The sequence below is a fragment of the Flavobacterium sp. KACC 22758 genome (assembly GCF_028736135.1).
Classification (GTDB): domain Bacteria; phylum Bacteroidota; class Bacteroidia; order Flavobacteriales; family Flavobacteriaceae; genus Flavobacterium; species Flavobacterium johnsoniae.
Map to the genome: position 1 here is coordinate 1,902,737 of NZ_CP117878.1, position 57,671 is coordinate 1,960,407.

53 protein-coding genes (2 of these 53 running past the window's edge) are annotated in these 57,671 nt (G+C 33.1%); 23 read left to right on the forward strand and 30 right to left on the reverse strand.

The window, feature by feature from the left end:
- From PQ462_RS08225 to PQ462_RS08240, 4 genes are all read right to left on the reverse strand, one after another.
- Window positions 1–36 carry the beginning of a ThuA domain-containing protein gene (locus tag PQ462_RS08225; protein WP_274253065.1) on the reverse strand. It extends 822 nt beyond the left edge of the window, so the window shows 36 of its 858 coding nt (coding positions 1–36); the start codon lies at window positions 34–36; its stop codon lies beyond the left edge, outside the window.
- Window positions 37–44: 8 nt separating this feature from the next.
- Complete coding sequence (locus PQ462_RS08230) at window positions 45–434, reverse strand: DUF1398 domain-containing protein (RefSeq protein WP_274253066.1); 390 nt, start codon at window positions 432–434, stop codon at window positions 45–47.
- 65 nt (window positions 435–499) lie between these two features.
- Entirely contained in the window at window positions 500–1,492 is a 993-nt protein-coding gene (locus tag PQ462_RS08235) for an alpha/beta fold hydrolase (protein ID WP_274253067.1), read from the reverse strand.
- A 95-nt stretch (window positions 1,493–1,587) separates the two neighbouring features.
- The gene (locus PQ462_RS08240; RefSeq protein WP_149207862.1) at window positions 1,588–2,424 is read right to left on the reverse strand and encodes a mechanosensitive ion channel family protein; all 837 of its coding nucleotides are present in this window, start codon (window positions 2,422–2,424) and stop codon (window positions 1,588–1,590) included.
- A gap of 367 nt (window positions 2,425–2,791) precedes the next feature.
- Between PQ462_RS08240 and PQ462_RS08245 the strand changes: the two genes are divergently transcribed.
- A complete protein-coding gene (locus PQ462_RS08245) occupies window positions 2,792–5,761 on the forward strand; it encodes a LamG-like jellyroll fold domain-containing protein (protein WP_274253068.1) in 2,970 nt (989 codons plus the stop codon).
- Between the two features lie 85 nt (window positions 5,762–5,846).
- Here the strand turns inward: PQ462_RS08245 and PQ462_RS08250 are convergent, their stop codons facing one another.
- Entirely contained in the window at window positions 5,847–6,284 is a 438-nt protein-coding gene (locus tag PQ462_RS08250; RefSeq protein WP_274253069.1) for an acyl-CoA thioesterase, read from the reverse strand.
- Window positions 6,285–6,388: 104 nt separating this feature from the next.
- Complete coding sequence (locus PQ462_RS08255) at window positions 6,389–7,660, reverse strand: Na+/H+ antiporter (RefSeq protein WP_149207859.1); 1,272 nt, start codon at window positions 7,658–7,660, stop codon at window positions 6,389–6,391.
- A 360-nt stretch (window positions 7,661–8,020) separates the two neighbouring features.
- On the opposite strand from PQ462_RS08255, the gene dnaK reads away from it, so the two are divergent.
- From dnaK to PQ462_RS08325, 14 genes are all read left to right on the forward strand, one after another.
- Window positions 8,021–9,904 carry a molecular chaperone DnaK gene (gene dnaK, locus PQ462_RS08260; RefSeq protein WP_274253070.1) on the forward strand — a complete coding sequence of 628 codons (1,884 nt, stop codon included), beginning with the start codon at window positions 8,021–8,023 and terminating at the stop codon, window positions 9,902–9,904.
- A gap of 207 nt (window positions 9,905–10,111) precedes the next feature.
- Window positions 10,112–11,185 carry a magnesium/cobalt transporter CorA gene (gene corA / locus PQ462_RS08265; RefSeq protein WP_274253071.1) on the forward strand — a complete coding sequence of 358 codons (1,074 nt, stop codon included), beginning with the start codon at window positions 10,112–10,114 and terminating at the stop codon, window positions 11,183–11,185.
- A 67-nt stretch (window positions 11,186–11,252) separates the two neighbouring features.
- The gene (gene pta, locus PQ462_RS08270) at window positions 11,253–13,346 is read left to right on the forward strand and encodes a phosphate acetyltransferase (RefSeq protein ID WP_274253072.1); all 2,094 of its coding nucleotides are present in this window, start codon (window positions 11,253–11,255) and stop codon (window positions 13,344–13,346) included.
- A 165-nt stretch (window positions 13,347–13,511) separates the two neighbouring features.
- Window positions 13,512–14,696 carry an acetate/propionate family kinase gene (locus PQ462_RS08275; RefSeq protein WP_274253073.1) on the forward strand — a complete coding sequence of 395 codons (1,185 nt, stop codon included), beginning with the start codon at window positions 13,512–13,514 and terminating at the stop codon, window positions 14,694–14,696.
- Between the two features lie 23 nt (window positions 14,697–14,719).
- The gene (locus PQ462_RS08280) at window positions 14,720–15,145 is read left to right on the forward strand and encodes a DUF3995 domain-containing protein (protein WP_274253074.1); all 426 of its coding nucleotides are present in this window, start codon (window positions 14,720–14,722) and stop codon (window positions 15,143–15,145) included.
- Between the two features lie 68 nt (window positions 15,146–15,213).
- A complete protein-coding gene (locus PQ462_RS08285) occupies window positions 15,214–17,958 on the forward strand; it encodes a helix-turn-helix and ligand-binding sensor domain-containing protein (RefSeq protein ID WP_274253075.1) in 2,745 nt (914 codons plus the stop codon).
- A gap of 244 nt (window positions 17,959–18,202) precedes the next feature.
- The gene (locus PQ462_RS08290) at window positions 18,203–21,205 is read left to right on the forward strand and encodes a SusC/RagA family TonB-linked outer membrane protein (protein ID WP_274253076.1); all 3,003 of its coding nucleotides are present in this window, start codon (window positions 18,203–18,205) and stop codon (window positions 21,203–21,205) included.
- 4 nt (window positions 21,206–21,209) lie between these two features.
- A complete protein-coding gene (locus PQ462_RS08295; protein ID WP_073409163.1) occupies window positions 21,210–22,673 on the forward strand; it encodes a RagB/SusD family nutrient uptake outer membrane protein in 1,464 nt (487 codons plus the stop codon).
- 75 nt (window positions 22,674–22,748) lie between these two features.
- The gene (locus tag PQ462_RS08300; RefSeq protein WP_274253077.1) at window positions 22,749–24,122 is read left to right on the forward strand and encodes a glucoamylase family protein; all 1,374 of its coding nucleotides are present in this window, start codon (window positions 22,749–22,751) and stop codon (window positions 24,120–24,122) included.
- 6 nt (window positions 24,123–24,128) lie between these two features.
- Window positions 24,129–24,842 carry a prolyl oligopeptidase family serine peptidase gene (locus PQ462_RS08305; RefSeq protein WP_274253078.1) on the forward strand — a complete coding sequence of 238 codons (714 nt, stop codon included), beginning with the start codon at window positions 24,129–24,131 and terminating at the stop codon, window positions 24,840–24,842.
- Between the two features lie 10 nt (window positions 24,843–24,852).
- Entirely contained in the window at window positions 24,853–27,153 is a 2,301-nt protein-coding gene (bglX, locus tag PQ462_RS08310) for a beta-glucosidase BglX (RefSeq protein ID WP_274253079.1), read from the forward strand.
- Between the two features lie 89 nt (window positions 27,154–27,242).
- Entirely contained in the window at window positions 27,243–28,016 is a 774-nt protein-coding gene (locus tag PQ462_RS08315) for a glycerophosphodiester phosphodiesterase family protein (RefSeq protein WP_274253081.1), read from the forward strand.
- Between the two features lie 27 nt (window positions 28,017–28,043).
- On the forward strand, window positions 28,044–29,966 hold the full coding sequence (locus PQ462_RS08320; protein ID WP_274253082.1) for a discoidin domain-containing protein: 1,923 nt from the start codon (window positions 28,044–28,046) through the stop codon (window positions 29,964–29,966).
- Window positions 29,967–30,131: 165 nt separating this feature from the next.
- Window positions 30,132–31,523, forward strand: coding sequence for a M20/M25/M40 family metallo-hydrolase (locus PQ462_RS08325; RefSeq protein WP_274253083.1), 1,392 nt, complete (start codon window positions 30,132–30,134; stop codon window positions 31,521–31,523).
- A 68-nt stretch (window positions 31,524–31,591) separates the two neighbouring features.
- Here PQ462_RS08325 and PQ462_RS08330 read toward each other — a convergent pair whose 3' ends face one another.
- The 11 genes from PQ462_RS08330 to prmA form a co-directional block, all read right to left on the reverse strand.
- Window positions 31,592–31,900: a hypothetical protein gene (locus PQ462_RS08330; protein ID WP_274253084.1), complete on the reverse strand. Its 309-nt coding sequence runs from the start codon at window positions 31,898–31,900 to the stop codon at window positions 31,592–31,594.
- 4 nt (window positions 31,901–31,904) lie between these two features.
- A complete protein-coding gene (locus PQ462_RS08335; protein ID WP_012025497.1) occupies window positions 31,905–32,357 on the reverse strand; it encodes a Coq4 family protein in 453 nt (150 codons plus the stop codon).
- A 90-nt stretch (window positions 32,358–32,447) separates the two neighbouring features.
- A complete protein-coding gene (locus PQ462_RS08340; protein ID WP_274253085.1) occupies window positions 32,448–33,125 on the reverse strand; it encodes a YiiX family permuted papain-like enzyme in 678 nt (225 codons plus the stop codon).
- 102 nt (window positions 33,126–33,227) lie between these two features.
- Window positions 33,228–34,133, reverse strand: a complete 906-nt coding sequence (locus tag PQ462_RS08345) for a hypothetical protein (RefSeq protein WP_073409173.1) — start codon at window positions 34,131–34,133, stop codon at window positions 33,228–33,230.
- A 19-nt stretch (window positions 34,134–34,152) separates the two neighbouring features.
- On the reverse strand, window positions 34,153–34,971 hold the full coding sequence (gene kdsA, locus PQ462_RS08350; protein ID WP_044047846.1) for a 3-deoxy-8-phosphooctulonate synthase: 819 nt from the start codon (window positions 34,969–34,971) through the stop codon (window positions 34,153–34,155).
- A 238-nt stretch (window positions 34,972–35,209) separates the two neighbouring features.
- Entirely contained in the window at window positions 35,210–35,536 is a 327-nt protein-coding gene (locus tag PQ462_RS08355; protein ID WP_274253086.1) for a hypothetical protein, read from the reverse strand.
- A 38-nt stretch (window positions 35,537–35,574) separates the two neighbouring features.
- Window positions 35,575–36,027 carry a 2-dehydro-3-deoxyphosphooctonate aldolase gene (locus tag PQ462_RS08360; RefSeq protein WP_274253087.1) on the reverse strand — a complete coding sequence of 151 codons (453 nt, stop codon included), beginning with the start codon at window positions 36,025–36,027 and terminating at the stop codon, window positions 35,575–35,577.
- Window positions 36,028–36,132: 105 nt separating this feature from the next.
- Window positions 36,133–36,810, reverse strand: a complete 678-nt coding sequence (locus tag PQ462_RS08365) for a lysoplasmalogenase (protein ID WP_274253088.1) — start codon at window positions 36,808–36,810, stop codon at window positions 36,133–36,135.
- On the reverse strand, window positions 36,810–38,090 hold the full coding sequence (locus tag PQ462_RS08370; RefSeq protein WP_274253089.1) for a sterol desaturase family protein: 1,281 nt from the start codon (window positions 38,088–38,090) through the stop codon (window positions 36,810–36,812). Before PQ462_RS08370 ends, PQ462_RS08365 begins: the two co-directional genes overlap by 1 nt.
- A gap of 65 nt (window positions 38,091–38,155) precedes the next feature.
- Window positions 38,156–38,431 carry an ATP-dependent Clp protease adaptor ClpS gene (locus tag PQ462_RS08375; protein WP_012025489.1) on the reverse strand — a complete coding sequence of 92 codons (276 nt, stop codon included), beginning with the start codon at window positions 38,429–38,431 and terminating at the stop codon, window positions 38,156–38,158.
- A 32-nt stretch (window positions 38,432–38,463) separates the two neighbouring features.
- The gene (prmA, locus tag PQ462_RS08380) at window positions 38,464–39,297 is read right to left on the reverse strand and encodes a 50S ribosomal protein L11 methyltransferase (protein ID WP_274253090.1); all 834 of its coding nucleotides are present in this window, start codon (window positions 39,295–39,297) and stop codon (window positions 38,464–38,466) included.
- A gap of 115 nt (window positions 39,298–39,412) precedes the next feature.
- Here prmA and PQ462_RS08385 point away from each other — a divergent pair, with 115 nt between their 5' ends.
- On the forward strand, window positions 39,413–40,549 hold the full coding sequence (locus tag PQ462_RS08385) for a hypothetical protein (protein ID WP_274253091.1): 1,137 nt from the start codon (window positions 39,413–39,415) through the stop codon (window positions 40,547–40,549).
- Entirely contained in the window at window positions 40,509–42,845 is a 2,337-nt protein-coding gene (locus PQ462_RS08390) for a hypothetical protein (RefSeq protein WP_274253092.1), read from the forward strand. Before PQ462_RS08385 ends, PQ462_RS08390 begins: the two co-directional genes overlap by 41 nt.
- 160 nt (window positions 42,846–43,005) lie before the next feature.
- On the opposite strand, the gene tpiA is transcribed toward PQ462_RS08390, so the two are convergent.
- The 6 genes from tpiA to PQ462_RS08420 form a co-directional block, all read right to left on the reverse strand.
- Window positions 43,006–43,758, reverse strand: a complete 753-nt coding sequence (gene tpiA / locus PQ462_RS08395; RefSeq protein ID WP_274253093.1) for a triose-phosphate isomerase — start codon at window positions 43,756–43,758, stop codon at window positions 43,006–43,008.
- Between the two features lie 88 nt (window positions 43,759–43,846).
- A complete protein-coding gene (locus PQ462_RS08400; protein ID WP_012025484.1) occupies window positions 43,847–44,341 on the reverse strand; it encodes a TlpA family protein disulfide reductase in 495 nt (164 codons plus the stop codon).
- Window positions 44,342–44,661: 320 nt separating this feature from the next.
- The gene (locus tag PQ462_RS08405; protein WP_274253094.1) at window positions 44,662–45,120 is read right to left on the reverse strand and encodes a hypothetical protein; all 459 of its coding nucleotides are present in this window, start codon (window positions 45,118–45,120) and stop codon (window positions 44,662–44,664) included.
- 84 nt (window positions 45,121–45,204) lie between these two features.
- Window positions 45,205–45,873, reverse strand: a complete 669-nt coding sequence (locus PQ462_RS08410; RefSeq protein ID WP_274253095.1) for an alpha/beta hydrolase — start codon at window positions 45,871–45,873, stop codon at window positions 45,205–45,207.
- 148 nt (window positions 45,874–46,021) lie between these two features.
- The gene (locus tag PQ462_RS08415) at window positions 46,022–47,143 is read right to left on the reverse strand and encodes a BT_3928 family protein (protein WP_274253096.1); all 1,122 of its coding nucleotides are present in this window, start codon (window positions 47,141–47,143) and stop codon (window positions 46,022–46,024) included.
- Between the two features lie 72 nt (window positions 47,144–47,215).
- Window positions 47,216–47,758 carry a DUF1599 domain-containing protein gene (locus PQ462_RS08420; RefSeq protein WP_073409187.1) on the reverse strand — a complete coding sequence of 181 codons (543 nt, stop codon included), beginning with the start codon at window positions 47,756–47,758 and terminating at the stop codon, window positions 47,216–47,218.
- A 204-nt stretch (window positions 47,759–47,962) separates the two neighbouring features.
- On the opposite strand from PQ462_RS08420, the gene folP reads away from it, so the two are divergent.
- The 3 genes from folP to PQ462_RS08435 are packed head-to-tail and all read left to right on the forward strand — an operon-like array spanning window position 47,963 to window position 49,738.
- The gene (folP, locus tag PQ462_RS08425) at window positions 47,963–48,787 is read left to right on the forward strand and encodes a dihydropteroate synthase (RefSeq protein WP_274253097.1); all 825 of its coding nucleotides are present in this window, start codon (window positions 47,963–47,965) and stop codon (window positions 48,785–48,787) included.
- 29 nt (window positions 48,788–48,816) lie between these two features.
- Window positions 48,817–49,092 (forward strand): hypothetical protein, encoded by a 276-nt coding sequence (locus PQ462_RS08430; protein ID WP_274253098.1) that lies wholly within the window; start codon window positions 48,817–48,819, stop codon window positions 49,090–49,092.
- 13 nt (window positions 49,093–49,105) lie between these two features.
- Complete coding sequence (locus tag PQ462_RS08435) at window positions 49,106–49,738, forward strand: hypothetical protein (RefSeq protein ID WP_274253099.1); 633 nt, start codon at window positions 49,106–49,108, stop codon at window positions 49,736–49,738.
- 31 nt (window positions 49,739–49,769) lie between these two features.
- On the opposite strand, the gene rlmH is transcribed toward PQ462_RS08435, so the two are convergent.
- The 7 genes from rlmH to PQ462_RS08470 all read right to left on the reverse strand — a co-directional run bounded on the left by rlmH (window position 49,770) and on the right by PQ462_RS08470 (window position 55,324).
- Complete coding sequence (gene rlmH / locus PQ462_RS08440; RefSeq protein ID WP_035648259.1) at window positions 49,770–50,243, reverse strand: 23S rRNA (pseudouridine(1915)-N(3))-methyltransferase RlmH; 474 nt, start codon at window positions 50,241–50,243, stop codon at window positions 49,770–49,772.
- A 141-nt stretch (window positions 50,244–50,384) separates the two neighbouring features.
- Window positions 50,385–50,687 carry an antibiotic biosynthesis monooxygenase family protein gene (locus tag PQ462_RS08445; protein WP_274253100.1) on the reverse strand — a complete coding sequence of 101 codons (303 nt, stop codon included), beginning with the start codon at window positions 50,685–50,687 and terminating at the stop codon, window positions 50,385–50,387.
- 50 nt (window positions 50,688–50,737) lie between these two features.
- Window positions 50,738–52,150: an adenosine deaminase gene (locus tag PQ462_RS08450; protein ID WP_274253101.1), complete on the reverse strand. Its 1,413-nt coding sequence runs from the start codon at window positions 52,148–52,150 to the stop codon at window positions 50,738–50,740.
- Window positions 52,151–52,397: 247 nt separating this feature from the next.
- On the reverse strand, window positions 52,398–52,682 hold the full coding sequence (locus PQ462_RS08455; protein ID WP_274253102.1) for a GNAT family N-acetyltransferase: 285 nt from the start codon (window positions 52,680–52,682) through the stop codon (window positions 52,398–52,400).
- A 5-nt stretch (window positions 52,683–52,687) separates the two neighbouring features.
- Window positions 52,688–53,083 carry an OsmC family protein gene (locus PQ462_RS08460; protein ID WP_274253103.1) on the reverse strand — a complete coding sequence of 132 codons (396 nt, stop codon included), beginning with the start codon at window positions 53,081–53,083 and terminating at the stop codon, window positions 52,688–52,690.
- A 3-nt stretch (window positions 53,084–53,086) separates the two neighbouring features.
- Window positions 53,087–53,968 (reverse strand): pirin family protein, encoded by an 882-nt coding sequence (locus PQ462_RS08465; RefSeq protein ID WP_274253104.1) that lies wholly within the window; start codon window positions 53,966–53,968, stop codon window positions 53,087–53,089.
- Window positions 53,969–54,223: 255 nt separating this feature from the next.
- The gene (locus tag PQ462_RS08470; protein ID WP_274253105.1) at window positions 54,224–55,324 is read right to left on the reverse strand and encodes a DNA alkylation repair protein; all 1,101 of its coding nucleotides are present in this window, start codon (window positions 55,322–55,324) and stop codon (window positions 54,224–54,226) included.
- A 205-nt stretch (window positions 55,325–55,529) separates the two neighbouring features.
- On the opposite strand from PQ462_RS08470, the gene nadC reads away from it, so the two are divergent.
- The 3 genes from nadC to PQ462_RS08485 form a co-directional block, all read left to right on the forward strand.
- Window positions 55,530–56,387, forward strand: coding sequence for a carboxylating nicotinate-nucleotide diphosphorylase (nadC, locus tag PQ462_RS08475; protein WP_274253107.1), 858 nt, complete (start codon window positions 55,530–55,532; stop codon window positions 56,385–56,387).
- 62 nt (window positions 56,388–56,449) lie between these two features.
- Window positions 56,450–57,373: a YihY/virulence factor BrkB family protein gene (locus PQ462_RS08480; RefSeq protein WP_012025468.1), complete on the forward strand. Its 924-nt coding sequence runs from the start codon at window positions 56,450–56,452 to the stop codon at window positions 57,371–57,373.
- A gap of 1 nt (window position 57,374) precedes the next feature.
- Window positions 57,375–57,671, forward strand: partial view of a DUF2147 domain-containing protein gene (locus PQ462_RS08485; protein WP_274253108.1) — the 5' portion only. The gene runs 132 nt beyond the window's last position; only the first 297 of its 429 coding nucleotides appear in the window; its start codon is at window positions 57,375–57,377; its stop codon lies beyond the right edge, outside the window.

Genomic DNA, 57,671 nt, shown 5'->3' on the forward strand with positions numbered 1-57,671 from the left:
TTTAGCAGTTGAATAAATTGAATTAAAATTTGTCATTTTAGAATTTATTCTGGAATTTTCTCGATTAAAATTTCATTTTCAGCACTGTCAAAATACGTGCAGGTCATTTCGATAATATCTACCCTCCATTTTGCAATACCGCATTGTCCTGCATGATTACAGAAAGTTAAGTAATCAGTTTCGCCCTGCTGATGTTTTACAAGAAATTCAATAAAAAGCTCTTTATTGACTGTTGCAGCAATTGAAATGGGATTATATTTTTCGTCAGATGTAACGATATAGCCATTTACGCCATAATATTCAACGTGTCCGTCATTCACAAAAGTGTCATAACCTTTTACACCCAGAATAATTAAATCTTGTATATAATTTGGAAAATCAGCACCGCTTTTTACTTTAGAATGTGCTTCTTTGATTTGGTCGATTGTAAACATATTATTTTAATTTTTAGATTAGCTGTATATAGGTTTTCAGTGCAATTGCCTTGCAGCGAAAAAAATTATTGTTTCAAAAATACGATTAATGGTTTTATAAATTGATCGAAAGATTCAATGTGAGGTAAATGTCCTGTGTTGGGAATTTCCACTAATTTCGAATTCGGAATTGTTTTTTGAGTTTTTTTGCCCAGTTCAGCATAATTTCCCATTGTTTTTCTCACTTCCTCAGAAACTAACGGTTTTCCAATTGCGGTTTTATCTCTTGTTCCGATGATTAAAAGCGTTGGACTTTTGATGTTTTTAAATTCGTATAAAACAGGCTGCGTAAAAATCATGTCATACATCAAAGCCGAATTCCAGGCTGCTTTATTGTAATCCGGAGCTGTTGTCCAGCCGGCGCCGAGCTCTGCCCATTTTTGGTAATCAGCATTCCATTTTCCGTCATAATAATTTTCCATTTGGTATTTTTTGATGCCTTCGTAATTTTGCTTTAATTCAGATTCATACCACCAGTCGACTGGTTTATATGGAACGACAAGTTTCCAGTCTTCAAGACCAATTGGGTTTTCGAGAACTAATTTTTCGGCTGTTTCAGGATACATCAAAGTAAATCTTGCGGCTAACATTCCGCCCATAGAATGGCCTAAAATGGTAGTTTTTGCAATGCCTAAATGATCGAGTAATTTTTTAGTGTTTTCTGCAAACTGCTGGAATGTATATTGAAAATTATCCGGTTTTGATGATTTTCCAAAACCAATCTGATCCGGAACAATAACACGAAAACCTTCTTTTGTAAGTGCTTTTATTGTAGTTTCCCAATAAGCACCGTTAAAGTTTTTTCCGTGAAAAAGAACGATGTTTTTATTGTTGTAATTATCGGGTTTTATATCCATATACGCCATTTTTAAATTTTGACGCTGCAGGTTTAATTCAAGAAACTGAACCGGAAATGGATAATCGTAATTTGTTAAATTTATGTCTAACGATTTTATTTTTTCTTTCTGAGAGAAAGAAAACAGCGGTAACAAAAGTATTAATGCCTGAATAATTTTCATTTTGACGCTTTTTTTGGGTTAAGAATTATAAAATTACGTCATGCATTTTTAAATGCAAGAATTTAAATCTTAAAATTATCAGAAAAAATGTGAATCTACTTTTTAAGCGTTACAACCCGCTGTGGATAGGGAATGTCGATTCCTGCTTCATCAAAACGTTTTTTGATACTTTGCAGTAAATCGCAGTACATCACAAAACCATCTGTAGAATTTTTTGCCCAGGCCCACGCTTTTAAAGTTACGCTCGAATCTGCCAGAGCCACAACTCTTGCTGTTACCAAAGGTGTTTTTGCTTTTTTATTTTCGGCAGTTCTGGTATCAATAAAAAGAGGATGTCTGGCAATTTCATCTTTCATTATTTCCAGCGCTTTTTCAACATCAGATTCATAACCAATTCCTATTTCGATTATTTTACAGCATTTGGTGTCGTGCATATTGGTATTTACAATAATTTGAGCGCTGATAACAGAGTTTGGAATTATAATTCGGTTGTTTTCGGCATCTTTTAAAACGACTTGTCTTAGGTTGATATCTTCTACAGTACCTACAAAATTGTTGATTGTGATTTTGTCGTTAATTCTAAAAGGTTTAAAGATTACCAAAAAGATACCGCTCACAATATTACTCAAAGCCTGCTGCGAAGCCAGACCAGCAACTAATGAAATAACTCCGGCACCCGCTAAAAACGAATGCCCGATAATTTTAAATTCTGGAATTTGAATTAAGGCAAATGCAAAACCCAGAATATAAATTACAGTTATAATTAAATGCTTTAAGAACTTAAATCCCGTGGCATCATATTCTTTATTAGTTAGTTTTCGGTACAAAAAATAACGTAACAATTTGTCTGTTACCGCTCCCAGAATAATGGTTGTAAGGGCAATTATTAAAATAATGATGCCTATTCTAAAGTCTTTTGCAAAGTCGAACATACCTTTTTACTATTTTTAAATTGATGCTTAACAAAGTTATTGTTATTAGCGAAAATACCCGATATCAAAGTAATAATTTTAAAATTGAAATAATTGAATTGAAATTGAGTTCTTGAAATTATTTATAATCTTTATTGTGTTAAAAATATGATTTAAATTTAAAAAAGCATCTGCGAGCTTCAGTTACATTATTTGAATTTAAATGAAATTTCTATTTCGGTTTTAATAATGTAAAATATTGATAATTAGAATTGTAAAACAGGATTGAACAGGACAGTCTCATTTGGTCTAATGGCTAATTTGGTTATAACTATTTAACCATTATAACCAAATCACTATGAGAAAAACTACCTCAAATTTTAAGCTTATGCTTAAAATTTTTATGAATTGCTGGCTGATTGTATCAGTTGGAAATGTAAAAGCCCAGACTCTGGCATTTCCGGAAGCAACGGGTTTCGGCCGATTTACAACCGGAGCGCGCGGTGCTGCAAATCCGCAGATTTATTTAGTAACCAATTTAAATGACAGTGGTCCGGGTTCGTTTCGTGATGCTGTGAGCCAGGAAGGAAGATTCGTGATTTTTAAAGTTGGCGGTATCGTAAACCTCCAGACTCAGGTTGTGGTTGCCGCTAATACCACTATTGCAGGACAAACGGCAACAGGCGAAGGAATTGTATTTTTAGGCCCAAGAGTTACCTTTACGGGAGCGAGTAATACAATTGCCCGATATCTTCGCATTCGATACGGCGGAACGGCTCAAAACCAAGATGCATCCGGATTGGCAAACGGCGCCAATATGATTTTTGATCACATGACTTTTACTTGGGGAACCGATGAAGTTTTTTCAATTAACTGGGATAATAAAGGTTTGAGTCCGGATAATATTACGATTCAAAATTCGATCATAGGGCAGGGACTGCATCGACATAATCATTCGGCGGGAGGATTAATTCAGCCTTCAGGCGGAAAAATAAGTTTAATAGGTAATTTATACATCTGTAATAAAACCCGAAACAATAAAATTAAAGGGATTAATGAGTTTGTAAACAATGTGGTTTACAATTGGGGAAATTACGGAAACACCTACGGACATACAGAATCTGGCGATGCCTACATTATGGGCGGCGATTCTGCCGGAAGTTCTGATGTAAACATTATCAATAATTATTTCATTGGCGGACCTAATACAAGCAATACAGTTTCTACACCTTTTAATCGCGGAAATGACAATTTCTCGTTGTACGGATCTGGAAATTATTTTGATAATAATAAAGACGGAGTGCTGAACGGAACTCTGGTTCCGGCAGATTTAACTGGATATCCAACAGGAAATGCCTCGACCATTCTTTCTGCGCCGTATGATTATCCAATGAAAAACACCACTTTAACTGCTCAGGATGCTTATAATAAAATTGTTTCGAGTGTTGGAGCGTCATATCCAAGAAGAGATCAGGTTGACAATTTAATGATTTCTGATTTGATGTCTAAAGGAACAACAGCAGCGTATGTGTATGTACAGACAGATTTAACAACGCAATTTGGTTTTACAAACGGAGGCGCAGGACACGTTTACGGGGCGCCGTCTCCTTTAGATTCAGATAATGATGGAATGCCGGATGCGTGGGAAGATGCTAACGGATTGGATAAAAATAACAGTGCCGATGCTTTGGCTGTAAGTACATCGCATTCGCCGTATTTTAATATTGAAGTTTACATTAACGGTTTAACGAATGTAACGCCGCCGGATTTTATTATTCCGCCTTCAAATGTCAATTTTACTAATGTGGTTTCGACTGAAATTCCGCCATCGAGTTCGTTTACTATAAATTGGAATGATAATGCCGGAAACGAAACTAATTATGTTTTAGAGCGTTCTTTAAACGGAACAGATTTTACGGTTTTAAGTACTTTAGGACCAAATGTAACGACTTACAATGAAGTAAATTTAGTACCGAATACGCAGTATTTTTATCGTGTAAAAGCAATAAATGCTACAGAATCATCGGTTTATACTCAAGTTGTTTCTGTAACCACACCGCCAATTCCGTCGGCGCCAGCCAAAGTAACAAATCCAACTCCGGTAAATACTGTTTCTAATGTAGAATTGACAAATGGTAATTTGACTTTAAAGTGGAACGGAAGTTCTAATACCACAGCATATTCTGTTTATTTTGGAACAAATGCTTCAAACCTGAATAAGCTTGCAGATGTACCGTATTCAGCCAGCCCATCGTATCAGGTTACAGGTTTAAATTCGGCCGTAAATTATTACTGGAGAGTAGATGCTGTAAATGCTAAAGGAACAGCAACAGGCGATGTTTGGAGTTTTAGCGCCTTAACATCAAGTCTTGTTGGTCATTGGCCGTTTAAAGAAGCAGCACTTCAGGGAGAAGAAATTGCAGATATTTCGAGTTATGCCAACCATGGAATTTTAGACCCTGATTTTGATAATGCAAATGTAAGAGTAGCAGGAAAAGCAAATAATGCGATCGATTTTTCGACTTCTGCCAATAACAAATCGATGGTAAATATTCCAAATCAGGATTATTTGCTGTTTGATAAAAACTCGTTTACGGTTTCATTTTGGATGAAAGCCGCACCGGCTTTACTGCCAAGTTCTTCTGCCACTAGTATTTATGTTTTGTGCAAAGGTTCTTTTACCAAAAACACAACAACGGGAGCTACGGGAAGAAGATATAATGTTGAGATTAAAGGAGGCCTTTTGCGTTTTGCAATTGATGATGATAAAACGAAAAAAGAAGTAACTACGGCTGCAGCCAAATATTTTACAGACGAATGGGTAAATGTGGTCATTATGAGAGATATTCCAGCGCATAAAATCAGAATTTATACAAACGGTGTTTTTTCTGCCGAACTGGATGAAACTGCCGTAACCGGAATTTCTGAAGAAACGGATCTGATTATTGGAAATATCGGCGAAATTGAGTTAACATCCGGAACGGCTCCAGCACCCTACAAAGGACAATTTGATGAATTACAGATTTTTAATTATCCTCTAAATCCCACAGAAGTTGCTGCATTGTTTACACAGGATTTTTTAAGCACAAATAAATTTAATCAGGGAAAAAGTATCGTAAAAGTGTATCCAAATCCGGTGAAAGATCAAATATTTATTACTGTTCCGGATCATACATTTGCATCGGCAACCGCTTCATTAAGTGATATTACAGGAAAAACGATTATTAGAGAAAAAATCATTTCTGACGAAAACGGAGTTTTTACTTTGAATGTTGGAAATAGAAAAATAACCGGACTTTATATTTTGAATATTTCGGGAGAAAATTTCAGCAGTAATTTTAAGGTTTTAGCAGAATAAAAAGCAGAAAAAAAAGCAGAAAAAAATCCAAAAGTATAATTCTAAATTATGTTTTTGGATTTTATATTTTGATGTTTTTTAAAACTTAAAGTCCAACAAAATCATCGCTTTTTGGAAAAATACTTAAAGCCTCAATCGCAATTTCAGGGGTTGGAGAAGCCAGTTTTCTTAGTTTTGTATCCATCCATGCTCCATCAACAGTAATGGTGGCGCAAAGTGTGTCGTCTTCTCTTCTAAACTCATGAATAATTGACCAGCGGGAAGCATCGGCCTTCATTTTTGATGTTTTAGTATGAATGAAGATTTTGTCTGAAAGTTTTAATTCTTTTCTAAAAACACATTCTTCTCTAAATAAAACCGGTCCAAAAGCCTGCGTCTGCATTACTTTTAAAGTTAATCCTAATTCTTCAAGGATTTCGATACGATGCTGTGCGCCAAAATCGTAATAAGCGCTGTGGCGAACGTGAAAATTAGGATCAAGATCTGACCAGCGAAAAGATATTTCTTTTATAAATGATGCCATTTTGTAGTTGTAATTTTAATGAGAATCGAAATTACGAATAAAAAATAAACGAATAGCATGAAATTACTATGCGTGCATATTTTTTTATTTTTTTTCTAACTTTTCTAAGATTCTATTTGTTCTGGTTTAGAGTTTAATTTTTTGACAATAAACGGAAGTGTTAGTCCCTGCCCAATAAGCGTAAAAAGCACTACGGCGACAGAAATAAAGATAATTGCGTTACGTTCAGGAAACGGATTTCCGTCTTCTAGAAATCTTGGAAGCCCAATGGCAATGGCAAGTGATACAATACCGCGCATTCCTGACCATCCTAAAATTATACTGTTCTTAAAGTCTAAAAGAGCATCTTCGCTGATTTTTCTTCTTCCTTTTCGATTTTTTTGAAACGCTTTTTGAAGATTAATTTTTTGAAGAAATATCCTGACGAATCGTATCAATAAGGCAACTATGGTTATAATGAATGCGTAACCAATGTAAGGTAATATCATATCATCGTCAATGTCTTTTAATACATATCTAAAATTAAGTCCGATCAGGATAAAGATTAATCCGTTTAATAAAAAGATGATAATATCCCATAAACTTCGGGAACTGTTTTTTAAACTTTCAGGAAATATTTTTTTGCTGAAACGCGCAATCGCCAACCCGGAAATAACCACGGCAATAACTCCGGAAACATGCAGCTGCTCTGCAATTAAATAGGTTACAAAAGGCATTAAAAGCATGAAACTAATCGTGACATTTGAATTTTTGTGGACTTTTTTCAAAATAACAGCTAGAATTTTTGACATTACAAATCCTACCAGAAAACCTCCTCCTAATAATAAAATAAACTGCAGTGCTGCCTGCCAGATTATAAAAGCAGATCCCAGTACGGCAGCAACAGCAAATCTGTAAGCTACTAATGCCGAAGCATCATTTATCAAACTTTCGCCTTCGAGAATGGTAATGGTTTTATGAGATATTCCTAATCCTTTTGTGATACTTACAGCGGCAACGGCATCGGTTGCAGAAAGAATCGCTCCGAGTACAAACGCAAGAGGCCAGGTTATATTAGGAATCATATAATGAGCCACAACAGCAATCCAGAATGTAGTAAGAAAAACTAAAGTAATGGCTAGTGTGCTTATCGTATTGATATTGGTTTTGAAATCTTTAGGAGAGATATTAAATGATGCATCATATAATAATGGAGGCAGGAACAATAAAAAAATAATTTCAGGATTGATTTCAATTTCAGTCATGGTTGGAATAAAACCAATAGCAATTCCCACAATCACTAAAAGAATAGGGTAGGGAAGTTTTGCTTTATCAGCAAAGGCAGATAATCCGATAACAATGGCAAGTATAAATATAATAATGCTGTAGTTTTCCATTTTTTAGATTTAGAAAAATGCTAATGTAATTAATTTAGGTATTTAATTAAAAATATTCTGATTTGGTAAATGTAAAAGTTCTAATGAAAATTATTGACTTAGCCCCGATAGAAGCGGCATCCTTTTATGGCGGTGTTCGCCATAAAAGATACAGCGGAGAGCGGGAAACAGCTCCTGAATAATGACATGGAAATTAGTATTATGCCACGAATGTCAGTCTTTAAAAATGTCATGTTGTCAGATGATTATTAATGTGTCAATAACAAAACTGACATTTTACTTTGGTTTTTTATATTGGCATAAAGATTGACTTATGCCACCTGAGTTATAAAAAATAAATCAAAATTAAATATATAAAAAATGGGTAAAATAATCGGAATTGACTTAGGTACGACGAACTCTTGTGTTTCTGTAATGGAAGGTAACGAAGCAGTTGTTATCCCTAATGCAGAAGGAAAAAGAACGACTCCATCTATCATCGCTTTTGTTGAAGGTGGCGAAATTAAAGTAGGGGATCCTGCAAAAAGACAAGCAGTAACGAATCCTACAAAAACGATTGCTTCTATTAAACGTTTTATGGGACACACTTTTGCTGAAACTCAAGATGAGGCAAAAAGAGTTCCTTACAGTGTTGTAAAAGGTGACAACAATACGCCGCGTGTGGATATTGATGGTCGTTTATACACTGCTCAAGAATTGTCTGCAATGACACTTCAAAAAATGAAAAAAACTGCTGAAGACTATTTAGGTCAAACAGTAACTGAGGCAGTTATTACAGTTCCTGCTTACTTTAACGATGCTCAGCGTCAGGCTACAAAAGAAGCTGGTGAAATCGCTGGTCTTAAAGTTATGCGTATCATCAACGAGCCAACTGCTGCTGCACTTGCTTACGGATTAGATAAAAAAGGAAATGATCAAAAAATTGCTGTTTACGATTTAGGTGGAGGTACTTTTGATATCTCTGTTCTTGAATTAGGAGACGGTGTATTTGAAGTATTATCTACAAATGGTGATACTCACTTAGGTGGTGATGATTTTGACCAGGTTATTATTGACTGGTTAGCTGACGAATTCAAAACTGAAGAAGGTATTGATTTACGTTTAGATCCAATGTCATTACAGCGTTTAAAAGAAGCTGCTGAGAAAGCTAAGATTGAATTATCATCTTCTGCTGAAACAGAAATCAACTTACCATACGTAACTGCTACTGCTTCTGGACCAAAACACTTAGTGAAAAAATTATCTAGAGCTAAATTTGAGCAATTATCTGATACTTTAGTAAAACGTTCTATGGAGCCAGTTGCTAAAGCATTAAAAGATGCAGGTTTATCTACATCTGATATCGACGAAGTAATCCTTGTTGGAGGTTCTACTCGTATGCCAAGAATCGCTGACGAAGTTGAAAAATTCTTCGGTAAAAAAGCATCTAAAGGTGTTAACCCTGATGAGGTTGTTGCTATTGGAGCTGCTATTCAAGGTGGAGTTTTATCTGGAGATGTAAAAGATGTATTGTTACTTGACGTAACACCTCTTTCTTTAGGTATCGAAACTATGGGTGGTGTATTGACTAAATTAATCGAGTCTAACACAACTATCCCAACTAAAAAATCTCAAGTATTCTCTACTGCTGCTGATTCTCAACCATCTGTTGAAATCCACGTTTTACAAGGAGAAAGAGCTATGGCTGCTGATAACAAAACTATCGGTCGTTTCCACTTAGACGGTATTCCACCAGCACCAAGAGGAGTTCCTCAAATCGAAGTTACTTTTGATATCGATGCTAATGGTATCATCAAAGTTTCTGCAACTGACAAAGGAACTGGAAAATCTCACGATATCCGTATCGAAGCTTCTTCTGGTTTAACAGCTGAAGAAATCGAAAAAATGAAAAAAGACGCTGAAGCTAACGCTGATGCTGACAGAATTGCAAAAGAAAGAGCTGAGAAATTGAACGAAGCTGATAGTACTATCTTCCAAACTGAATCTCAATTGAAAGAGTTAGGAGATAAATTAACAGACGATCAAAAAACAGCTATTGAATATGCTTTAACTGAATTGAGAATGGCTCACCAATCTCAAGATCTTGACGCAATCCAAAAAGGATTAGACAATGTTAATGCAGCTTGGAAAACAGCTACAGAAGCAATGTACGCTCAAGGTGGTGACCAAGGTCAACAAGCTGCTCCACAACAAGAGCAGCCAGGAGACAACGTTGAAGACGTTGAATTCGAAGAGGTAAAATAATTACTAGTATTAAATAATTAGTACAAAGTATTAAGATAGAAAACCGAGTCAGAAATGGCTCGGTTTTTTTGTTTAAGTTAATATAAAAGTAGTAAAAAGATTACTTTTTAAATCGCCCCATCTTTTTAAATCTTTCTGATCAAACTGACAATTGTCATTTCTCATTCAGATTCTTTTTCGTAATATTACTATTGTAAATTTTTTTGAATGAGAAAGATCAAATACAAAAAGGGACGCAAGCTGCAGCATATTACATTAGAGTACACAGGTTCGCATAAAGAGCATGAAACAGAAATGCAGCTTTTCGTATATGATGATGCAGATGTTATTGAGTATGATAAGTTTACGGTTTTAGCTTTGAATTCTTGTTTTGACTACACTAAAAATAATTGGTTAAATGTTCATGGTTTAAATGATATTAACTTACTTAAAACAATTGGCACGCATTTTAAGTTCGATGATTTTCTTTTATCCGATATTTTAAACACAACCAAAAGAACCAAGTTAGAAGAACAGCAAAACGTTTTATTTTTCAATATAAAATCACTTCTGCCTTCTGAATATTCAGATAATATAAGCGTTGAACAAATTAGTTTTATTCTGAAAGAAGGAATACTAATTTCGTTTCAGGAAAAACGAAGCGATTTCTTTACCCATATTCGTGAGCGCCTTCGCACACATGCAGGAATTGTAAGAACAAAAAAAGTAGATTATCTCTTGTATTTACTTTTAGATGCCGTTATGGAAAACTTCTATATTACACTCGAAGATGAAGAAGATAAAATAGAAGAATTAATCAATTTGACTAAAAAAGATGCAAAGCCCGTTATTTTAGAAAAAATTGAAAATCATCGCGATAATTTAAACTTCTTAAAGCGTTCTATAATTCCACTTAGAGATTCATTGTATTATCTCAAAACGATTAAAGACGATGATGAAAACAACGGCTTAATTCAAAGAGAAACATTTAATTTTTTTATCAGGCTGCATCAAAAGAGTTTAGAACTTTTAGAACAGATAGAATCGGATATGAGTGCATTGGAAAGTGCTTCTAACTTTTACTTTTCGGAACAAAGCCGAAAAATGAATGAAATTATGAAAACGCTGACTATAATTTCAGCCATATTTATTCCGCTGACCTTTATTGTTGGAGTGTACGGAATGAACTTTGAAAACATGCCCGAACTTAAAACCCAAAACGGCTATTTTGTGGTCATGGGCATCATGTTTTTATTGGTAATAGCCCTAATCGTTTATTTCAAAAAACGACGTTGGTTTTAACGTTTGTTGCAAACTGTTGAACGATTTGATTTGTGTAAATTTTTTATTGAGAATAATATAAATAATTATGAGTAAAGCAATATATATAGCCACTAGTGATTACAACAGTGGTAAATCAATTATCACACTCGGTTTAATGAGTATCTTGATTGGTAAAACGGCTAAAGTGGGTTATTTTAGGCCTATAATCGAAGATTTTGTTGATGGTGAGGTTGATAATCATATCGAAACCGTTTTGTCTTATTTTAACCTTGATATTGATTTTGAAGATGCCTATGCAATTACAAAAAGCAAATTGATTAAAAAGAAAAACAAAGGAAAAATAGGCGAGGTTCTGGATCTTATTATTGAAAAATACAAAAAACTCGAAGAACGCTTTGATTTTGTTTTGGTTGAAGGAACGAGTTTTACAGGCGAAGGAACTTCGATCGAATTGGATTTAAATGTTTTAATTGCTAAGAATCTGGGAATTCCAACCATAATTGTAGGTTCAGGAGTTGGTAAAACCTTAGAAGAACTTTTAGACAGTTTGTACTTAGTTTATGATTCTTTCAAAGTAAAAGAAGTAGAAGTCCTGTCAGTTTTTGCAAATAAAGTACAGCCGGAAAATATTGAATTGGTTACAAAAAGTCTGCAGAAGACTTTACCTTCAAATGTTTTAATCAATACAATTCCGCTTATTTCGAGTTTGAATAACCCAACCATGCAGGAAATTGTAAACGAATTGAACGCCAAAGTTTTGTTTGGAGAAAACTATCTGAATAATGAAATTGGACATTACAGCGTTGGAGCGATGCAGCTTCATAATTATCTGGTTCATTTACACGATAATGCTCTCGTGATTACTCCGGGAGACCGTTCTGATATTATTTTAGGAGCTTTACAAGCCAATGAATCGGCTAATTATCCCACTATTTCGGGAATTATCTTAACCGGCAATATTGTTCCTGAGGAAAGCATTTTAAAACTCATTGAAGGACTTTCTGCAATTGTTCCTATTATTGCTGTTGATGGCGGTACTTATCATATTACAAATAAAATAGGATCGATTAAATCTGAGATTTATGCCAACAACACGCATAAAATTGAAACCTCAATAACTACTTTTGAGAAATACGTTAATAACGACGCTTTATCTGAAAGATTAATCACTTTCCAGGCAGAAGGCATGACGCCGAAAATGTTTCAATACAATATGGTTAAAAGGGCTAAACAGCATAGAAAACATATTGTACTGCCAGAAGGAAATGACGACAGAATTATTACGGCTGCATCAAGATTGTTAGATATGGATGTGGTCGATATTTCGATTATTGGAGATAAAAAACAAATTGAAAACAAAGTCGTAGAACTAGGCATCACTTTAGATTTTTCAAAAGTAAACATCATCAACCCAATAGAATCTGAAATGTATGAAGATTATGCTAATACTTATTACGAGCTTAGAAAAGCTAAAAACGTAAGTATTACAATGGCAAGGGATTTAATGGAAGATGTTTCGTATTTTGGAACCATGATGGTGTATAAAGGCCATGCAGACGGAATGGTTTCGGGTGCAGCACATACAACGCAGCATACCATTTTACCGGCATTGCAATTCATTAAAACCAAACCAAATTCATCTGTAGTTTCTTCTGTGTTTTTTATGTGTTTAGAAGACCGTGTTTCTGTTTTTGGAGATTGTGCCATCAATCCAAACCCAACGGCACAACAATTGGCAGAAATAGCAATTTCTTCGGCAGAATCAAGTTTAGCTTTTGGTATTGAACCAAAAATAGCTATGCTTTCATATTCTTCTGGTTCATCTGGAAAAGGAGATGAGGTAGACAAAGTAAGGACAGCTACAGCAATTGTAAAAGAAAAAAGACCAGATTTAAAAATTGAAGGTCCAATTCAGTACGATGCAGCAGTTGATTTAAGTGTTGGAAAAAGTAAAATGCCGGATTCAGAAGTGGCAGGACAAGCAAGTGTATTGATTTTTCCTGATTTAAATACCGGAAACAATACCTACAAAGCTGTTCAAAGAGAAACCGGAGCTTTGGCAATTGGACCAATGTTACAAGGACTAAACAAACCTGTAAACGATTTAAGCCGCGGCTGTACGGTTGATGATATTATTAATACAGTCGTAATTACAGCGATTCAGGCACAGGGAATGTAAATAATTGTGAATTGTTAATGGTAAATTATGAATTATACTTTGCCTTAAAATTACTTTTATTTCAATTTGAATTCGTTACATTAAAAATATAAAATAAAAAGTTCTGAGTCTTAAAAAAAAACTCAGCACCTTATAAACTCAGCATCTTAGAACCTTAAAAAAGAAATGAAAATACTAATTATAAACTCAGGAAGTTCTTCAATTAAATATCAATTAATGGTAATGCCGGCAAATGAAGTAATTTGTTCAGGCATGATTGACAGAATTGGTTTAGAAACATCAAATATTACTTTTAAAACAGCTTCAAATTCATTTGAAGAAATACTGCCAGTTCCAACTCACAAAGTAGGATTGCAAAAAGTAGCCGATATGCTTCTGGATCCAGAAACGGGAGTAATAAAAACCACATCAGAAATTGCCGCAGTAGGGCATAGAGTGGTTCATGGAGGAAGTTATTTTTCGAACACAACAGTTATTACCGAAGAAGTAAAAGAAAAAATTAAAGAACTTTCAGAACTGGCTCCGCTTCACAATCCGGCACATTTAGTTGGAATAAACGTTGCCGAAGAAATTTTTGCTTCTGCAAAACAAGTAGCCGTTTTTGATACCGCTTTTCATCAGACAATTCCGGTTGAAGCACATAAATATGCTATTCCTAATTTTCTTTTAACAGAACATAAAGTTCGTGTTTATGGTTTTCATGGAACAAGTCATAAATATGTTTCAGAAAAGGCGATTAATTATTTAGAAAAAGGTTCTAAAATCATTACCATTCATTTAGGAAACGGCTGTAGTATGACAGCTGTAAAAGACGGAAAAAGCATCGATACCACTATGGGGTTTTCGCCAGCAAATGGTTTAGTTATGGGAACCCGTGCAGGCGATATAGATCAGTCGGTTATTTTTTATATGGTAAAAAGCTTAGGTTATACACCAGATGAAGTGAATTCTATTCTGCTAAAACAAAGCGGAATGCTTGGTCTTACCGGATATAGTGATCTTCGTGATATTGAATCTAAAGCATCAGAAGGCGATAAAGACTGCCAGCTGGCATTATTAATGAATGCTTACAGAATTAGAAAAACAATTGGTTCTTATGCCGCAGCTTTAAACGGATTAGATGCCATAGTATTTACAGCTGGTATTGGAGAAAATTCTTCGTTTATGCGTAATTTAATCTGTACAGATATGGATTATTTTGGAATTGAAATTGACAAAGAAAAGAATCAAATTCGTTCTAAAGAAATTAGAGAAATTAATACTCCAAATTCTATTGTAAAAGTTCTGGTTGTGCCAACAGACGAAGAATTTGAAATTGCAAATCAGGTTTATCAGTTATTAGAGAATTAATCTCTTAAAAATAAACTTTAACAATGGCAAAAATCATTGCAGTACTACTATTTTTTGTATTTCTTTTTCTTTCATTAATCCATGTTTATTGGGCTTCTGGAGGAAAATGGGGAACTAAAGGTGTTTATCCGACACCTGATGCACAAACTCCTCCAAAAAATCCAGGAATAGTGCCTACATTGATAGTTGCTGTTGGTTTGTTTGGTTTTGGTATTTTTTATTTAATAAAAGTCAGAATCGTTTCTGCAGTGTTGCCGCTTTGGCTGGAAAAATATGGTCTTTGGATTTTAATGACAATATTTACTGTAAGAGCAATTGGAGATTTCAAATATCTTGGGTTTTTCAAAAAAATAAAAAATACCAAATTCGGACAGAATGATTCACATTATTTTGCTCCTTTATGCCTCATAATCGGTATTCTAACTTTGCTGATTGCTGTTACGGGCTAAATCTCATCTTGTTTTTAAAGCTGAAAATTAAATATTTGTGATTATCTTTGGATTTAAATCCGAATATCTTGAAATCGATACTTTTAAAATCAGTTTTCTTCTTTTTCATTGGTTTTCAAATCCAAGCACAAGAATTACTTCCTTTCGTAGAAAATTACAATAAATCAGATTATCAGGGCGACAATCAAATATGGAATGTTGCTCAGGGTAAAGATAAAGCGATGTATTTTGCCAATAATCACTATCTGCTTAGATATGATGGTGTTGTTTGGGAAAAATACTCACTTCCTAATAAAACCATTATTCGTTCGATATTAATTGAAGGTGATCGAATTTACTCCGGATCCTATAAAGAATTTGGGTATTGGTACCGCGAAAACGGAAAAATGCATTATGTTTCGATTACAAAGAACCTGCGTTTGTTTGATGAAAAAGATAATGAAGAAATCTGGAAGATTTTTAGATTCAATGGTTCACTCTATTTTCAGTCTTTTAATGATGTTTTTATTTATAATGGAAAACATATCAAAAAAATCAAGTTTCCATTCTTAATTTCCTATTGTTTTGTTGTAGACAATAATGTTTACGTGGCTTCTGTAGACAAAGGTCTTTTTAAAATGGATGGGTCAAAGATTTCAAATCCAAAAGGATGGGATATTTTAAAAAACACAGTTGTTCATGCAATTGAGAAATACAAAAATCAAACTTACATTTTTACGCAGAAGAAAGGAATCTATGTAGTCGAAAAAAATGGTTTAAAACCGTGGGATAATCCATTAAACGAAACTTTTAAGTCGAATGGAATTAATGTAGCGAAATTTATTAAAAACAATAAACTTGTTGTAGGAACAGGAAATAAAGGTGTTTTTATTTATGATTTCAATACAAATACCTTTAAAAATATTGACCGAAATAATGTTTTGATGAACAATTCTGTTCTAAGCATTGGTTTCGACAAAGAAGAAGATTTATGGCTGGGACTTGATAACGGAATTGCTCATGTCGAAATTAATTCGCCTATTTCCTTTTTTTATGACAATTCTGGTATTTTAGGATCTGTATATTCTGTAGCAACAATAGATAAAGGATATTTAATTGCTTCTAATCATGGAATTTTTGAATTCAATTCAGGAAATTTTAAAATGATGCCCGGCACACAAGGTCAGGGCTGGAATATTACTAAAATAGGAGAAAAATATATCATTGGTCATAATGACGGAACTTTTGGTTACGAAAAAGGAGCGCTTACTAAAATAAACAACATTAGCGGCGGGTGGAATTTATCTAAAAGTATGATAAATGAAACTTATTTTCAATCGACTTATAGCGGCGTTTTAGTATATAATGATGTTTCAAACCTTACACAGAGCATAAAAATTAATGATCTTTCAAAGCCTATAAAATATGTAGCTCAAAATAAGAAAAATGAAATTTGGGCAGCCGACAATTACCGAGGTTTATACAGAGTGCTTTTTGATGATAATTTTAAAACCCAAAAAGTCGAAAATATTACACAGCAGAGTAAAATCGCAAATGATTTTGGTGTAAAAATTTTTGAATTTAGAAATGAAATACTTTTTCTAATTAATAATGTTTGGTACACGTTTAATTCTATTTCTAATAAATTAGAAGAAAATGAGTTATTCAATACCAATTTTAAAAACATTACCGATGTTGTAGCGATCGATAAAGATCATTTTATAGTACTTCAGGAAGGTATTTTGTATCATATTTATTCTCATGACAATAAGTTTGTCTGGAATATGATTCAGGAGAAATATTACAAAGGAAAACTCATTAACGAAAATCTGAGAATTTTTAGAAGCCACAATCATTATTTAATGAATCTTGATGACGGTTTTATTTCACTTCAGCTCGGTTATGAAAATAAACAAAATAAAGGAGTAAAAGTTGAAGCTTATAATGAAAAAGAATTATTGCCAAATGAAGGTAAGATAAAACACAACACAGAACTTCGTGTAAATGTAATCTCCGGAATTTATGGTGCCAGTAAACCCAATTTGTTTTATCAGATTAATAAAGGAAAAAATTATATTCCGATTTCAAATGGTGCAATTGTTTTAAACAACTTAAGCAGCGGATCGCATTCTATTGTGATTTTTAAAAATGACGGGGCTAATTATGATAAAGTTTCCAGTTTTGATTTTAAAGTTGCGCAGCCTTGGTATTTTTCTTTTTGGATGATTTTCCTTTATTTGTTAGTAATAGGAGCAGTGTTGTTTTTCTATTACAAATGGAATAAACTTCGTTATACTCAAAAATTAAAATTACAAGCCGAAGAATTGAAGCATCAGCGTGAAATTCTTGAAATGGAGCTGAAAAAAGAAAATGAATTAAATATTCAGGAATATGAAAAACATATTCTTGAACTTGAACTGCAAAGTAAATCTTCTGAAGTCGCAGGAAAATCTCTGTCTATTGCTAAACAAAGTGAAATGATCGAGAATATTCAAAATATTCTGGACTCTGAAAAAGATTTCAATAAACTTAAAAGTGAAATCAAAAAAGCAATTAAGATAAATGAAGTAAATAAACACGAATGGGAAATATTTGAAACTAACTTAAATCAAATCCATAATGAGTTTATCATAAATTTATCTAAAAAGTATCCTCAATTAACTCCAAAGGATATTAAACTGTGTGTTTATTTAAAAATGAATCTTTCTTCAAAAGAAATTGCACCTATGATGAATATCTCTTTTAGAGGTGTAGAACTGCATAGATATCGCCTTAGAAAGAAGCTAAACCTGACTCAGGACGAAAACCTGTCGAAGTTTTTATTAACTCTGTAAGATTTGGTTTTATTTTTTAAAGATTTTATATTTTTAATCATCAATTTTTACATAATTCTAATACATCATTACTACATCATAACGTTATGTTAATGAATTTTCTTTAACATTTATTGTGTTGATAATCATTGTAATAAATTTGTTTTTTAACACAATGATGTAGCTGTGTAGTAGTGGTATTTGATGTACTACAACGTTGTAATTGCTTAATTTGGCTCTACTAACTTAAACGATTACAAACTGTATGAAAAATTTTATTTTTAGCTTATTTGTGCTCTTAATGCTTCCAGCATATATGTCTGGGCAGGCACAAGCGATTAAAGGAAAAGTAGTTGACAGCAGCGGAATGGGGATTCCGGGAGCAATCATTGCTTCATCTGACGCTAGAGCAACTGCTGATGCAGATTTCGACGGAAACTTTACAATTAATGCAAAACCAGGAGACATTTTAAAAATCTCTATGTTAGGCTTTGATTCAGTTTCTGTACCGGCAACTGCCGCACCAATGACAATTACTTTAAAAGAAGCAGGTGATACTGCCTTAAAAGAAGTTGTAGTAATTGGATATGGTACAAGAAAAAAGATTGACAATACTTCTGCTGTAAGTTCTCTAAAATCAGAGGAAATTACAAAAATGAAGGTGTCAAATGCAACTCAGGCTATTCAGGGGAAAGCAGCCGGGGTTCAAGTAACTTCTTCTAATACGCCTGGAGGAACACCTTCAGTAATTATCAGGGGGGTTGGTACAGCATTAGGAGGAAGAAACCCTTTATATGTTGTGGATGGAATGCCAACTGACAACATCAATAACATTAACACAAATGATATTACTTCTTATGAAGTTCTAAAAGATGCCTCTGCACTTGCTATTTATGGTACTAGAGGTGCGAATGGTGTGATCATGATTACTACAAAAGCTGGTAAAGGTAAAATGACTATTGATTTTGATAGTTATAGTGGATTTAAATCTGCTTTGAAAAAAGTGAAAATGGCTAATAGTGAGGAGTTTGCTCGTTATAGTAATGCCGCTTTTAACGATCCAGCTAAATTTTCTTTGAATCAGCCAATTAATACAAATTGGTATGATGAAATTACGCGCACAGGAACTTATTCAGAAAACAATCTCGCATTGTCTGGTTCATCAGAAAGTATTAAATACTTTTTAAGTGCAGGAAACTACCAAGAAAAAGGAATTTTGAATGGAACAGATTATTCTCGTACAACTATTAGAAGTAACAACGAGTATAAAATTTCTGAAAGACTTAAATTAAGCCAGAATTTTAGTGTGAGCTCAATAAAAAACACACCAAAACCATTATCTGCATTTACAACAGCTTACAGACAATCGCCAATCGTACCAGTGCGTTATGCTGATGGTAAATATGGTGTTCCTTTTGTAAATAATGGAGTTGCTGCAGAAACAGGTTCTCAATTTAATTCAGTTGGAAATCCAGTAAGTGCTATCGATTATAATAATGAAAAACAGCAAACTGTTATTTTACAAGGAGGTTTAAAATTAGATTTTGATATTACAAAATCATTAAAATTCACTTCCCAATTTAACGGAGAGTTTTATACTTATAAGCAATATAATTATGTTGACAATCTAGCTATTTGGTTAGCTGCAGACCCAAACAGAGTTGTAGATGCATACGATCCAAAAAGTAATATCAATACCTTAACAAGAAATAGAGATCAATATTTCAACTGGAACTTATCTAACTATTTTACTTATAATAAAGTGTTTGCTGAAATTCACGATGTTGAGGTGACTGCGGGTATTGAGGCAAACGTTATTGGTACAAGAGAAAAACTTGGTATTACTAGAAAAAATGTCGAAGCTAATTCTAATTACTGGGCATTAGACGGCGTTCCTTATGCTGCAAATGTTGTTGGTTATACAGATGTAGCATTAAATCAGCAAAAATTATCATCATATTTTGCACGTTTCCAATACAAATTAATGGACAGATATTTGTTTACAGGAACAGTAAGACGCGACGGATCTTCACAGTTTTCTGAAGGTAACCGTTGGGGAACTTTCCCATCATTTGGTGCTGGATGGATTGTAACTAAAGAAAATTTCTTAAGCAATGTAAAAGGTCTTGATTTATTAAAGATTAGAGGTTCTTGGGGTAGATTAGGAAATCAGAAAGTGCCTTTGAACAATCAGACTTTTACTTCAGGGTTAAATTATGGACCAGATTCAAGTTCAGGAATTACTGTTGACTCAGCTGTAGATCCAAACTTATCATGGGAAATTGTTGAAGAACTTTCAGCAGGTTTTGACATTGAAATGTTTAATAACAGATTAAAAGGATCTTTTGATGTTTATGATAAAAACACAACAAATGCCATTTTATATGTTTTACCATATTCAACTTCAGGACTTACTCAAAGAACTGCTACTCACGTAGGAGAGGTTTCAAACAAAGGTTATGAAATTGCTCTTCGTTGGGATGATAAAATCAATGATAATTTAAGTTACTGGGTTGGAGGTAATTTCTCTCACAACAAAAATAAATTAGCTAGTTTGAACAATCCTTCAATTGCTCCAATTGTAGCAGGAAATTTAGGGAACGGTCAGAATACTAAAATACTTGATATTACATCTGTTGGACAGCCAATAGGAAGTTTTTACATGTACGAATATGCAGGAATAGATCCAACAAATGGACAAATGTTATACTACAATGCAAGTGGTAATAAAGTTGCTCAAGGCGCTTTAAATGAAGTTAATGATAAAAAATATGTTGGTTCAGTTTTACCTACAGCAAACTACGGTGTAACATTAGGTTTAACATATAAAGCTATTGATTTTTCTGTTGACGGATATGGTACAGGAGGAGCAAAAGTCTACAATGGTAAAAAAGCACAGCGTTTTTCTGGAGAAAATGTAGAGGCTTCTTTAACTCGTGATTTCTGGACTCCAACAAACACAACGGCTTCAAATCCGGCTCCATTTAACCAAGTTCCTGTTGCTTCAACTTATTACTTAGAATCAGCTGACTTTTTTAGAATTAATAACATTACAGTTGGATACAAACTTCCTTTAAATGAAAATGGATTTATCAACTACTGTAGAATTTATGTAAATGCTGTAAATCCATTTATTACTCAAAAATTCTCAGGGTTTTCACCGGAAGCATTGGGAGACGGAGAATTAGTTACAGGTACTCAGGGAGTTGAGTTAGATGCTTACCCATCATTGAGATCATTTGTTATTGGAGCTAATTTAAAATTTTAATATTATGAAAAGAATATATATATCATTGTTTATACTTGCTGGACTCTTTTCAGGATGTTCAGATGATTTTTTAGATGTTGATCAGACGGATAAAATTCCTGTTGATGTAGAATATCTAAATACTGATAGTAAAGCTGCAGAATTGGTTACCTCTATTTACAACCAGTTTTTATCTTGGGACATGTCATCTTTTGGATGGAATGGGGTAACAAGTATTATTTCTGATGATGCAGATAAAGGTTCTGACCCAGGGGATACTGGTGCAGATAAGGATGTATTGGATGCATTAACTTACAATGCTTCAACTCCATCATTTGAAAGTGTTTGGAAAGCAAATTATGCCGGAATCAATAGATGTAATCAGGCATTAACGTATCTGCCGCAATTAGACAAAGTAACTCCTGCATTGAGAAATAGATTAATTGGCGAAGCAAAATTCATGAGAGCTTTCATGTACTTTACTTTAGTAAAAGGGTATGGTGCAGTCCCAATTGTTGACCGTTTAGCTAATATACCGTTAACACCAGAAGATAAAGAAATGCAGTTAACTCGTAGACCTGTCTCTGATGTTTATGCTTTTATTGAAAAAGATTTAGCAGAAGCTGCTGAGGCGTTACCAGAAAAAAGCACTTATTCAGGAAATGACAAACAAAGAGTTTCAAAAGGTTCGGCTTATGCATTATTAGCAAAAGTAAATTTATACTTGAAAAACTGGCAGGCTGTAATTGATAATTGTGATAAAGTAACGGGCTATTCATTAGTTGCGGATTATTCTTCACAATTTAAATTAGAAGGTGAATTTGGTTCAGAATCAATTTTTGAAATCAACGGTGTTGGTTCACCAACTTCTGATCAAAAATTAGGAATTGGTAACTATACTGTATCTCAGGCACCAAGAGGTGCTGGAGGATGGGGCTGGGGTTTCAACACACCAACTCAAGGCCTTGCTAATGCTTACGAGCCAGGTGATGTTAGAAAAAATGCTACAATTATCTTTAGAGGTTCAGTTTTATATGATGGAAGAGTTGTGGCTTCAACAGTAACAAATCCGATGTACAACTACAAAGCATACTCATCAGATTTTTACAATCTTGAATTTACAGATACAAACCTAAGATATTTAAGATATGCTGAAGTTTTATTAATGAAAGCAGAAGCTCTTAATGAATTGGGGCAGACAAGTGCAGCAGTTCCGTTCTTAAACCAAGTAAGACACAGAGCTAATTTAGGTGATACCCCTGCAGTTTCGCAAGCAGATGTGAGAACCGCAATCTGGAAAGAAAGAAGGGTAGAACTTGCTTTTGAACATGACAGATGGTTTGATCTTGTTAGAACAGGTCAGGCGCAGGCAGCTATGGCGGCAGATGGAAAAACATTTGTGGTTGGAAAACATGAATTATGGCCTATACCAACATTTTTCATTAGAGAATCAGTGGGATATTCAACTCAAAACCCAGGCGGTTATTAATCAAAATCTTATATCACTTTCTCCAGAATCATTCTGGAGGAAGTGATTATTTATTACAATCTCAAAATCTTTATAATGATTAGAATTTCAGTTTTATTTTTAGCTTTTGCTTTTTTTAGTTGTGGATCGAATGATAAGTCGAAAGAAAATGCACAGGAAAATACCTCTGGCGTTACAGCATTAACAGACGAACAGCTTTTAGACGCTGTTCAAAAACAAACTTTTAAATACTTCTGGGATTATGCAGAACCAAATTCTGGATTAGCCAGAGAACGTTACCATCCAGACGGAAATTATCCTGAAAATGATTCAAATATCGTTACAACAGGAGGTTCAGGTTTTGGATTAATGGCTCTTGTATCAGGAATGTCTCAAGGATATATTACTAAAGAGCAAGGTGTAGAACGTCTTAATAAAATTGCAGATTTTTTAGGCAAAGCAGATCGTTTTCACGGAGCATGGTCACATTGGATTGACGGAAATACAGGAAAAGTAAAACCTTTTGGAACCAAGGATAATGGAGGCGATTTAGTCGAAACCTCATTTTTGGTTGCAGGAATGATTACAGTTCGTGAATATCTTAAAGATGGTTCTGAAAAAGAAAAAGCTGTAGCACAAAAATTTGATGCACTTTGGAAAGGTGTTGACTGGCAATGGTACACAAATAATAAAAATGTTCTATACTGGCACTGGTCTCCGAGTTATGCCTGGGAAATGAATTTTCCTCTTCAAGGTTATAACGAATGTCTGATCACTTATGTAATGGCAGCGTCTTCGCCAACTCATACAATCGATGCGAAAGCATATCACGAAGGATGGGCGAGAAGCGGTGGCATAGTTTCTTCAAAAACAAAATACAATATTCCACTTATTTTAAAGCACAATGGTGCAGAAGAATTTGGAGGTCCGTTATTCTGGGCACATTATTCTTATGTAGGTTTAGATCCAAATCAGTTAACAGATAAGTATGCAAACTACTGGGATTTAAATGTAAACCAAACCAAAATCAATTATCAGTATTGCGTTCAAAATCCAAATAAAAATGCAGGTTATGGCCCAGATTATTGGGGTTTAACAGCATCATATTCTAGAAATCCTGATGGTTCTATTGGATATAATGCACACATGCCAAGCAACGATCAAGGTGTGATTTCACCTACTGCTGCAATCAGTTCAATAGTGTACACACCAAAAGAATCGATGGCTTTAATCAGAAACTTATATGATAATCATAAAGATGAAACATGGGGAGATGCAGGTTTTTATGATGCACTTAGTTTAGGAAACAAATGGGCAGCAAAACGTTATCTGGCAATTGATCAAGGCCCTGAAGTGGTTATGATCGAAAATTACAGAACAGGTTTATTATGGAAATTATTCATGAATGCACCTGAAGTAAAACAAGGCTTAACAAAACTTGGATTCAAATCTGGTAAATACGGAATTTAAGCTTCTATGAAAAATACATTAGCATTTTTATTTCTGTTGCTTTCTATCGTTGTTTTTGGGCAGACCGAAACAACGGGGAAAATCAATACAGTTATAATGTCTAAATATGAGCTTGGTTATGTTTTGCATAAACAGGCAAATACAAAAGAGAAAAAGCCTCTAATAGTTTTTATTTCTGGAGATGGAGAAAAAGGAACAGACCTTGAAAAAGTAAAAGTTCATGGTCCGTTAAAATATTTAAAAACACATCAATTAGACGCCTACGTTCTGGCTCCGCAATGCAAGGAAGATGAGAACTGGGATATAGAATCGATTTATCAGCTGATTTTAAAAATTCAGAAAGAAAACAAAATCGATTCAGACAGAATATATGTTACTGGTTTGAGCTCAGGAGGCTGGGCTTCTTGGAATTTGGCTTTTGCACATCCGGATCTATTTGCAGCAAACGTACCTGTCGCTGGCTTTGTAGATTTAATTCAGTTAGAACACGCTTGTGAAATAGCCAATATTCCTACCAGAATTTTCCACGGATTATTAGATGATGTGGTGAATGTGAATTATGCAATTACGATTTATAAAGAATTAAAAAAGTGTAATGCAAAAGACGTAAAGCTTACCATTTTTGATGATGCAAATCATGACAGCTGGACAAAAGTGTATGATAATCAGGAAATCTACGACTGGATGTTTCAGCAGAAAAAAACAAATACAAACAAATAAATAAAATAGAATGAAAAACAAATTAGTCTTACTTTTTTTAGGATGCGCTGTTTTGGGTTACGCTCAAAAAAAGCCGGCTAAAAATACAGTGAAAATTAAACCAAAGTCTGAATTTGTGGCGGAGTTAATGTCAAAAATGACTTTAGACGAGAAATTGGGTCAGTTAAACCTGCCAACATCTGGTGATATTACCACAGGTCAGGCAAACAGCTCAAATGTGGCAAAAAACATTGCTGAAGGAAAAGTGGGTGGTTTGTTTAACATTAAATCAGTTCAAAAAATTAAAGAAGTACAGAAAATTGCGGTTGAAAAAAGCCGTTTAAAAATTCCGTTGCTTTTTGGTATGGACGTAATTCACGGTTACGAAACAACATTCCCAATTCCGTTAGGATTATCTTGTACTTGGGATATGGGCTTAATTGAAAGAAGTGCGCAGATTGCTGCAAAAGAAGCAAGTGCAGACGGTATCAACTGGACATTTTCTCCAATGGTTGATATTTCTCGTGATCCAAGATGGGGAAGAGTTTCTGAAGGTTCGGGAGAAGATCCATACTTAGGAAGCCAGATTGCAAAAGCGATGGTAAACGGATATCAGCAGCATGATCTTTCAAAAAATAACTCAATTTTAGCTTGTGTTAAGCACTTCGCATTATATGGAGCACCAGAAGGCGGACGTGATTACAACACGGTTGATATGAGCCATATTAGAATGTTTAATGACTATTTTCCTCCTTACAAAGCAGCAGTTGATGCTGGTGTAGGTTCGGTTATGGCTTCTTTCAACGAAGTTGACGGAATTCCAGCAACTGGAAACAAATGGTTAATGACAGATGTTTTAAGAAAACAATGGGGTTTTAAAGGATTTGTAGTAACTGATTTTACAGGAATTCCTGAAATGATCGAACATGGAATGGGGAATCTTCAAGATGTTTCAGCTTTAGCATTAAACGCTGGAGTTGAAATGGATATGGTTGGAGAAGGTTTCTTAGGAACTCTAAAAAAATCTTTAGACGAAGGAAGAGTAAAAATCGAAACAATAGATAATGCTGTAAAACTTATTTTAGAAGCAAAATACGATTTAGGATTATTTCAGGACCCATACAAATATTGTGATGAGAAAAGAGCAAAAACTGAAATCTTCACAACAGACAGCAGAAAAGAAGCACGTGAAATTGCAGCACAATCTTTAGTTTTATTAAAAAACCAAAACCAGCTTTTACCACTTAAAAAATCTGGAACAATTGGTTTAATCGGACCATTGGCAGATGCTAAAGAAAACATGCCAGGAACCTGGAGTGTGGCTACAAAAATGGAAAATGCCGTTTCGTTATTGAGAGGTATTAAAGAAGTTGCCGGAGCTGGAACTAAAGTTTTATATGCAAAAGGAAGCAATTTAGATTACGATGAAACTTTTGAATCCAATGCGACAATGTTTGGTAAAACATTACATCGTGATGCTCGTTCAAAAGAAGAATTATTAGCAGAAGCTTTAAAAGTAGCTGAGCAGTCAGATGTAATTGTAGCAGCACTTGGAGAATCTGCAGAGATGAGCGGAGAATCTAGCAGCCGTACAAACTTAGAAATTCCACAAGCGCAAAAAGATTTATTAAACGCTTTATTAAAAACAGGAAAACCAGTTGTTTTAGTTTTATTTGACGGACGTCCGTTAGTAATTACAGACGAAGAGAAAACAGTTCCTGCAATTTTAAATGCTTGGTTCGCAGGTACAGAAGCTGGTTATGCTATTGCTGATGTATTATTTGGAGATGTAAATCCTTCTGGAAAATTGACTTCAACTTTCCCAAGAAGCGTTGGACAGCTGCCAATTTACTACGCACACAAAAATACTGGAAGACCACTTTCTAATACAGAAGGTAAATTCGAAAAATTCAGATCTAATTATATTGACGAAAGAAATGAGCCTTTATTCCCATTCGGATTTGGTTTAAGCTATACGACTTTTGATTATTCAAACCTGAAAATTTCTTCTGATAAAATGAATCCATCTGGAAAATTGAAAGTAACTGTTGATGTAACAAACACTGGAAATTTTGACGGAAAAGAAACCGTTCAGTTATACATTAGAGATTTAGTTGGTTCAGTAACAAGACCAGTTAGAGAATTAAAAGGTTTCCAAAAAATAGCACTTAAAAAAGGTGAAAAACAAACCGTAAGTTTTGATATTACTGTTGAAGATTTAAAATTTTATAACTCTGATTTGCAATTTGCAGCAGAGCCTGGACAGTTTGATATTTTCGTTGGAGGAAATTCAAATGCCGATAAGAAAGTTAGTTTTGAGTTAACTAAATAGTTGGTTTATTGATTAGTTAAAAGCCCTTCGTTTGGAGGGCTTTTTTTTAAACTGAAGAGCCATTTTTGTAATTTTTTAACTACGTTATAATGAATACTCTAAAAATATTTAGTGCAATATGTCTTATCGCTTTTTCATATTGCAATGCCCAAAAAAATGCGATAGTTGCTCATCGCGGCGCCTGGAAAAAAAATAATCTGCCCGAAAATTCAATTGCATCATTACGACATGCAATTGATTTAAAATTACCGGGTTCAGAGTTTGATGTCTGGAGAACGGCTGATGATTCACTTGTAATCAATCATGATGCGCATTACAATAAACTTCTTATAGAAGAAACAAATTATGCAGATTTGATAAAGTTTAAACTTTCAAACGGAGAAAAACTCCCAACCCTTCATGAATACATTTCAGAAGGAATGCGAAATAACAAGTACACACTTTTGGTCTGTGAAATCAAACCTTCAGAAATTAGTAAAGAAAGAGGACAAAAAACGGGTGTAGCAGCAGTCGAAACCATTAAAAAATTAAAAGCCGATAAAAACACCTGCTACATCAGTTTTGATTATGATATTCTAAAGAAAATCAGAGAAATTGATTCTAAAACTTCTCTGCAGTATTTAGAAGGAAATAAATCTCCAAAAGAAATAAAAGCAGATAAAATTAACGGTGTTGATTATCATTATTCTGTTTTTCAAAAACATCCAGAATGGATACAGGAAGCAAAAGATAACAAAATTATTCTAAATGCCTGGACTGTTAACGACGCTAAAGATATGGATTGGATTATTGAACATAAATTCAATTACATTACAACCAACGAGCCAGAACTTTTAAGCGAAAGATTAAAAGCAAAAAAGTAAGTTTTCAAACTTTACAAACAATCAACCATGAAAAATATATATAAACAACTTGTACTGCCTGTTTTATGCGGTTTGATATTTTTTAGTCAAAACCTTTCGGCACAAAATTCGGGTAAAACGGAATGGTTTGATCCATCAAAACCCGCAACTACTTATTGTAATCCAATTAACATTGGTTATAATTTTACGACACACAATCATAACGGAATTCCTGAATCTCGCCGTTCCAGCGCCGATCCTGTAATTATTACTTATAAAGGCGAATATTATTTATTTGCTACCAATCAGGCTGGATTTTTTTGGAGTAAAGATATGTCAGACTGGAATTTTGTTTACGGAAGTTTTCAAAGACAGCCTGGCGACGATGACCAATGCGCACCAGCGGCCTGGGTAGTAAATGACACATTGTTTTATGTAGGTTCAACCTGGAAAAGAGATCATCCAATCTGGAAAACTGCCGACCCAAAATCTGGTAGATGGACACGTCACGTAGATAAGGCAATGCTGCCAACCTGGGATCCTGCTATTTTTCAGGATGATGATAAAAAAGTCTACATGTATTATGGTTCAAGCGGAAAATTGCCTTTAGTGGGCGTTGAAGTAGATTATAACACATGGCTTCCAAAAGGAAATCAGGCAGATTATGCAACATTATACAAAGCAACAGAAGTTGAAGATATTCAAAAAACATACGGACAAATTAAAGAAGTTGCTATTTTAGAACCTTCTCAACACGGATGGGAACGTTTTGGACCAAACAATGATATGGAACCTGCACCTTGGGGGAATTTTATCGAAGGAGCGTGGATGACCAAACACAGCGGAAAATATTACATGCAGTACGGTGCACCGGCAACAGAATTTAAAGGTTATGCAAATGGAGTTCATGTTGGAGATAATCCGCTTGGACCATTTACCTATCAAAAACACAATCCGATGTCTTATAAACCAGGCGGATTTGTAATTGGAGCAGGGCACGGAAATACTTTTGCTGATAATTACGGAAATTACTGGAATACAGGAACCTGTAAAATTTCAATCAAAGATCGTTTTGAACGTCGTATAGATATGTTTCCGGCAGGATTTGATAAAGATGATGTAATGTATTCTATCACTGCTTATGGAGATTTCCCTATTGTATTGCCAACAAGCCAGCGTGATCAAACCAAAGGAGCTTCATCTGGCTGGATGCTGCTTTCATATAAAAAGCCTGTAACCGTTTCCTCTTCTGAAGAATGTATGGAAGTTGAAACGCACAGAATGGATAACGGAGGGAAAAAAGTATATGAGAAATTCTGTTACGGGCCAGAAAACCTTACAGATGAAAATATTCAAACCTATTGGTCTGCTAAAACAAGTAATGCTGGAGAATGGCTGCAAATGGATTTAGGAAGACCGATGGAAATAAATGCGCTGCAGATTAATTATGCCGATCATAAAGCCACTCAGTTTAATAAAGCAATGGATATTTATTATCAGTATAAAATTTTCATGTCTGATGACGCTCAAAACTGGACTTTGGTTGTAGATAAATCTAAAAATGATAAAGATGCACCTCATGACTATGTAGAACTTACAAAATCATTTAAAGCGCGTTATATTAAGATGGAAAACATTCATAATGCATCTGGATTATTTGCGATTTCTGATTTCAGGGTTTTTGGAAACGGATTAGCAGCAAAACCAAAAGCTGTTGCTTCTTTTAAAGTAGACAGAAATAAAGCAGATTCCAGAAATGCCATGATTTCATGGAAAAAGCAATATGATGCCGTTGGATATAATATTTATTACGGAATTGAACCAGATAAATTATACAACAGTATTATGGTTTACGGCGACAATTCTTATGACTTTAGAGGTTTAGATAAAGGAACAAAATACTATTTTACAATTGAGCCTTTTAATGAAAACGGAATAGGAACGAAAAATAAAATTATCGAAGTAAAATAGCTTTATTTTATTAAAAACATAAAAACTCTAATTATAAACTAACAGGTTTGTAATTAGAGTTTTTTTTGAGAAAGGATATGGAAAAACTCTGACAATTTTATAGAATTTTTGTTTCTTTGTGGAATAAGCCAAGAAATTGGAAGAAACCCAAAATGCTAAAAAACTATGAAAAAAACAATTCTTTTAACTGCGTTAGTTTTAAACGGATTGACATTATTTGCGCAGTCAAATGATGAAAAAAACATCAAATTATTTTATAAAAAAGCTTTAACAGAAGCGAAGTGTTATTCTTGGTTAGAATATCTTTCTAACGATATTGGAAGTCGTTTGTCTGGATCAAAAGGTGCTGCAGAAGCAGTAGAATACACTAAAAGACAATTAGAAAGCATAGGTCTTGATAAAGTATATTTACAAGAAGTTATGGTTCCTCACTGGGTACGCGGTGAAAAAGAAACTGCTTATATCTTAGACGGAAAAGTAAAAACTAATGTACCAATTTGTGCTTTAGGAGGGTCTGTTGCAACTCCAAAAACAGGACTTACAGCAGAGATAATCGAAGTACAGGGGATTAAAGAATTAGCTGAACTTGGTGCTGATAAAGTAAAAGGAAAAATTGTGTTTTATAACAGACCAATGAATCCTGAAAACATTGAAACTTTTACATCATACGGTGCATGTGTAGACCAAAGATATGCCGGTGCAAAAGAAGCGGCAAAACTTGGAGCAGTAGGAACAATTGTTCGTTCTATGAATTTGCGTTTAGATGATTTCCCACATACAGGAGCACAAAGCTATGGTGATTTACCAAAAGAACAATATATTCCAACTGCTGCAATTAGTACAAACGGAGCTGAATTGTTAAGTAAAACTTTGAAAGCAAATCCAGCTTTAAAATTTTATTTCAAACAATCTTGCGAAACGCTGCCGGATGTATTGTCACATAACGTTGTTGGAGAATTAACAGGAACTGTAAGTCCTGAAAACATTATGGTTGTGGGCGGTCACTTAGATTCTTGGGATTTAGCTGATGGTTCTCATGATGATGGAGCAGGAGTAGTGCAGAGTATGGAAGCAGTTCGTATTCTTAAAAACCTAAACTACAAACCAAAGAATACAATTCGTGTAGTATTGTTTATGAATGAAGAAAACGGCGGAAAAGGCGGTGCTAAATACGAAGAAATTTCAAAGCAAAATAAAGAGAATCACATTTTTGCATTAGAAAGCGATTCAGGCGGATTTTCTCCAAGAGGATTTTCTATTGAAGCTGACGATGTCAATTTGAAAAAAATACAAGGATTTAAAGACTTTTTTGAGCCTTATTTAGTACACAGTTTTACAATTGGGCACGCAGGTTCAGATATCAGTCATTTAACGTCTAAAGCGATCGTTAAAGCAGGTTTAAAACCAGATTCACAACGTTACTTTGATTACCACCATGCAGCAAACGATAAATTTGATGCTATTAACAAAAGAGAATTAGAATTAGGTGCAGCAACAATGACGTCATTATTATATTTAATTGACCAAACCGGAATTGTTATTCCTGCAGCAAACTAAAATTTTAAAAATAGATTATAAAGAAAAAGCCGTGAGTATAGCTCACGGCTTTTTTTATTTCATAAAACTCAATTAATTTTCATCACCACCAGATAATACAAAAATGTAATAGGAATATTAGAAAGAACAATTAGAATTTTAAATCCAATATCTTTTCGATATTCCGGTAAATGAATAAGCCTTTCGGTTAGATGAAAAAGCATAATCGCATTAAGTACTATTCCTGATAAGGCAAACGGCCATGCAATTACTAAAATATTAGGACTTTCATTTGAAATGATATAAAGCATAAACAAAAGTGTGCTGATAATAAAAGTTCCAACAGCCAGTTCTGTAGATTGTTTTTCTTCAAAGTGTTTATTGTGTATTGTTTTCATGATCTTAAATATTAAAAGTTTGTTGAATAGATTGTATAGGCATTGAAAGCATTTTTGAAAAATCCAGATAATGAAATGAATGTGCTTGTTTCCCTCTTTTATACTGCTCAACGAAATACTTTATCTGTTTGGGATAAAAAAGAGTTCCGGATAAAATAACCATATACAAATACAAACTTCTTTTTCCATTTCCGAAAAGATAATACTGCATGCCGATTTCTTCATAAACAGAAATTCCGGTATTCGTAAGAACATGTATAATATCGTGATCTTCCAATTTCTCCTGAATATCAAAATGATTTTTATGTAGAAAATTTCCTAAACCATATCCTAAGCTATCTTTAGGAAAATTAAACAGCTGTTTTTTATCAATATTCCAAGGCTCGTTTTTCTTAAAATATTTTTGATACGGCTTTTTAGTGCATTCGTATAATTTTTCAATTAAATAATCTCTCATAGTTGTGCTGGTTAAAAGTTCTTTGAAATTCAAAGTAAATAGTTAAAATAAAAAGCTAATCGGGTTTAGAATTAGCTTTTAACTTATTTCTTAATAATTGTCTATTACAGTTTTTAATAAATTTGAATCGGCTAGGTCGGAGGGAGCGACAACTTTTTCTTCAAGAGGAATATCATTGCCATAACGCTCTTTAAGAATTTTTTTGACTCTCGGGTCTTCTAAATTGAAATCTTTCAATTCTCTTAGTTTTGATAGTTCAATACCTGCCGCATTTTTATAAATTTTCCAAACCAATTCAGAACAATAAATTCTATTATCAGTCCATTCAAAATAAGCATCATACTCTTTTCCGTCAAACTGCTGGCCGTAATTTTCCATTTTTTGCAGTACTTCCGGAGTTAAAACGGTTTCAGCATTTTTTAATCTCTTTACGACATATTTATTGTTTTTACCGTGCTGGATCCATTCATCAAAAGGAGTAAGTTTTACAGGCTGCACAGCTTCAAAAACAAACCATTTCCCGTTGAGGTTAAAAATAATACCGCAATGCGAGAATTTAGAATTAGTAGCAATTCGAACGGCTTCGCATTGAGGAGACTGTGAAGTTTGAAAGATAATATCGCCGCTTTTAATTTTATCAGATTGAATATTTTCAGTTTTCTTTTTTGAAAATGGGTTGTTTGGGAAAACTTTCACTGCGACAAATAATGCCAAACCAAAGCTTAGCACAAATGTGATAATCAGGAAAATGTATTTTTGCTTTTTCATATTTCAAATAAATATTAAAGTACTTTGAGTTGCAAAGTAAATAATAAAAAAAATAGTTACCAAATTAATGATAACTATTTTTAATATATTTTCTAACTGAAATTAGATTCTAAAGATTCCTCCAACAGCAATAATTCGTTGAAAATAAGTAAAATGCTGAGAAGCTTTATCTTCATTACTTGTTGTAGTTTTAATATCCTGCATGTTGATATATCCTCCTTTTAATTCTCCCTGAACATAGAAATGTTTGAAAAAAGTAATATTTAGACCCGCTTTTGCAGAAACACCGTATCCGGAAACATGAAAATCATCATGACGTTCTTTACCTAAAAGAGTAGTATTTGTTTTTGGATATAAAATACCCGCTCCTAATCCTTCAGTTAAGTTGATCTGAACTTTATCAATATTTGGCAGCCCAAACCATTTAGAAACATCATCAAATCTGGCAACCTCAGTATTAATGTAGTTTAAACCATCTGTATGTTCGTACATTAAAAAAGCAGGACCGTTTGGATTAGTGACACCTTTGTCATAACCACCTTCTATGGCTCCATTTAAAGACATATCTACAGGTCTGTTATTGTATTCACCGTTGTAAATTGAGCCGGGATCATCTGCAGGTAAATTAATATTTCCATTAACATTTGCAATTTGATTCTGTGCCATTACATACTTCATGTGGTCAACACCAATTGTTACACTGTAATGATCACTAAAGAAATAACCAAGTCTTAAATTGGTTTGAGGAATAGTCATATTTGCAGGATTAATATAATCTACATGCCATCCTTTTGGTTTGTCATGAGCAGACATATTTTCAACTGTAAAGTTGTAATCCTTACCACGAAAGTTTACATCAGATTTTGAGTAACTTTCTCTGTTTCCGCCCCACATAACAAAGAATTTTCCTTTGTTGTGAGCAGCGTATTTTTGTACTGGAATTTCTTCCTGAGCAAATGTGTTTAAAGAAACACAAGCCAGTAAGAAAAATAAAATTTTTGTTTTCAAAGAACTTAAGTATTATAAATTAAAAGGCATTTACAGTTTTTCTAATAGCCACTAATTTGTTCATTAAACCTTCAAAATAGTCTAAATGAAGCATATTAGCACCATCACTTTTTGCATTTGCAGGGTCAAAGTGTGTTTCGATAAAAATACCGTCAACACCTACAGCGATACCCGCTTTTGCTACTGTTTCGATCATGTCAGGTCTTCCTCCTGTAACACCAGCAGTTTGGTTTGGCTGCTGTAAAGAGTGTGTAACATCTAAAACCGTAGACGCATATTGCTGCATAGTAGGAATTCCTCTAAAATCAACAATCATATCCTGGTATCCAAACATAGTACCTCTGTCTGTAACCATAACGTTTTCGTTATTACAGTCTAAAACCTTTTGTACAGCATGTTTCATACTTTCCGGACTCATAAATTGTCCTTTTTTAAGGTTTACTGTTTTTCCTGTATTAGCGGCAGCAACAACTAAATCTGTCTGACGAACTAAAAACGCAGGAATTTGTAAAACATCAACGTACTGTGCAGCCATATCGGCATCTTCATTTGTATGGATATCGGTAACAGTTGGAACGTGAAAAGTTTCTGAAACTTTTCTTAATATTTTTAAAGCTTTTTCATCTCCAATTCCAGAAAAACTATCGATTCTTGAACGGTTTGCTTTTTTAAAAGATCCTTTAAATACATAAGGGATTTGTAAGTTGTCGGTAATACCAACTAATTTTTCAGCAATTCTAAGAGCCATTTCTTCTCCTTCAATAGCGCAAGGCCCCGCCAATAAAAAGAAATTTCCGCTTTCAGTGTGCTTGATTTGTGGAATATGTTGTAAGTTCATAAAATTATTTTTTTGCAATGCAAAGGTAGTCATGATTTATGAATAGCAGATGAAGATTTAAGATTATTTTTAGAACACAATAGCTGATAGAGACCTTAACAGCAGTAACGAATTTCTAAAATTTCTTAATAATGATTAAATGCTTTTTCCGGTGCAATATTAAAGTTTGAAAAGAAACTAATAAATGATATTTATCATGTTCTGCAGTTTTGCAGTTTACTGCTTTTTCAAACTTAGATTATACTGTGTTTCTTTTTGCTCTCCATCTTTTAATTAAAAATTGAATTACAATAATTATAATCAGGATAAAAATAAAAAAGAAACAAGCGACAGCCATTCCTACAAGCGGCATACCGCATCTTACAGGATTCGGCTCATATTGTTTTGCAAGATTATAATCAGCAATATTAAAAGCAGCAAAAGAAAATATAATCTGAAGGAGGAAATTTATCCATGAAATAGGACTAAATTTTAAAGATGATGATTTATAGATTGAATAACTTCCTAATAGTAATTGTGATAAAACTGGAAAAATAATAAGCAGTAAAGGCAGTATGTTAAGCATTTTTATTTCAGATTAACTATAGTTTATTCCTGTAAATTTTACTCCTTTTTTAAAGTCAATCCCATCGGAACCATTAAAATTCCTTTTTCATAAATATTTAAATACAGCGTTACAGGTTTTTTCTGTCCTTCCCATGTTAATTCATATACATTTAAAAATCCGGCGCCCATATCGCTTCTTTTTGTTGGAAAAGGACAGCAGGTTTCTAAACGCTTATATGTGATTTTTTCTCCGTTTGGTCCGGCTAAAGCATTCAAAAAACGCACTTCGTTCGTTGCTTCGTCACGGGTGTTTTTAAAAAATATATTTACAGGATAATCAGGATTATAACCATACTTTTTGTCTTTGCTGAATAGCGAAATTACAAACGTATTGTTTTTATTTAAAACTAAATCAGGAGCATTATCGTCTACATTTTTTAAAGTCGATTTTGTGCTTATACAAGAAGCTGCAGTTATTAATAGAATAATGAAAAGAGCTGTTTTTTTCATGGTTGAGGTTTATTTTAGTCATGCAAATGTAAAAAAGGTTTTGCCACAGATTAAAAGATTAATAAGATTTTTAATCGTTAATCTAAATCTTTATCAAAAAGAGATTTATTCAGCCTTTTTTCCATTTAGTCTTAATATACCAATTACAATCAGATATTGTGCCACAAGATAGGTAAGCATAATAATAAATGAACTTTTTTTGAGCGGCATATAAAATTTATTGAGAGCCAAAATACTATCTGAAATTACAAAAAACAAAGCACCAAAAAACACCAGCTGATTGGCTGGTTTTTTCCAGATTAAAAGTCCGTTATAAGCAAACAAAAGCATTATTGAAATAACACTCGCATATACGATAACCGGAATTTTTAAATCGCCTAATGAAGGCAGTAAAACAGAAAGCATTCCAATTAAATAAACGGCAATAAGAATACTTCCAAATATAAAAATAATTGAATTTCGTTTGATTTTTTCTTTAGTCTGCCTGTTAAAAAGCACACAATACAGAATGTGGGAAATTAGAAAAGAAATTAATCCCAGAATAAAATATATTTCGGCAATATCTGAAAAAAGCAGAATTACATCGCCAATCCAGGAAAAGAGTAATGCGGTTAAAAGTAAATTTTGAGTTGGAAATCTTTTAGAAAAGTACACGCCTAAAATTAACAGCGGAATTAAAGCAGGTTTTAGGTAACAGTCTAAACTTTCATATCCCAGATATAAAATAAGCAGATAAATAAAGCAGTATGCAGTATAAATTTTAAAAAATAGAATATTTTTCATTATGCGGTTTGTGAATTTATGGTTTGGTTTTGGTTAGTTTTAAAATCGACAGTTACAAAGTAAATCGTTATTAAAAAAGATACACTTAAATAACCTAAAATTATATAATTACTTAAAGAGAAAACGGTGTTGAGACCAAACCAATCGCCGTAAAATAAAATTACAGCTGTTGCCAGAGACAATCTAAAACCTTCCCAGACAATAGCAAATCTGCTTTTATCCATTAGTTCAGAGCTGCTGTAAATGGTTATAAAAATAAAGAACCCGTAAACAAAAATATTTGGCAGGCCAATTTTGGCAATATTCTCAAATAAATAACTCACAAACAAAAGTGTGATTAAAATTTGAGCAACCGACCAATAAATAAGTTTTTTGGAATTCTGTGTTCCGTATTTTTCAAAATCAAATACATTTTCGATTTTGTTAACCGGATATTTTTCTTCGAAATTCTCAGGACGCCAGCCTGTTGGTTTAAACCAAATGGTTAGTTTATCTTTCCAGCTTTCGGCTCGCCAGGCGTCTTTTATTAATAAAGTTAAATGCTGAAAATTTATTTTTATCGGATTCCATGTATTGGCAGGTCTTGTAATTCCAAAAACTGGAGGAACATGGTCTAATTCTTCCTGAAAAGTTCCAAAAAGTTTATCCCAGAAAATAAATATCTGCGAATGGTTTTTATCTAAATATTCAGGATTTATGGCATGATGAACCCGATGATGCGAAGGCGTTACGAGAATTTTTTCTACAAATCCCATTTTTTTAATGTGTTTGGTATGATACCAAAACTGTAAAAATAAATGGAGCGGAAGTGTTATGGCAATTACAGAAGCCGGAACTCCTAATAATGCTGCCGGAATAAGCAGAAAAGTAAATAAATTAACCAGACTCGCTACAGGCTGGCGCAGCGCACAGGCAAGATTAAACTCTTCACTGCTGTGGTGAATGGCGTGTTTATTCCAAAAAAAGTTAATTTGATGTGCCAGTCGATGACTCCAATATCCGTAGAAATCAATAACAAAAAAGGCAATGACGTAAGATAGAACTGTGGCTTCCTGATGGAAAAATGCAATTTTAGAAACCATCCACTCATAAGAAAGAAAAGTAATGCTGAGTCCTAAAACATCTTTTACAGAATTGGTAATTCCGGAACTAATACTGGAAACGCTGTCAATTAATGGAGCAGTATCGTTCTTTTTGTAAATGCCGTAAAGTTTTTCAATTACAATTAGAACTAAAAAAACAGGCATTGCAATAATTAATATTTTACCATATTCTTCCATAAAAAAACATTCTATTTTATTTCAAATATAAAATAAAATAGAATGTTTTTTAAATTATTGGTAAATTAAACAATTTCAGCACTTAGTCCAGCTTCCAAAAGTTGTGTACATTGAGGTTTAAGTTTTTCTATTGGTCCTGTTTTTACAGTGCATTTTCCGTTGTAATGTACAATTAAGGAACATTGTTCGGCTTGTTCTGCCGTATGGTCACAAACGCGCATTAAAGTATCAATAACGTGGTCAAATGTATTTACATCATCGTTATACATAATGATTTCATTATTGAACACAGCCGCTTCTTTCTCGCGGACTTTTTCTCTTACTTTCTCTTTAGTACTCATCTTATCTAGTTTTTGTACTTTGTAATTACTATCTAATTTACGTATTTTAATGAAACCCAGTTGTTTCTTTGTAACTTTTTAACATACGTCAAACTTTTTTCTGTGCATGAAGCATCGATAAACGGAATGTCTTCTTCATAAAAACCACTGAATAAAATAATTCCTTTTGGATTTAAACTATCAACATAAGCCTGCATATCATTCAACAAAATGTTTCGGTTGATATTGGCAATAATTAAATCGTATTTTTTTCCTGCCAATAAAGCTGCATCGCCCTCATAAACGGAAATGTGTTTGCAATTATTGCGTTCGGCATTTTCAATAGAATTTAAATAACACCAATTGTCAATATCAATGGCATCGATTGGTTCAGCGCCTTTCATTTCGGCTAAAATGGCTAAAATTGCAGTTCCGCAACCCATGTCAAGCGTTTTTAAACCTTTAACATCCATTTCCAGTAAATGCTGAATCATCATGTGAGTGGTTTCGTGATGTCCAGTTCCAAAACTCATTTTTGGTTCAATCACAATATCAAATTCTGCATTTGTTTTTTCATGAAAAGGAGCGCGAACATGGCATTTCCCATCAACGTCAATTGGCTCGAAATTCTTTTCCCATTCCTCGTTCCAGTTTACCTGATCGATTTCTTCAATTGTATATTCAATTTTAAACTCCTCAGATTGTAGAATATAAATATCATCCAGGATATTCTCATCCCATAAATCCTTTTTCACAAAAGCCGAAATTCCGTTTTCAGTTTCTGTAAAACTTTCAAACGCTTTTTCGCCCAATTCAGCCACTAAAATTTCAGAACCCAATTCTTTTGGCTCAATTGTAAAATGATATCCTAAATATATATTCGACATAAATAAAAATTTTTGCAAAGGTAAGAATACAAAGCAAAAGTTGTTCATAAATAAATCATATTGTTATAAATTTTAATACTAATTTTGAATTATATTTTGTAAGTTTTTTATTATCATGAAAAATGTTTTTTTTGTTCTGCTTTTTGTCGTTTTGAGCTCGGGAAACCGTGAAAATGGCCACAAAGTAATTCGTTCCTTTTGTTACTGGAAAACCAATCTTTACTTTCAGGAAGAAGACGATTCTCTGGTGAATAAACTAGATGTAAAACACATGTATGTTCGTTTTTTTGATGTTGATTATAATCCGTACTCAAAAGAACCGCTGCCTGTTGCCACTATTTGGGATATTTCGTTTAATAAAAGCAACCCCGAAATCACACCGAGTATTTTTATAACGAATGAAGTTGTTTTAAAATCAGATACGAAACAGTTAGACAGTCTCGCAGTCAGGATGGCCAAACGAATCGAACAGATTGGTAAAAAAATGAATGACACAAAAGCTGATGTCATAGCTTCAAATATTGTGTACCCAAAAGATTATTATAAACAAAAAGACTATAAACCTTTAAATTATGATTCAGTAAGATCTGCAGAATCTGCCAAATTAAAAGTGGCATTTAAAGAAATTCTAATAGACTGCGACTGGACCGAAAAATCTCAGAAGAATTATTTTTATTTATTAAAACAAATTAAAAACCAGCTGCCATCTTCAAAAATAGCTGCAACCATAAGACTGTGGCAGTATAAATATGCTTCAAAAGCCGGAATTCCGCCAGTAGATAAAGGTTTGCTGATGTGTTATAATATTACAAAACCAGACGATTTACAGACTAAAAATTCTATTGCAACAAGCGAAGAATTAGCACAATACATAACACATAGCGATTATAAACTCAAACTAGACATTGCACTGCCATTATACAGCTGGGCGGTTGCCTTTAGAGGAAATCAATTTAAAGGGATTTTGTCTGATTATGACCAGTTGATTAAGGATACGATTAAAGTAAAGAAAACTTCTGATTCCAAATATGTTTTGAAGGATGATGTATTAGTCGGGCAGACGTATCTTAGAAATGGTGATGAAATTAGAATTGAGAAAATTTCAGACAGCGAACTTGACAAGATGATTTCAATTATTAAAAACAAAATCCAGATTGATAATCAGACAAAAGTGACTTTTTTCTCTTTTGATAAAGAATACATAAACGATTATGGAACCGAAAATATCTCCAATTATTATGCGCGCTTTTAGCAGTTTACTTTTAGTTTTAAGCGTTCAGTTTTCATTTGCCTGCGGATGGAGTGTTTCTCCCGAAACCAGCCGTTTGGCTTTGTTTAAAGCACAGCGAGAAGGTTTCTTTAAACTTACGCCATTTTACTACTCAGCAGATTATTATTACTCAACCAATACTGTTTCGGGTGTCGATCAGGAAAAGAATTGTTTAGAGTGGAAGAAAAAATTGGGTAATAATATAAATGCAAATGATGTTCATGTTATTTTATATGAAACAGATTCTGAACAGTTTCAAACCGCTTTTGAAAATAAAACATTGAAAACTGTATTTGCAAAAAACACATTTGTTGACGCTTTGCTGTTATCTAAAAACAAAGCTTTTTTAAATTATATTTTACTGGCCAAAAAACTGGAATATAATAATGTTCAGGACACGAAATGGGAATCCTGGGGGCAAATTAGAAGTAATTATAATAACAATGAACTGAAAGATAATTTTGATTTTGAGAAGAAAATAAAAAGTTCAAAAGATACCTTTTTAAAACAGCGTTATGCTTTTTTAGCACTGCGTTATTATTTTTATGCGCAGCAAGATCAAGATGTTATTCAATTGTATAATACCTATTTTGCTTCTGAATCAAATACAATCCTGAAACCTTGGGCATTGTATTATAATGCTTTATGTATTGATAATCTGCCTTTACAAAATTATTTACTTAGTAAAGTTTTTAATTCCTGCGAAGAAAAATCCTTTGCAGTGTTACAGCATTACAATTGGAAATTGACCAACGAAACTTTGGCATTAGCTCAAAATGATGAAGAGCGAAGTGTTATTCTCGCTATTGAAAGTCTTAGAAATCCAGCTCCGGATTTAAAATCTATTAAAGAAATTTATGAATTAAGTCCAAACAGTTTGTTTTTGAGTTTTTTAATTGGAAGAGAAGTTAACAAACTCGAAGATTGGATTTTTACGCCTCAGTATACTAATGACGGGACTCCTTCAGTAACTTTTAGTTCTACAGATTGGTATGAAAATTATGCTAAAGCGAAAGAAGAAAATTTTAATAAAGATATTTTATACTTAAGAGAATTAGAATATTTTCTGATTTCTATTCGCGAACAAACTTCGGGCGAGCAGAAAGATTATATCACTGCAGCAATAGCCCAGTTATGTTTTATTGATGATCAGGTCGACGAAGGAAAAAAATATACCAACATGATTTCAAATAAGGCCAATGCATCGATACAAATGCAGAAAAATATTCAGCTGGCTTTGGTTTCATTAAAACAAGATGATTTAAAGAACGAAAAAGTTCAAAATCAGCTTTATACTTATTTTAATTCAGTCGAAAATCTGGTAGAAACGGATCACGGATTATTTAAAAATTTATATAGTTTGTACCGAATTGCAAGCAGTGATTTTTATAAAAAAGGAGATGTAGTAACAGCTGGTTTGCTTTCGATGAAATCGGATATTAAAAATGAAGGAGAATATTCTGTTTATAATAATCCGTACTTTTTTAGTTATATAGGCTATTTTGACCGAAATGCATCGGTAAAAGACATTGATCTTTTAATGGCTTTGCAAGAGAAAACAAATAAAACGCCTTTTGAAAAATATATCTGTTCTGGAACAATTGCTCCAAATAGTAATTATTACAAAGATTTAAAAGGAACAATTGCTTTTAGAAACAATAACCTGGAATTGGCTTACGAAACTTTTTCAAGCATGCCTCAGGATTTTTGGGAAAAGAACTATGAGTATAAAGCCTATTTAAACGAAAATCCATTTACACCTAAAATTCTGCAAAAACAGGAAGAACGCAAATTCGATTATCGTTTCAATAAAGCCGATTTTATTGCTAAATTAATTCAGCTGAAAAAACAAAATACAGCAAGCAGTAATCTGCAATTAGCTCATGCGTATTTTAATGTTTCGTATTTAGGAAATTCATGGATGATGACATCTTATGATTGGAGTTCCGGCGCATCATATACAGATTATGTTTACGGAGATAATACAGAGAACGAAAAGAAATACCAAAACAGTAATTATTATAATCTGAAAATGGCTAAAATGTATTATGAGAAAGCTTTAAAGATGTCTAAAAACAGCAACGAAAAAGCAATGGCTAGTTTAATGATTTTTGAATGTAATTATTACAATCATTATGCAGAGTTGGTTACAGAGGAAGAAGAAGCCAAAAATCCTTTTAAAGCAGGGAAGGAGCTGGTTAATTTTTATTCGATTTACAAAACAACGCCAACGTTTAAAAAGTACAATTGTCCGTTACTATCATCATTTATAAATTAGTAAAGTTGTAAATGCTTCAAATTATATAGAAATAAAAAAGCGATACTATTATATAGTATCGCTTTTGTTTTAAGCCACAGATTAAAAGATTAAAGAGGATTTATTCAAAACTTACAATAAAATCTGTGGAAATCATTTTAATCTGTGGCAAAATAATTTTTTAGATAGCAGTAACGATAGCCAAGAAATCATCAGCTTTTAAAGCAGCGCCTCCAATTAAACCACCATCTACATCTGGTTTAGAGAAGATTTCTTTAGCATTTTCTGGTTTTACAGAACCACCGTATAAAATAGAAACTTCATCTGCGATTTCAGCTCCAAAAGCTTTGCGGATCGTTTCTCTGATAAATTCGTGCATTTCCTGAGCTTGTTCTGGTGAAGCAGTTTCCCCAGTTCCGATAGCCCAAACTGGCTCATAAGCTAAAACAATTTTTGACCAAGATTCTTTTGCGATATGGAAAACTCCGTCACGTAATTGGTTTTCAACAATATTGAAGTGATTTTCAGACTGACGGTCTTTTAATTCTTCTCCAAAACAGAAGATTACTGTCATATCATGTTTTAAAGCAGTATCAACTTTGTTTGCGATTAAAGCATCAGTTTCGTGGAAAATAGCTCTACGCTCAGAGTGACCTAATATTACAGTATTAACACCAATGCTTGTTAACATATCTGCAGAAATTTCTCCTGTAAAAGCACCACCTTCAGCTTGGTGAACGTTTTGAGCAGAAACTCCAATAGTTGTATTTTTTAATTTAGCAGCAGCAGCTTGTAAGTTTACAAAAGTTGGCGCTACAATAACTTGTGCATTTGTTTTTGCTGGAATTTTTGCAATTAATTCGTTTAATAATTCTTCAGTCTGCGCTGCATTTTTATGCATTTTCCAGTTTCCTGCAACAATCGATTTTCTCATTTTGGTAGTTTTTGTTATTCTTTTAATTTTTTTGTTTGAATGAAGTAGATTAAATAACAGCAATTTTAAAATTGCTGTTATTTTAAAATTATTTTAAGCTTTTAAGCGTTTCATTAATTTTGTCGAAATCAGTTTCGATAGCACGATATAAAACTATTTTTCCGGTTTTGTCAATAACAATATACCTTGGAATCCAGTCTAAGTCAATTGCTTTTCCAAAAACACCTTTCATACCGTCGTTCATCATAAAATGATCGCCTTTTAATTCGTGTTTTTCTATTCCAGCTTTCCATTTATCAGCTGTTTTATCAGCAGAAAGAAATAAATAAGAAACATCAGGATTGTTAGCTTGTAACTCTTTTAATTTTGGCATTGCTTTTACACAGTCGCCGCACCAGGAAGCCCAAACTTCGATAACTAAAGTTTTTCCTTTGTATTTTTTTAAAATGTTTTTAAAAGTAACCTGACCTCCGTCAAGGGTTAATAATTTTTCTGATAAAGCCTCTTTAGAAAAACTTGTTTTCTGAGCCTGAGAGCAAGAAAAGGTTATAAATGCAATAAAGATTAAAGCTATTTGTTTCATAGAATTAGTGATTTTCAACAAAGTTAAACAAACAAATTGAAAGCCAAATGCAGATTAACAAAATTTGAAGACTCGTTTGTTTTGTAACAAAACAGCCGTTTTAGGTTAGAAAAACCAGAATGAAATCGTAATAGTTGGGTGTAAAAATCAGTATTTTTTTAAAATGCTTTTTTTGAAAAGACCGAAACTTTGAATTTTTTATTTTTAAAAGAAAAAATTAAAGTAAAAAAACGTCTGATTATTGAATTTTCAGGTAAATAAAAATCAAAAAAAAGAGCTTAAAATTTTTAAGCTCTTTTCCGTTTATAAGATATCTAAAATTAAATTTTAGTACTGATTAAAATTTTATAAATACCAGTTGTTTTGTCTAATTGAAATTCAGCATTCTTAATTTCGAATGAATTAATTCTGCTAAAACTGCAGCCTTTTTCACTTACTCTTTCAGCAGAAGCATGCAGTTCAAAAACACTTTTTCCCTGAATTGCTATAGAATAATTAAAGACTCCGGACTGCCATCCTATAGAATTAATTACAAGACGATTTAAATCTTCATTTTTTATGTAAGCGTATTGTATCACTTTATTTGCATCTAAATCTGTTACAGTAACGGCTTGTTTTGAATCAAAAGTTCCGTTAGTGTAAAGGTTCTCCCCAGAATCTTTGTCTACAAATTCAAAAGAAAAATAAGGAGGCGGAGTAGTGCAGTTATTAGATTCACTTGTACAGCCTAAAGTTGTAATAAGTAATAAAATAAATGAAAATTTGATTAATCTTTTCATAGGTTTGGTTTTGTTTTTGGTTCACCCAAATGTAAGATTATTTCTCTTGTATCAAAATTAAGATTTCACTACCGGAAACTATTTTTAATTCAGTTGATAATTTCCATTTGCCCATTTTTTGCAAGGTACAATCCATTCGTCTAACGCTTTATATAAAAAGCCATGTTTTAAATTGGTATTTAATTCTATTTCTTTAAAATGGTTTACTTTAAGCTTTGAAGTTTCTTTTCTTCTAACCGCCGAAACCCCATAAATATCTGATTTTTCATAAATTGTTAAAATATTGCCGCAAAAATTAATATCAGGAATTTCTTCAATGTCAACATCTCTAAAACAGCCTATAAAAACAAAATTAACGTCAGGATTTGCTAAATAAGTCGAAACAAATTGTGCAATATAACCGCCCTTTGAAGTTCCAATAACGGTTATTTTGTTAGGAGAAACTCCTTTTTTTAATAAGTTTTTAATTTGTTTTACAATTTTTTCGGCATAATCAGCAGCATTGGTGTTTTTCTTTCTCTTTTCACTAAAAACTATAAAGTTATCTTTTCTAAATGATGCTAATATTTCATTGTATTCTGCTTTTCCATATTCAGGATGTGCTGTGTTTAAATCATTTTCTTCAATAAATTTATTATGAAGAAAAAAGATATATCGCTGATCTTTATTGGGTGTTTTTTCCTGACTAAAAGCGGTAAAAGTATAAAGAGCAGTAAATAAAATGGTTAAAAGTAATTTTTGAGTTTGTTTCATAATAGGTTTTGTTTTTGAGATGGCTTTCAAATGTAGGAAAGTTTTTAATTTAATATTGCTATAAATTGTAATTCAATGAAAATCTGAAGCAAAAAAAAACGCCAATAATTTTTTAAAAATTATTGGCGTTAAATATTTTTTATGCTATTTAAAGACTATACGCAACATCTGATAGTTTTAAATCATCAACATCGTTGTAATGTAGTTTTTGAACAACAGTTCCTTTTTGTATTACAACAATACTAGGATTTGCTCTTTCGATTGTTTTTAAAGTTGTGGCATCGCAGAAATAGAAATCAACATCTAAATTATATTCTTTTTTTGCTTTTGCGATTTCATCAGCTCCAGATGCAGTCATAGCAATAACTTTGTAACCTTTAGCTTTTGCATCTGCAGTAACTTTAGCCAGTTTTTTCATTCCGGCTGGGTCAGATTTAGTTAAATCATACGTTACAAAAACTAATAATTTTGGTTCTTTTAATAATTCATCTTTATAATCAGAATCATCTTTTGTCATTGTAAAATCATGAATTGGCGGTACATAACCTTCAGAAATAACTTTGTCTTTTCTATCTACAAACGTTGCGCCTTCTGGAATATTCATTAAATCTTTTTCGGTAAACTCTTTGTCAACTCCGTTTACTTTGTAAATGAAAATCATTTCAACAACTGACTTTGGTGCACCTTCAGGAATTTCCATTCCTTTTTCAATATTATTTCCAACTTTATACGGACGGAAATCTTTTATAGGATTATGATTTATAACCCAATATGCCATTAATGCTGATAAAATTACACTAAGATAAACTGCAAAATTCGTTTTTGAAGTTGAAAATAAAGGTTTTATTAGTTTTTGATTGAAGAATAAAATCAAAATGAAGAATAGTAAAACTACATCTTTTGTAAATGACTCCCAAGGTGTTAAATGTAAGGCATCACCAAAACAGCCGCAATCTTTTACCACATCAAAATAAGCAGAATAGAAGGTAAGGAAGGTAAAGAAAACAATTAAAAGCAATAGAGCCCAAATTGTTTGTGTGGCTTTATAGCCTACTAATAACATTACTCCTAAAACTACTTCTAATATTACCAGAACAATAGCCATACTTAGTGTAAACGGCTCTAAAAAAGGCATATTGAAAACAGGTTCACTAAAATACTCTGTGAGCTTATAAGAGAAACCTACCGGATCGTTTAATTTAATTAATCCGGAAATTATAAATAATACACCGACAAATAATCGGGAGAATTGGGTAATGATGTTTTTCATAAGTAATATTTAAATATTCAAATTCCAATATTAAACCTGGAATTTAGTCCCGATAGCTGTCGGAAGGAATTTCTATTTATTTATAGGATTTAGGATCAAAGCAAAAACAGAATAATTAATCATATCCTGATAATTAGCATCGATTCCTTCAGATACAATTGTTTTTCCTTTATTATCTTCAATTTGTTTTACGCGAAGCAGTTTTTGAAGAATCAAATCAGTTAATGAACTTACTCGCATATCGCGCCAGGCTTCGCCGTAGTCGTGATTTTTGGCTTCCATTAAATCTTTCGTCAATTTTACTTTAGCATCATATAATTCGGTTGCTTTTTCAACATCCAAATCCGGCTGATCTACAACGCCTAATTCAAGCTGAATCAAAGCCATGATAGAATAATTGATGATTCCGATAAATTCTCCTTTTTCATCTTCGTCAACTTTACGGACTTCGTTTTCCTGTAAACTTCTAATTCGTTGTGCTTTTATAAAAATCTGATCTGTCAGCGACGGCAGTCTTAAAATTCTCCACGCACTGCCATAGTCTTTCATTTTATTGATAAACAGGGTTCGGCAAACCTCGATTACATTATCAAACTCTTGGGAAGTATTCTTCATTTATATGCTGTATATTTGCTAAAATTTCTTCAAAAATAAGGATAATTTTTTAAGAGTTTCAAGTTTACGGTTCGCTTTGTTTCAAGTTTTTTCTAAACAAAGTGTTAACGGCAGTAACTTGAAACTGAAAAAATGTTTCAAGTTCTCGAACTTACGCAATCTGCATCAACTTGAAACTTTGAACAATTAAAAACTTGAAACAAAATGTTTATTAACTGCAAAGGCGAACTTATAGATTTATCGATTCCTAAAGTAATGGGGATTTTAAACGTTACGCCGAATTCTTTCTTTGATGGAGGGAAATATAAAAATGAAGACGAAATTATTTCGCAAGTAGATAAAATGCTTTCTGAAGGCGCAGCATTTATTGATATTGGAGCTTATTCCAGTAAACCAAGCGCTGAATTTGTAACCGAACAAGAAGAAATCGACCGAATTGTTCCTGCAATTGAATTGATTTTAAAGCACTTTCCAAAAACGTTATTATCAATTGATACTTTTAGGGCTGAAGTCGCAAAAGCGAGTATCGAAAGCGGTGCGGCGATAATAAATGATATTGCGGCGGGCGAATTAGATGATAAAATGTTTGATGTTATCGCAAAATATAACGTTCCATATATTATGATGCACATGCGAGGAAATCCGCAGACGATGCAGAGTTTGACACAATACGATGATATTATAAAAGAAATGTTTTTCTATTTTTCTGAAAAAGTAAAACAAGCAAGGTCATTAGGAATCAATGATTTAATGTTAGACCCTGGTTTTGGATTTGCTAAAACAACGGATCAGAATTATGAAGTCATGCAGAAAATGGAGCTTTTTAATCTTTTAGAATTACCTGTTTTAGCAGGGATTTCAAGAAAATCAATGATTTATAAAACGCTGGATATTACACCGCAAGAAGCTTTAAACGGAACAACGTTTCTAAATACTATTGCTTTGACAAAAGGTGTTAAAATTCTCCGTGTGCATGATGTAAAAGAAGCAGTAGAATGTGTTACTTTGTTTTTGAAGTTGAATATGTAAGCGAATAAGTATTTATTTTTAACTGAATTATGGAAAAAGAAGAAAAAAAATATGATATAGATTTTATACAAAAAGCACATAAAGGGAGTTCATCTCATAAGGAAGAAATTTTAAAAGGAGATTTATGTGGGTGTTTTCATTGTAAAAAAGTGTTTTTTGCTAAAGAAATCAATGAATGGATAAAAGAAAAAGAAGGAGAAACTGCAGTTTGTCCATTATGTGGTATAGATTCTGTTTTGAGTTCTCAATTTCCTGTAAGTGATAATAATTTTTTAAAAGAGATGAATCGATATTGGTTCTCATAATTTATAATTTAAAATGAAATACTTCTCTATACTTATAATCTGCCTTTTGTTTTCCTGCGGAAAAAAAGAAGATGTTTTACTTCCAAAATCAAATATTTCAATTGTAAAAGATGTACAAGATCATTCGCCGATTTATATTTTCTTTAAAAAAGAAGGAAAAGATACAATTGCCGATTTGAATAGAAAAAGTGCTATTATTTCAACCAATTGGATTTTAAATATCGACAAACGTTTGCCATTAAAAGTCGTAATTCCGCAGGTAATAAAAATGCAGGAAAAAAAGCGTAACGAGAAAATGCACCAAAACGAAGAATCTGAAAATTATTATTCTTATGCAGATTCTATTGGAAAGAATTTGGCTTTTCTGCCTTTTACGAAAGTGTTTTATAAAATGGAAAAACCAAGTAGAGAAAATTTTGTTGTTTACTTTAGAAAAGGGAAAAAACAAGTTTTCATGGGAAATAAAGAAATACAAATATCAAATATACTAAAGTATTTTTATAGTATTAAGTTCCAAAGTGTACCAGATTTGGTATTTTTCTTTGATAAGAACATGAGTTATGAAGAATACATTCAATATAAAATTCTACTGCAAAAAGATGTAACTTATAATCTTGATAAACTTCCGGTAGAATTCATCTTTTAAACCTGAAACAAAGAAAACCTGAAACAAGAAATTATTGATGATGATAAGGTTCGTTGCGTAAAATTGTAAATCCGCGGTACAATTGTTCAATAAAAAATAAGCGAACCATTTGATGCGAAAATGTCATTAGCGAAAGCGAAACTTTTCCCTGCGCTTTTTTATAAACCGTTTCAGAGAATCCGTAAGGACCGCCAATTACAAAAACCAGTGTTTTTACACCAGAATTCATTTTCTTTTGGAGTTCTTCTGAGAAACCAACACTAGAGAAGGTTTTTCCGTTTTCATCCAATAAAATAAGCTGATCAGTTGCTGAAAGTTTAGACAGAATCAGTTCGCCTTCTTTTTCCTTTTGCTGGCTTTCAGATAAGTTTTTTACATTTTTAATGTCAGGAATAATTTCCAGATCAAATTTGATATAAAAGGACAAACGTTTGGTATAATCGTCAATCAAAGTTTGAAGAGATTTATTATCTGTTTTGCCTATAGCGATAAGTTTTATATTCATTATATTTTTCTTTTGCCACTAATTGCACTAATTAGCACGAATTTATTTTTTTGCCACAGATTTCACAGATTGAAACAGATTACATTATTTAAATTAAAAAAAATCCTTTTAATCTGTGAAATCTGTGGCAAAATAAAAACACTATTTTTTGTTTTCAAAAACCGTTTCAAAATGTTCTACAATTGGAAAAGGTTCGTAATAATGATGTAAAATTTTCTTCCACTCTAAATATGCTTCAGAAGTTCTAAAACCTACTGTAAGATCTTCAAGTGTATTCCAGTCGACCAATAAAAGATATTTGTTTTCAACCTCAAGACATTTTTCTAATCGATGTCCTAAATAGCCATCGATTGATGAAATGTATTGGCTTGCTTTAGTAAAGTCAGCTTCAAATTGATTAGCTAATTCTGGTTTTACGTAAAGAAATGCGGTTTCTAATATCATAGTTTACTGTTATCAAACCCGACAGGTTTTAAAAACCTGTCGGGTTTCGTTTAGTTGTTAAACTTCGCTTCAAAAGTTTTAAAACGGTTGTCTAAATCTTTGATTAATTGCTTTTTTACCGAAGCATCTTGAATAAAACTGTAATTGATGCTGTTGTAAACGTATTTTTTTATTGTTTCATAACTTACGTCAGGATATCTTTTTGCTAGTAAAACATATTGTTCTGTCATATTGCTTCTTAAAATTCCCGCATCGTCTGTACTGATTACAATTGGCACATTAAATTCTTTGTAAAGCGTAAACGGATGTCTGTTTTCTTTTACCTTCAAAATGAATTCGTTGCTCACTAAATTGATTTCAATTGGAATGTTTTTTTGAGCCATATATTTCAATAAATCATACGAATTGGCTTCGTAAGCGATATCAACTCCGTGACCAATTCTGTTTGCACCGGCAACATAAATCGCATCGTTAATGTGCCACGTCAATTCTTCTGGTTGAACCAATCCTAAAGTCAATTCACCCGCATGAAGCGTATATTTTACGTCTGGAAATTTAGAATGACAGTATTTAAACATTACCATGTGAAGCCAGTAATCTTTCATAGAAGTCTGCCCGTGTTCTGGAGAAACGATGTTTACACCAGCAGTCAGTTTACTTTCGTTTGACGAAATAAAAGCAATAACCAAGTTTTTGAATAAATCTACCGGTTCCATAAAACGAAGTACAAAGTTTTGATAACGCATGGTGAATTTTTCATCATCCATTTTTAAATCCTTGTGCAGTTTTGCTATGAAATTAGTATTGAAATCATCAGCATATTTTTTAGCGTCTTTTTTCTGAAGCGATTTATACAAATCATCTAAAAGTTTTAGAACTGCTTTTTCGTCTTTTTGATCAGCAGATTGGCGAAGTTTTGTATTGAAATCAGCTAAATCTGAAACATTCATATCGCATGGAATTGTCGATAATTGTGTTTCGATATAACTTACATTTTCGGCAATGGCACGTTTTTTCAATTCGAGCATTCCTTCTGCAAAATGACCTTGAATTGTGGGTTCAAATTTCATGAAAGAATCAAAAAACTGATCGTCAGAAGGTACAGAGCCATTATAATCTTTTACCGACCAAGTCTGCATAATCTGCTGTTCGTAATAGTCTAGTTTTCCTTTGTTTTTAAGAGATGAGAAATTTTCCCAGTTTCCGTTTGCAGGTTTGGTTTTAGAAACTGCCATAGTTTCTAAATTCAAATAAAAGTCTTCTGCAATCGCTCTTTCTAAAAGAGGTTCTGCATAAACTGATCCTGAAAAATGGTGGTGTAAATCGCCTCCTTTTGGCATTTGTTGAAAAAAAGCTGTTAAGAGAGCTTCATTATTTCTGATTTTTTCTAAATAACTCTCAGCTGATTGAGAAAAGCCGATTTGTGCTATAAAAATACAGAAAAGCGTAATTATCCTTGTCATACTCTAAGTTTAAATTACATGCAAATATACGAGTTTTCGGAGAATTTTGAAAATTTGTTTTTTGTTGTTGTGGGTTTTACCGCAAAGTTCGCAAAGTTTTATTCCAGCTTGACTTAATATAAACGCAAAGTTCGCAAAGCTTTGCTTAAAAAACTTTGCGAACTTTGCGTAATTCTTTGCTCCCGATAGCTATCGGGATTGCGGTTAAAAAAAACTTAGAACCTTAGCATCTCAGAATCTTAGAAACTCAAGAAAAAAGTACATCACGAATTTCCTCAACTTTATCAAAAACGCTTTTAGCAAATGGACAAAGCGGAATAATTTTTAAGTTGTTTTCTCTTGCATATTCTACGGCAGCCATAACCAATTTTTTACCAACACCTTTTCCGTTAAATTCTGGGCTTACTTCGGTATGATCGATAATAAATTTTGAATCTCCTGCCCAGGTGTAGGTCATTTTTCCAGCTTCTTTTCCGTCTTCTATGGCTTCAAAATAGCCTTTTCTTATATCGTTTATTTGTTGAATTTCCATGTTTTTTATACTAAAGAAGTTTCTATTTTAATTGTATTTATTAATGTTTTGTGTACAGGACAACTGTTTGCAATTTTTAAAATTCGTTGTTTTTGAGCATCGTCTACATTGCCAGTAATTAAGATTTTGGTTGAAAATAAAGAAACAGTATGTTCTTCATTCTTTTCAAAATCTACCCAGATAGAAAGCTCTGAAACGTCCCAAGCTTTGCGGTCAATATACATCCTCAATGTAATTAAAGTGCAGGAAGCTAGAGATGAAGCAAGAAGTTCAAAAGGACTAAAACCTAAATTTTTCCCGCCCATTTCTTGAGGTTCATCGGAGATTAGAATATTACCTGATTTAGAAGTTATTTCTGTACGATATTTTCGTGTGTCTATTGTTGCTTTAACTGTATCCATAAGTTATTTGATTCTTGGTTCAGGTAATGGAACAAATTCAGTTTCGCCCGGAACTTTTGGGAAAGTTTGTTCTGTCCAGTCTTTTTTAGCCTTTTCGATGAGGTTTTTATCAGATGAAACGAAATTCCAAAAAATAAAATGTTCTTCTGGAAATGGCTGTCCGCCGAAAATATATACTGTCGAATTTTCAGCGATTTCAAATTCGCAAAGAGAAGCTTCAGTTGTAATTAAAATTTGTCTCGGATCGTAAGTATGTTCGCCGTTTTTGATGCTTCCTTCTAAGATATACAAACCGCTTTCGCCGAATAAATCTTTACCAATATTAATTTTCTTAGCCTCTTTACTCTTAATTTCAATAAAATACAACGGACTATAAACCGGAACTGGAGATTTTTTACCAAAAGCTTCTCCTGCAATCAATTTGTATGAAACGCCGTCTTCTTCCCAAGCTGGAATATCATCTGCTTCAACATGAGTGAAATTCGGATCCATTTGCTCTAATTCTTTTGGTAGCGCAACCCAAATCTGTAATCCGTGAAGCATTTTATCTGAATGTCTTAAATATTCTGGAGTTCTTTCAGAATGTACGATTCCTTTTCCGGCCGTCATCCAGTTTACTGCTCCCGGTTTTATTTCCAATTCTGTTCCTAAACTATCGCGATGCATAATGCTTCCTTCAAACAAAAATGTCAAAGTAGAAAGTCCGATATGTGGATGCGGAGGGACATCCATATTTTCATGATCACTTAAATGTGCAGGTCCCATATGGTCGATAAAGACAAATGGTCCAACTGCTCTTTTTTCGCGGAAAGGTAATAAACGACCTACCATAAAATTGCCAATATTGGCAGCACGTTCTTCGATAATTAAACTAATATTTGACATGTGGTATTTTTTATTTGATTTGAAAACAAAATTACAGTGGTGATATAAATCTGTAACTTAATTTAGATTAAGAAAAGTTGTTTTTGGATTTTTGAATTATAAAAGTAAGGAAAACCTCCGAATAATTTATTTCATTTTTGTTATTGTAAAGTGAAGTGTATTTTTGTCAGACTGAGCGAAGTCGAAGTCCCGCATGCTGAATCACTTTGCGAGACTTCGACTTCGCTCAGTCTGACAACACTAAAGATATTCTGTTTAATCAATCAACTCAAACTCCAAAACTTCACTCTCTGTCCCATTAATAATAATAGACAATTGATGAATTCCAGTATGAAAAACTCGCGTTGTAATGAGCTTAAAAGATTGATTTCTTTCGACCTTAGTTAGTTGATTTGGATGATAAATTTTCTCACTGATTTTAAAGACTTTTTTTGCCAAATGTCCTTTTGCTTTTTTATAATGCACAGCATATTCTAAACGAACTGTTTTTGGTTCTTCGTTTTTATTGTTTAAATGAAAATGAAACTGCAGGTAATCTCCAATTTTCACAACAGGTGTTTTAATTTCAAAAGACGAAAGTTCAATATTGGTGCTTTCTAAACCATAATGACTTAAAATTTCAGGATGTCCTTGTTTTAATAAAGTTCGGCTTCCGTGTTTGATAATCCCATCAGTTTCTTTGCTGCGGCCTTTCCATCTGGAAGCGATTTCTAATACAATCTGAGGATTGTCTTTTGCAATATCATTTAAGTTATTGGCAACACTTCTTCGGACATATTCTGAAGGATCATTTTTTAAATTCTCTAAAATAGGAAGAATAGAGGAGGGATCTTTTTTAAGAAATGGAATCGCCATAGCCCACGGTAATCTTGGGCGTGAACCTTCGCTGGCCAAACGTCGTACATGATGATTTTCGTGTAAAGACCATTTTGTCATTTCGTCAATCATTTTCTCTTTATATTTTAAAATAAAAGGACGAACGGCAAATTCACAGCTTATAAACTGCGTTATAGATACAAAGGCTTTCGCCGAAGTTTCAAAATCGTCTAAACCGTACATTTCGATATAATCGGCAAAGAAAATAAAAGCCAAATTGCTGTCAGCAAAGTTGTTTTTTCTTAGATTTTCTATGATTTTATCAATTAGGGAAACGGCTTCTGGAAAGTTTTGAGGCATAAACTGATGAAAAACAAATGTTGTATGTTTCATTCTTTCTTTCCATTCTTTCTGGGCAAAATCCCCTTCATAAATCGCTTCAATAAATTTTTGTTTATCGAATGCAGGATATACTTCGACAACTGCCTGACTAAAATTTTCGTAAAAAGAAACCGAGTAAATATCTTTAATTAATCCCATGATTTTTGCTTGATTGAACTTCAAAGATATTTAATTGAAAGCTTATTCAGAGATTAAGTTTTGTTAAGAATTGTAACTTTATTTTTCTGAATATCTTAATGGTTAAAAAAGAGATATTTAATGTTTTGTATAATTTTTCATGTTATCGGAATTTTCAAATCCATAAAATAAGTTCTAATTTAGCATTATTATTAAAAATAGAAAAATGATAAGCGAAGCTCAATTTCAAGCAGAATTACAACTTTTAATAAAAAATGCTATTAGAGAAGATGTTGGCCCGGGCGATTACAGTTCACTTGCCTGTATTCCAGCTACAGCTCACGGTCAGGCGAAACTATTGGTAAAAGATCAGGGAATCATTGCCGGTGTTGAACTTGCCAAGATGATATTTGAACATGTTGATCCAAAATTAAAAGTTAAAACTTTTATAGAAGACGGAACACATGTAGAATACGGCGAAGTTGTTTTTGAAGTTTCAGGAAGCTCGCAATCTATTTTAAAAGCCGAAAGAGTGGTTTTGAACACCATGCAGAGAATGTCTGCAATTGCGACAAAAACAAACCATTTAATGGAGCTTTTGGAAGGAACAAACGCAAAAATTTTGGATACACGCAAAACGACTCCAAATTTTAGAGTGGCTGAAAAATGGGCTGTAAAAATTGGAGGCGGCGAAAATCATCGTTATGCTTTGTACGATATGATCATGCTGAAAGACAATCATATTGATTTTGCCGGCGGCATTACTCGTGCTATTTCTAAAACAAAAGAATATTTAAAAGAGAATAATCTTGATTTGAAAATTATTGTAGAAGCTCGTAATCTGGATGAAATCAGAGAGATTTTATTAAGCGACGGAGTTCATAGAATCTTGATTGATAACTTTAATTATGAAGATACTAAAACGGCAGTGAATTTGATTGGTTCAAAATGTCAGACAGAATCTTCTGGAAATATCAGCGAAAAAACAGTTCGTGAATATGCTTTATGCGGTGTAAATTATATTTCGTCTGGCGCTTTGACACATTCTGTATATAATATGGATTTGAGCTTGAAAGCCTTTTAAATTGTTAATTGTAAATTATCAATTATTAATTAAAAATCTAAGAAGTCTAAAAACCTAAGTATATGTCGAAAGAAATAGAGGATCGGATTGAAAAACTGCCTGTAATACGCAACGCAGCCCGACTTTTAAAAAGAATTAAGCTCCCTTGGTTAGAGGGATTTTCTTTGTATGATTTACTTGAAATGTACACTTTAGGGATTCTTGAAGGTGCTTTTTCATATCATGCAAGTGCTGTTTCTTTCAGCTTTTTTATGGCTTTATTTCCTTTTGCTTTATTTATTTTAAACTTAATTCCGTTTATTCCGATAGATAATTTTCAGGAAGATTTCCTGCAGTTTGTACAGCAGAGTGTTCCTCCAAATACGTATGATGCTATTAGTAAAATTATCAGCGATATTTTAAATAATAGCCACTCCGGCTTATTATCGTCGGGTTTTTTACTTTCTATTTTTTTGATGGCAAATGGTATTAACGGAATTTTAAGCGGTTTTGAATCGTCTAAACACGTTTTTGATAAGAGAGGCTTTTTTAGACAATATTTGGTTGCTTTGGCTATTTCACTTGTTATGACTGTAATTTTGTTTGTAACTGTGGCTACAATTGTAGTTTTTGAGGTTTTTATTCAAAAAACAATTATTCAGGATGTATTAAGCGATCGTATTCCGCTGATTATTTTAGGGCGATATTTATTCGTTATTCTGATGATTTTGATAACATCTTCAATATTATTGCGTTATGGTACAAAACAGTACAATAAAGTGCCTTTTATCAGCATTGGCTCTGTTTTTACAACGGTCTTAATTGTTATATCTTCGTTCTTTTTTGGGATTTGGGTTATAAAATTCTCAAAATATAACGAACTTTATGGTTCAATTGGGACATTATTAATTCTAATGTTTTATATTTGGATAAACTGTATGATTCTGCTTTTAGGGTTCGAATTGAATGCTTCTATCAGAAAATTAAAACAAAAAAAAGAAAAATAATATGAAAAATTTGATGCTAACTATCGGAGTGTTCTTCTTTGCGCTGACCATGCAAAGTCAAAGTGTAATTGGAAAATGGAAAACCATTGATGATGAAACTGGCGAAGCAAAATCCGTTGTAGAGATTTATGAAAAGTCAGGAAAAATATACGGAAAGGTTGTAGAGATACTGCGCGAGAACCATAAAAAAGATCTTTGTGTAAAATGTGAAGGAGCTGAAAAAAACAAACCAATTTTAGGAATGGTTATTATAAATGGTTTAAAAAAAGACGGTTCAGAGTATAACGGAGGAACTATT

What these genes read in the sequence shown, in the direction of transcription:
- PQ462_RS08230 (WP_274253066.1), bottom strand. Translation starts at nt 434, where the DNA reads ATGTTTACAATCGACCAAATCAAAGAAGCACATTCTAAAGTAAAAAGC.
- PQ462_RS08235 (WP_274253067.1), bottom strand. Translation starts at nt 1,492, where the DNA reads ATGAAAATTATTCAGGCATTAATACTTTTGTTACCGCTGTTTTCTTTC.
- PQ462_RS08240 (WP_149207862.1), bottom strand. Translation starts at nt 2,424, where the DNA reads ATGTTCGACTTTGCAAAAGACTTTAGAATAGGCATCATTATTTTAATA.
- PQ462_RS08245 (WP_274253068.1), top strand. Translation starts at nt 2,792, where the DNA reads ATGCTTAAAATTTTTATGAATTGCTGGCTGATTGTATCAGTTGGAAAT.
- PQ462_RS08250 (WP_274253069.1), bottom strand. Translation starts at nt 6,284, where the DNA reads ATGGCATCATTTATAAAAGAAATATCTTTTCGCTGGTCAGATCTTGAT.
- PQ462_RS08255 (WP_149207859.1), bottom strand. Translation starts at nt 7,660, where the DNA reads ATGGAAAACTACAGCATTATTATATTTATACTTGCCATTGTTATCGGA.
- dnaK (WP_274253070.1), top strand. Translation starts at nt 8,021, where the DNA reads ATGGGTAAAATAATCGGAATTGACTTAGGTACGACGAACTCTTGTGTT.
- corA (WP_274253071.1), top strand. Translation starts at nt 10,112, where the DNA reads ATGAGAAAGATCAAATACAAAAAGGGACGCAAGCTGCAGCATATTACA.
- pta (WP_274253072.1), top strand. Translation starts at nt 11,253, where the DNA reads ATGAGTAAAGCAATATATATAGCCACTAGTGATTACAACAGTGGTAAA.
- PQ462_RS08275 (WP_274253073.1), top strand. Translation starts at nt 13,512, where the DNA reads ATGAAAATACTAATTATAAACTCAGGAAGTTCTTCAATTAAATATCAA.
- PQ462_RS08280 (WP_274253074.1), top strand. Translation starts at nt 14,720, where the DNA reads ATGGCAAAAATCATTGCAGTACTACTATTTTTTGTATTTCTTTTTCTT.
- PQ462_RS08290 (WP_274253076.1), top strand. Translation starts at nt 18,203, where the DNA reads ATGAAAAATTTTATTTTTAGCTTATTTGTGCTCTTAATGCTTCCAGCA.
- PQ462_RS08295 (WP_073409163.1), top strand. Translation starts at nt 21,210, where the DNA reads ATGAAAAGAATATATATATCATTGTTTATACTTGCTGGACTCTTTTCA.
- PQ462_RS08300 (WP_274253077.1), top strand. Translation starts at nt 22,749, where the DNA reads ATGATTAGAATTTCAGTTTTATTTTTAGCTTTTGCTTTTTTTAGTTGT.
- PQ462_RS08305 (WP_274253078.1), top strand. Translation starts at nt 24,129, where the DNA reads ATGAAAAATACATTAGCATTTTTATTTCTGTTGCTTTCTATCGTTGTT.
- bglX (WP_274253079.1), top strand. Translation starts at nt 24,853, where the DNA reads ATGAAAAACAAATTAGTCTTACTTTTTTTAGGATGCGCTGTTTTGGGT.
- PQ462_RS08315 (WP_274253081.1), top strand. Translation starts at nt 27,243, where the DNA reads ATGAATACTCTAAAAATATTTAGTGCAATATGTCTTATCGCTTTTTCA.
- PQ462_RS08320 (WP_274253082.1), top strand. Translation starts at nt 28,044, where the DNA reads ATGAAAAATATATATAAACAACTTGTACTGCCTGTTTTATGCGGTTTG.
- PQ462_RS08325 (WP_274253083.1), top strand. Translation starts at nt 30,132, where the DNA reads ATGAAAAAAACAATTCTTTTAACTGCGTTAGTTTTAAACGGATTGACA.
- PQ462_RS08330 (WP_274253084.1), bottom strand. Translation starts at nt 31,900, where the DNA reads ATGAAAACAATACACAATAAACACTTTGAAGAAAAACAATCTACAGAA.
- PQ462_RS08335 (WP_012025497.1), bottom strand. Translation starts at nt 32,357, where the DNA reads ATGAGAGATTATTTAATTGAAAAATTATACGAATGCACTAAAAAGCCG.
- PQ462_RS08340 (WP_274253085.1), bottom strand. Translation starts at nt 33,125, where the DNA reads ATGAAAAAGCAAAAATACATTTTCCTGATTATCACATTTGTGCTAAGC.
- kdsA (WP_044047846.1), bottom strand. Translation starts at nt 34,971, where the DNA reads ATGAACTTACAACATATTCCACAAATCAAGCACACTGAAAGCGGAAAT.
- PQ462_RS08355 (WP_274253086.1), bottom strand. Translation starts at nt 35,536, where the DNA reads ATGCTTAACATACTGCCTTTACTGCTTATTATTTTTCCAGTTTTATCA.
- PQ462_RS08360 (WP_274253087.1), bottom strand. Translation starts at nt 36,027, where the DNA reads ATGAAAAAAACAGCTCTTTTCATTATTCTATTAATAACTGCAGCTTCT.
- PQ462_RS08365 (WP_274253088.1), bottom strand. Translation starts at nt 36,810, where the DNA reads ATGAAAAATATTCTATTTTTTAAAATTTATACTGCATACTGCTTTATT.
- PQ462_RS08370 (WP_274253089.1), bottom strand. Translation starts at nt 38,090, where the DNA reads ATGGAAGAATATGGTAAAATATTAATTATTGCAATGCCTGTTTTTTTA.
- PQ462_RS08375 (WP_012025489.1), bottom strand. Translation starts at nt 38,431, where the DNA reads ATGAGTACTAAAGAGAAAGTAAGAGAAAAAGTCCGCGAGAAAGAAGCG.
- prmA (WP_274253090.1), bottom strand. Translation starts at nt 39,297, where the DNA reads ATGTCGAATATATATTTAGGATATCATTTTACAATTGAGCCAAAAGAA.
- PQ462_RS08385 (WP_274253091.1), top strand. Translation starts at nt 39,413, where the DNA reads ATGAAAAATGTTTTTTTTGTTCTGCTTTTTGTCGTTTTGAGCTCGGGA.
- PQ462_RS08390 (WP_274253092.1), top strand. Translation starts at nt 40,509, where the DNA reads ATGGAACCGAAAATATCTCCAATTATTATGCGCGCTTTTAGCAGTTTA.
- tpiA (WP_274253093.1), bottom strand. Translation starts at nt 43,758, where the DNA reads ATGAGAAAATCGATTGTTGCAGGAAACTGGAAAATGCATAAAAATGCA.
- PQ462_RS08400 (WP_012025484.1), bottom strand. Translation starts at nt 44,341, where the DNA reads ATGAAACAAATAGCTTTAATCTTTATTGCATTTATAACCTTTTCTTGC.
- PQ462_RS08405 (WP_274253094.1), bottom strand. Translation starts at nt 45,120, where the DNA reads ATGAAAAGATTAATCAAATTTTCATTTATTTTATTACTTATTACAACT.
- PQ462_RS08410 (WP_274253095.1), bottom strand. Translation starts at nt 45,873, where the DNA reads ATGAAACAAACTCAAAAATTACTTTTAACCATTTTATTTACTGCTCTT.
- PQ462_RS08415 (WP_274253096.1), bottom strand. Translation starts at nt 47,143, where the DNA reads ATGAAAAACATCATTACCCAATTCTCCCGATTATTTGTCGGTGTATTA.
- PQ462_RS08420 (WP_073409187.1), bottom strand. Translation starts at nt 47,758, where the DNA reads ATGAAGAATACTTCCCAAGAGTTTGATAATGTAATCGAGGTTTGCCGA.
- folP (WP_274253097.1), top strand. Translation starts at nt 47,963, where the DNA reads ATGTTTATTAACTGCAAAGGCGAACTTATAGATTTATCGATTCCTAAA.
- PQ462_RS08430 (WP_274253098.1), top strand. Translation starts at nt 48,817, where the DNA reads ATGGAAAAAGAAGAAAAAAAATATGATATAGATTTTATACAAAAAGCA.
- PQ462_RS08435 (WP_274253099.1), top strand. Translation starts at nt 49,106, where the DNA reads ATGAAATACTTCTCTATACTTATAATCTGCCTTTTGTTTTCCTGCGGA.
- rlmH (WP_035648259.1), bottom strand. Translation starts at nt 50,243, where the DNA reads ATGAATATAAAACTTATCGCTATAGGCAAAACAGATAATAAATCTCTT.
- PQ462_RS08445 (WP_274253100.1), bottom strand. Translation starts at nt 50,687, where the DNA reads ATGATATTAGAAACCGCATTTCTTTACGTAAAACCAGAATTAGCTAAT.
- PQ462_RS08450 (WP_274253101.1), bottom strand. Translation starts at nt 52,150, where the DNA reads ATGACAAGGATAATTACGCTTTTCTGTATTTTTATAGCACAAATCGGC.
- PQ462_RS08455 (WP_274253102.1), bottom strand. Translation starts at nt 52,682, where the DNA reads ATGGAAATTCAACAAATAAACGATATAAGAAAAGGCTATTTTGAAGCC.
- PQ462_RS08460 (WP_274253103.1), bottom strand. Translation starts at nt 53,083, where the DNA reads ATGGATACAGTTAAAGCAACAATAGACACACGAAAATATCGTACAGAA.
- PQ462_RS08465 (WP_274253104.1), bottom strand. Translation starts at nt 53,968, where the DNA reads ATGTCAAATATTAGTTTAATTATCGAAGAACGTGCTGCCAATATTGGC.
- PQ462_RS08470 (WP_274253105.1), bottom strand. Translation starts at nt 55,324, where the DNA reads ATGGGATTAATTAAAGATATTTACTCGGTTTCTTTTTACGAAAATTTT.
- nadC (WP_274253107.1), top strand. Translation starts at nt 55,530, where the DNA reads ATGATAAGCGAAGCTCAATTTCAAGCAGAATTACAACTTTTAATAAAA.
- PQ462_RS08480 (WP_012025468.1), top strand. Translation starts at nt 56,450, where the DNA reads ATGTCGAAAGAAATAGAGGATCGGATTGAAAAACTGCCTGTAATACGC.